General features: G+C 59.6%; 51 protein-coding genes and 4 pseudogenes (2 of these 55 cut by a window edge). 36 read left to right on the forward strand and 19 right to left on the reverse strand.

The genetic code is table 11. The features are described 5' to 3' along the window. From AC1ME2_RS10115 to AC1ME2_RS10165, 11 genes and pseudogenes are all read right to left on the reverse strand, one after another. Window positions 1-257, reverse strand: partial view of a contractile injection system protein, VgrG/Pvc8 family gene (locus AC1ME2_RS10115; RefSeq protein ID WP_480440835.1) — the 5' portion only. It extends 1,444 nt beyond the left edge of the window; only the first 257 of its 1,701 coding nucleotides appear in the window; its start codon is at window positions 255-257; the stop codon falls past the left edge of the window. A gap of 183 nt (window positions 258-440) precedes the next feature. Then, a complete protein-coding gene (gene speA, locus AC1ME2_RS10120) occupies window positions 441-2,354 on the reverse strand; it encodes an arginine decarboxylase (RefSeq protein ID WP_480440836.1) in 1,914 nt (637 codons plus the stop codon). Window positions 2,355-2,522: 168 nt separating this feature from the next. Continuing rightward, window positions 2,523-2,894, reverse strand: a complete 372-nt coding sequence (locus AC1ME2_RS10125; protein ID WP_480440837.1) for a translation initiation factor Sui1 — start codon at window positions 2,892-2,894, stop codon at window positions 2,523-2,525. A 193-nt stretch (window positions 2,895-3,087) separates the two neighbouring features. Beyond that, entirely contained in the window at window positions 3,088-3,627 is a 540-nt protein-coding gene (locus AC1ME2_RS10130) for an NUDIX hydrolase (protein WP_480440840.1), read from the reverse strand. A 3-nt stretch (window positions 3,628-3,630) separates the two neighbouring features. Beyond that, entirely contained in the window at window positions 3,631-4,704 is a 1,074-nt protein-coding gene (locus AC1ME2_RS10135) for a DUF2333 family protein (RefSeq protein WP_480440842.1), read from the reverse strand. A 284-nt stretch (window positions 4,705-4,988) separates the two neighbouring features. Further along, a complete protein-coding gene (locus AC1ME2_RS10140; RefSeq protein ID WP_480440845.1) occupies window positions 4,989-5,420 on the reverse strand; it encodes a hypothetical protein in 432 nt (143 codons plus the stop codon). 5 nt (window positions 5,421-5,425) lie between these two features. Continuing rightward, complete coding sequence (locus AC1ME2_RS10145; RefSeq protein WP_480440846.1) at window positions 5,426-5,923, reverse strand: Hcp family type VI secretion system effector; 498 nt, start codon at window positions 5,921-5,923, stop codon at window positions 5,426-5,428. A gap of 59 nt (window positions 5,924-5,982) precedes the next feature. Further along, window positions 5,983-6,636: a hypothetical protein gene (locus AC1ME2_RS10150; protein WP_480440848.1), complete on the reverse strand. Its 654-nt coding sequence runs from the start codon at window positions 6,634-6,636 to the stop codon at window positions 5,983-5,985. Beyond that, window positions 6,633-6,860: pseudogene (locus tag AC1ME2_RS10155) on the reverse strand (DUF2515 family protein); the annotation flags it as partial. The pseudogene AC1ME2_RS10155 and the gene AC1ME2_RS10150, both read right to left, overlap by 4 nt. An 81-nt stretch (window positions 6,861-6,941) precedes the next feature. Continuing rightward, window positions 6,942-7,595, reverse strand: a complete 654-nt coding sequence (locus AC1ME2_RS10160; protein ID WP_480440850.1) for a hypothetical protein — start codon at window positions 7,593-7,595, stop codon at window positions 6,942-6,944. Then, window positions 7,592-8,753, reverse strand: a pseudogene (locus tag AC1ME2_RS10165) (DUF2515 family protein). The gene AC1ME2_RS10160 and the pseudogene AC1ME2_RS10165 overlap by 4 nt, the downstream one beginning before the upstream one ends. Before the next feature lie 410 nt (window positions 8,754-9,163). Between AC1ME2_RS10165 and AC1ME2_RS10170 the strand changes: the two are divergent. The 6 genes and pseudogenes from AC1ME2_RS10170 to accC all read left to right on the forward strand — a co-directional run bounded on the left by AC1ME2_RS10170 (window position 9,164) and on the right by accC (window position 17,138). Further along, entirely contained in the window at window positions 9,164-10,831 is a 1,668-nt protein-coding gene (locus AC1ME2_RS10170; protein ID WP_480440852.1) for a GGDEF domain-containing response regulator, read from the forward strand. A 1,513-nt stretch (window positions 10,832-12,344) separates the two neighbouring features. Further along, window positions 12,345-12,845: pseudogene (locus AC1ME2_RS10175) on the forward strand (methyl-accepting chemotaxis protein); the annotation flags it as partial. An 83-nt stretch (window positions 12,846-12,928) separates the two neighbouring features. After that, a complete protein-coding gene (locus AC1ME2_RS10180; protein ID WP_480440854.1) occupies window positions 12,929-14,716 on the forward strand; it encodes a protein-disulfide reductase DsbD in 1,788 nt (595 codons plus the stop codon). Between the two features lie 125 nt (window positions 14,717-14,841). After that, a complete protein-coding gene (gene aroQ, locus AC1ME2_RS10185; RefSeq protein ID WP_480440855.1) occupies window positions 14,842-15,297 on the forward strand; it encodes a type II 3-dehydroquinate dehydratase in 456 nt (151 codons plus the stop codon). Between the two features lie 24 nt (window positions 15,298-15,321). Beyond that, window positions 15,322-15,777, forward strand: coding sequence for an acetyl-CoA carboxylase biotin carboxyl carrier protein (accB, locus tag AC1ME2_RS10190; protein ID WP_219062523.1), 456 nt, complete (start codon window positions 15,322-15,324; stop codon window positions 15,775-15,777). A 17-nt stretch (window positions 15,778-15,794) separates the two neighbouring features. Then, complete coding sequence (gene accC / locus AC1ME2_RS10195; protein ID WP_480440856.1) at window positions 15,795-17,138, forward strand: acetyl-CoA carboxylase biotin carboxylase subunit; 1,344 nt, start codon at window positions 15,795-15,797, stop codon at window positions 17,136-17,138. 13 nt (window positions 17,139-17,151) lie between these two features. Here accC and AC1ME2_RS10200 read toward each other — a convergent pair whose 3' ends face one another. Further along, window positions 17,152-17,325 (reverse strand): hypothetical protein, encoded by a 174-nt coding sequence (locus AC1ME2_RS10200; protein WP_480442424.1) that lies wholly within the window; start codon window positions 17,323-17,325, stop codon window positions 17,152-17,154. On the opposite strand from AC1ME2_RS10200, the pseudogene AC1ME2_RS10205 reads away from it, so the two are divergent. Together AC1ME2_RS10205 and AC1ME2_RS10210 are read left to right on the forward strand one after the other, a co-directional pair. Then, a pseudogene (locus AC1ME2_RS10205) lies at window positions 17,252-17,419 on the forward strand (transposase domain-containing protein); the annotation flags it as partial. The gene AC1ME2_RS10200 and the pseudogene AC1ME2_RS10205 overlap by 74 nt on opposite strands. Window positions 17,420-17,669: 250 nt before the next feature. Then, window positions 17,670-17,993, forward strand: a complete 324-nt coding sequence (locus tag AC1ME2_RS10210) for a YciI family protein (protein WP_480440858.1) — start codon at window positions 17,670-17,672, stop codon at window positions 17,991-17,993. Between the two features lie 15 nt (window positions 17,994-18,008). On the opposite strand, the gene AC1ME2_RS10215 is transcribed toward AC1ME2_RS10210, so the two are convergent. Further along, window positions 18,009-19,934: a sigma-54-dependent Fis family transcriptional regulator gene (locus tag AC1ME2_RS10215; protein ID WP_480440860.1), complete on the reverse strand. Its 1,926-nt coding sequence runs from the start codon at window positions 19,932-19,934 to the stop codon at window positions 18,009-18,011. 279 nt (window positions 19,935-20,213) lie between these two features. Between AC1ME2_RS10215 and AC1ME2_RS10220 the strand changes: the two genes are divergently transcribed. From AC1ME2_RS10220 to AC1ME2_RS10280, 13 genes are all read left to right on the forward strand, one after another. Next, window positions 20,214-21,272: an ATP-NAD kinase family protein gene (locus tag AC1ME2_RS10220; protein ID WP_480440861.1), complete on the forward strand. Its 1,059-nt coding sequence runs from the start codon at window positions 20,214-20,216 to the stop codon at window positions 21,270-21,272. Between the two features lie 22 nt (window positions 21,273-21,294). Then, window positions 21,295-22,272, forward strand: a complete 978-nt coding sequence (locus tag AC1ME2_RS10225; RefSeq protein WP_480440862.1) for a thiamine pyrophosphate-dependent dehydrogenase E1 component subunit alpha — start codon at window positions 21,295-21,297, stop codon at window positions 22,270-22,272. Between the two features lie 35 nt (window positions 22,273-22,307). After that, the gene (locus AC1ME2_RS10230) at window positions 22,308-23,327 is read left to right on the forward strand and encodes an alpha-ketoacid dehydrogenase subunit beta (protein WP_480440864.1); all 1,020 of its coding nucleotides are present in this window, start codon (window positions 22,308-22,310) and stop codon (window positions 23,325-23,327) included. Beyond that, window positions 23,324-24,430 carry an acetoin dehydrogenase dihydrolipoyllysine-residue acetyltransferase subunit gene (locus tag AC1ME2_RS10235; protein WP_480440865.1) on the forward strand — a complete coding sequence of 369 codons (1,107 nt, stop codon included), beginning with the start codon at window positions 23,324-23,326 and terminating at the stop codon, window positions 24,428-24,430. The genes AC1ME2_RS10230 and AC1ME2_RS10235 overlap by 4 nt, the downstream gene beginning before the upstream one ends. 97 nt (window positions 24,431-24,527) lie before the next feature. Beyond that, window positions 24,528-25,592 carry a 2,3-butanediol dehydrogenase gene (locus tag AC1ME2_RS10240; protein WP_480442078.1) on the forward strand — a complete coding sequence of 355 codons (1,065 nt, stop codon included), beginning with the start codon at window positions 24,528-24,530 and terminating at the stop codon, window positions 25,590-25,592. 155 nt (window positions 25,593-25,747) lie between these two features. Further along, window positions 25,748-26,626: a 50S ribosomal protein L11 methyltransferase gene (gene prmA, locus AC1ME2_RS10245; protein WP_480440867.1), complete on the forward strand. Its 879-nt coding sequence runs from the start codon at window positions 25,748-25,750 to the stop codon at window positions 26,624-26,626. A gap of 54 nt (window positions 26,627-26,680) precedes the next feature. Further along, window positions 26,681-28,012, forward strand: a complete 1,332-nt coding sequence (locus AC1ME2_RS10250) for a DUF3426 domain-containing protein (RefSeq protein ID WP_480440868.1) — start codon at window positions 26,681-26,683, stop codon at window positions 28,010-28,012. A gap of 373 nt (window positions 28,013-28,385) precedes the next feature. Then, window positions 28,386-29,399, forward strand: coding sequence for a tRNA dihydrouridine synthase DusB (gene dusB / locus AC1ME2_RS10255; RefSeq protein ID WP_480440870.1), 1,014 nt, complete (start codon window positions 28,386-28,388; stop codon window positions 29,397-29,399). Then, window positions 29,396-29,716, forward strand: a complete 321-nt coding sequence (gene fis, locus AC1ME2_RS10260) for a DNA-binding transcriptional regulator Fis (RefSeq protein ID WP_007907419.1) — start codon at window positions 29,396-29,398, stop codon at window positions 29,714-29,716. The genes dusB and fis overlap by 4 nt, the downstream gene beginning before the upstream one ends. 79 nt (window positions 29,717-29,795) lie before the next feature. Further along, window positions 29,796-31,403: a bifunctional phosphoribosylaminoimidazolecarboxamide formyltransferase/IMP cyclohydrolase gene (gene purH / locus AC1ME2_RS10265; protein ID WP_480440872.1), complete on the forward strand. Its 1,608-nt coding sequence runs from the start codon at window positions 29,796-29,798 to the stop codon at window positions 31,401-31,403. Between the two features lie 189 nt (window positions 31,404-31,592). Then, on the forward strand, window positions 31,593-32,888 hold the full coding sequence (gene purD, locus AC1ME2_RS10270; protein WP_480440874.1) for a phosphoribosylamine--glycine ligase: 1,296 nt from the start codon (window positions 31,593-31,595) through the stop codon (window positions 32,886-32,888). Window positions 32,889-32,990: 102 nt separating this feature from the next. Continuing rightward, window positions 32,991-35,759 carry a hybrid sensor histidine kinase/response regulator gene (locus AC1ME2_RS10275; protein WP_480440875.1) on the forward strand — a complete coding sequence of 923 codons (2,769 nt, stop codon included), beginning with the start codon at window positions 32,991-32,993 and terminating at the stop codon, window positions 35,757-35,759. Window positions 35,760-35,859: 100 nt separating this feature from the next. After that, the gene (locus AC1ME2_RS10280) at window positions 35,860-36,456 is read left to right on the forward strand and encodes a MarC family protein (protein WP_480440876.1); all 597 of its coding nucleotides are present in this window, start codon (window positions 35,860-35,862) and stop codon (window positions 36,454-36,456) included. A 28-nt stretch (window positions 36,457-36,484) separates the two neighbouring features. On the opposite strand, the gene AC1ME2_RS10285 is transcribed toward AC1ME2_RS10280, so the two are convergent. The 6 genes from AC1ME2_RS10285 to cobG form a co-directional block, all read right to left on the reverse strand. After that, a complete protein-coding gene (locus tag AC1ME2_RS10285) occupies window positions 36,485-37,180 on the reverse strand; it encodes a hypothetical protein (RefSeq protein WP_480440878.1) in 696 nt (231 codons plus the stop codon). 94 nt (window positions 37,181-37,274) lie between these two features. Further along, a complete protein-coding gene (locus tag AC1ME2_RS10290) occupies window positions 37,275-38,093 on the reverse strand; it encodes a hypothetical protein (protein WP_480440880.1) in 819 nt (272 codons plus the stop codon). 435 nt (window positions 38,094-38,528) lie between these two features. Beyond that, window positions 38,529-40,250 (reverse strand): precorrin-3B C(17)-methyltransferase, encoded by a 1,722-nt coding sequence (gene cobJ, locus AC1ME2_RS10295; RefSeq protein ID WP_480440881.1) that lies wholly within the window; start codon window positions 40,248-40,250, stop codon window positions 38,529-38,531. Then, window positions 40,250-40,981 carry a precorrin-2 C(20)-methyltransferase gene (locus tag AC1ME2_RS10300; RefSeq protein ID WP_480442080.1) on the reverse strand — a complete coding sequence of 244 codons (732 nt, stop codon included), beginning with the start codon at window positions 40,979-40,981 and terminating at the stop codon, window positions 40,250-40,252. The genes cobJ and AC1ME2_RS10300 overlap by 1 nt, the downstream gene beginning before the upstream one ends. Continuing rightward, complete coding sequence (locus AC1ME2_RS10305) at window positions 40,981-41,607, reverse strand: precorrin-8X methylmutase (protein ID WP_480440883.1); 627 nt, start codon at window positions 41,605-41,607, stop codon at window positions 40,981-40,983. Before AC1ME2_RS10305 ends, AC1ME2_RS10300 begins: the two co-directional genes overlap by 1 nt. After that, window positions 41,600-43,021: a precorrin-3B synthase gene (cobG, locus tag AC1ME2_RS10310; RefSeq protein ID WP_480440885.1), complete on the reverse strand. Its 1,422-nt coding sequence runs from the start codon at window positions 43,019-43,021 to the stop codon at window positions 41,600-41,602. The genes AC1ME2_RS10305 and cobG overlap by 8 nt, the downstream gene beginning before the upstream one ends. A gap of 124 nt (window positions 43,022-43,145) precedes the next feature. Here cobG and cbiE point away from each other — a divergent pair, with 124 nt between their 5' ends. From cbiE to AC1ME2_RS10385, 15 genes are all read left to right on the forward strand, one after another. Then, complete coding sequence (gene cbiE, locus AC1ME2_RS10315) at window positions 43,146-44,348, forward strand: precorrin-6y C5,15-methyltransferase (decarboxylating) subunit CbiE (RefSeq protein ID WP_480440887.1); 1,203 nt, start codon at window positions 43,146-43,148, stop codon at window positions 44,346-44,348. Continuing rightward, a complete protein-coding gene (locus tag AC1ME2_RS10320) occupies window positions 44,348-45,445 on the forward strand; it encodes a cobalt-precorrin-5B (C(1))-methyltransferase (protein ID WP_480440888.1) in 1,098 nt (365 codons plus the stop codon). The genes cbiE and AC1ME2_RS10320 overlap by 1 nt, the downstream gene beginning before the upstream one ends. Then, window positions 45,442-46,176 (forward strand): cobalt-precorrin-6A reductase, encoded by a 735-nt coding sequence (locus AC1ME2_RS10325; RefSeq protein WP_480440890.1) that lies wholly within the window; start codon window positions 45,442-45,444, stop codon window positions 46,174-46,176. The genes AC1ME2_RS10320 and AC1ME2_RS10325 overlap by 4 nt, the downstream gene beginning before the upstream one ends. Window positions 46,177-46,406: 230 nt before the next feature. Next, window positions 46,407-46,796, forward strand: coding sequence for a DUF2946 domain-containing protein (locus tag AC1ME2_RS10330; RefSeq protein ID WP_480440892.1), 390 nt, complete (start codon window positions 46,407-46,409; stop codon window positions 46,794-46,796). A gap of 72 nt (window positions 46,797-46,868) precedes the next feature. Beyond that, window positions 46,869-47,360 (forward strand): copper chaperone PCu(A)C, encoded by a 492-nt coding sequence (locus AC1ME2_RS10335; RefSeq protein WP_480440893.1) that lies wholly within the window; start codon window positions 46,869-46,871, stop codon window positions 47,358-47,360. A gap of 46 nt (window positions 47,361-47,406) precedes the next feature. Then, entirely contained in the window at window positions 47,407-47,811 is a 405-nt protein-coding gene (locus tag AC1ME2_RS10340; RefSeq protein ID WP_480440895.1) for a DUF2946 domain-containing protein, read from the forward strand. An 82-nt stretch (window positions 47,812-47,893) separates the two neighbouring features. Continuing rightward, window positions 47,894-50,026 (forward strand): TonB-dependent copper receptor, encoded by a 2,133-nt coding sequence (locus tag AC1ME2_RS10345; protein WP_480440896.1) that lies wholly within the window; start codon window positions 47,894-47,896, stop codon window positions 50,024-50,026. A 425-nt stretch (window positions 50,027-50,451) separates the two neighbouring features. Beyond that, complete coding sequence (urtA, locus tag AC1ME2_RS10350; protein WP_480440897.1) at window positions 50,452-51,717, forward strand: urea ABC transporter substrate-binding protein; 1,266 nt, start codon at window positions 50,452-50,454, stop codon at window positions 51,715-51,717. A gap of 135 nt (window positions 51,718-51,852) precedes the next feature. Further along, a complete protein-coding gene (urtB, locus tag AC1ME2_RS10355) occupies window positions 51,853-53,355 on the forward strand; it encodes an urea ABC transporter permease subunit UrtB (protein WP_480440898.1) in 1,503 nt (500 codons plus the stop codon). After that, complete coding sequence (gene urtC / locus AC1ME2_RS10360) at window positions 53,355-54,434, forward strand: urea ABC transporter permease subunit UrtC (RefSeq protein ID WP_480440900.1); 1,080 nt, start codon at window positions 53,355-53,357, stop codon at window positions 54,432-54,434. Before urtB ends, urtC begins: the two co-directional genes overlap by 1 nt. Further along, window positions 54,431-55,291, forward strand: a complete 861-nt coding sequence (gene urtD / locus AC1ME2_RS10365) for an urea ABC transporter ATP-binding protein UrtD (protein ID WP_480440902.1) — start codon at window positions 54,431-54,433, stop codon at window positions 55,289-55,291. Before urtC ends, urtD begins: the two co-directional genes overlap by 4 nt. A gap of 111 nt (window positions 55,292-55,402) precedes the next feature. Next, on the forward strand, window positions 55,403-56,101 hold the full coding sequence (gene urtE, locus AC1ME2_RS10370; RefSeq protein WP_480440903.1) for an urea ABC transporter ATP-binding subunit UrtE: 699 nt from the start codon (window positions 55,403-55,405) through the stop codon (window positions 56,099-56,101). 55 nt (window positions 56,102-56,156) lie between these two features. Continuing rightward, window positions 56,157-56,996 (forward strand): urease accessory protein UreD, encoded by an 840-nt coding sequence (locus AC1ME2_RS10375; protein WP_480440905.1) that lies wholly within the window; start codon window positions 56,157-56,159, stop codon window positions 56,994-56,996. A gap of 99 nt (window positions 56,997-57,095) precedes the next feature. Further along, the gene (gene ureA, locus AC1ME2_RS10380; RefSeq protein WP_480440906.1) at window positions 57,096-57,398 is read left to right on the forward strand and encodes an urease subunit gamma; all 303 of its coding nucleotides are present in this window, start codon (window positions 57,096-57,098) and stop codon (window positions 57,396-57,398) included. A gap of 22 nt (window positions 57,399-57,420) precedes the next feature. Then, on the forward strand, window positions 57,421-57,671 hold the 5' end (the start) of the coding sequence (locus tag AC1ME2_RS10385) for an N-acetyltransferase family protein (protein ID WP_480440908.1). The gene runs 283 nt beyond the window's last position; the window shows 251 of its 534 coding nt (coding positions 1-251); the start codon lies at window positions 57,421-57,423; the stop codon falls past the right edge of the window.

Below are 57,671 nucleotides of genomic sequence, written 5' to 3' on the forward strand. Positions count from 1 at the left end.
AGGTACGGCCCTCGGCGACTTTGGTCTGCGCCATGGATCTGCCCGTTAAACCCGGTTTTGGTGCCTGCAAAACTCAACCAGGCCGACCGGTACATCAGGCTTTGCAGGTTCAGATCAGAGGATTCGCTGACCACTTCCAGCTCAAACGCAAAAGGCTGGTTGATCGCTTCCGTGCCGGTAAACGACAGCACGTTGAGCGTGTGGGACAGGTTCGGGATATCCAGACGAAAAAAAGGCTCAGTGACCGGATCGAACATCGGCGGTTCCTCTACTTGGGTGCGACCGGGGATTCTCGCTGAGAGAACCTTCCGAGTAGAGGGCTGGAACGCAGAACAGGAATGAGCCTACAAAAAAACGCGACAATACAGACAGATAGCCAGATAGACGAACGGGCCAACTTCATGGCCCGTTCGTTTGCATGTCAGCAACCGCCAGTCCTATCAGGAAGACAAGTACGACGACCGAGTCAGGCCCAGACGCAGCGCGTCCAGGTACTGCGTACGTTCACGCGGGCTGATCTTGGCGCTGGCAACCTTGTCACGGTAATGCGTCATCAACTCATCGGGCGACAAGTGCACGTAACGCAGCATGTCCTCGATGGTGTCGTGAGTTTCGATACCCGCGTGGTACACGCTGCCGTCCGGGTTCTGATAGATGTTCACAGAGTCGGTGTCACCGAACAGGTTGTGCATGTCACCGAGAATTTCCTGATAGGCGCCCACCAGGAAAATCCCCAGCAGATAATCTTCGCCTTCATTGAGCGCATGAACCGGCAAGCTGGTCTCGATACTCTGCTCGTCGACGTACTGCTTGATCTTGCCGTCGGAATCGCACGTCAAATCCTGCAGGACCGCACGGCGATTAGGCTCTTCATCGAGGCGGTGCAGCGGCAGAATCGGCAGTACCTGGCCAATCGCCCAAGTATCCGGCAGGCTCTGGAACACCGAGAAATTGCAGATGTACTTGTCGGCGAGCTTGTCATTGAGTTCGTCCAGCACCTGACGGTGGGAGCGCTGACGGGCTTTCAGCGAGTTGTGCAGGCGGCGACAGACCGCAAAGTAGCACTGCTCGGCCAAGGCTTTCTGCGCCAGCGTGATTTTGCCATCGGCATACTGCGAGGCGATGTCGCTCATGTAGTGCGTGGCACGCCAGTAGGTTTCGGTGACCATCTCGATATCGGTCGGGCCGAGCAGGTCTACCAGCCATTGCACGGTTTCCGGCAGGCTTTCCTTGTCAGCGATCTTCGGGATTTCGTCGTTGTGCCTTTCGACGTCAGTCACCTGCACCACCAATATCGCGTGGTGCGCGGTCAGCGAGCGACCGCTTTCGGAGAAAATGTTCGGATGCGGCAATTCCTGCTCGTCGCAGAACTCCTTGAGCATGCCGACCACGACACCGGCGTAATCGTCCATGTCGTAGTTGATCGAGCTGGCATTGCGAGAGTGGGTGCCGTCGTAATCCACACCCAAACCGCCGCCCACATCGATATGGTCGACCGGCAGGCCCAAATTGCGCAGTTCGCCGTAATAGCGGATCGCTTCTTTGAACCCGTGCTGATAATCGGCCAGGTTGGCGATCTGCGAGCCCATGTGGAAGTGCAGCAGGCGCACGCCCTGATCCAGCCCGGCCGCGCGAAAACGCTCGACCACGGACAACAGTTGCGCAGCAGACAAACCGAACTTGGATTTCTCACCGCCGGTATCAGCCCATTTGCTCGACGCCAGCGAAGACAAGCGCACACGCAGGCCAATCTGTGGCGCGACCTTAAGATCAGCAGCCTCTTCGATCACCAGTGCCACTTCAGATTCTTTCTCGATCACGATGAAGACATTGTGACCCAGCTTTTGCCCCATCAATGCCAGACGGATGAACTCGCGGTCCTTGTAACCGTTGCAGACGATGGTCCCGCCTTTAGGCGCCAGGGCCAGCACGGCCATCAGTTCCGGTTTGGAACCGGCTTCCAGACCGATGGAAACGTTCTGCGTGGCGATGATGCTTTCCACCACCGCTTCTTGCTGGTTGACCTTGATCGGGTACAGCGCGGTGTATTTGCTCTGGTAGCCCAGACGTTCGATATTGGCGTCGAATGCGCCGGTCAACTGACGAACGCGGTCTTGCAGGATGTCGGGGAAGCGCACCAGCAACGGCAGGGAAAGACCACTTGTGCGCAGCTCTTCAACCTGTTCATACAGATCGATGGGCGAACTGCTCGGACCGTGGGGGCGAACTTCAACGCGGCCGGCGTCGCTGATTGCAAAATAACCGGCCCCCCAATGACGAATCCCATAAACACTGCGGCTGTCCGCAACTGTCCATTGGCTGCCATCGTCTTTGCGTGTGCGTCGTACGGACATCGAAGTCCCCTATAAAGAAGTCAAATAGCGTCAGCCACGATAGGGCTGGCGCAGTGTAAAGAGTGGAGGTGACGATTTGGCGCTGTGTTTACAAGCGCCCGTCTGTGTTGGGCCCGTCTGCGTTAGGGAGTAGACCCGGATCAAGGCACAGAGTTTAGAAAGGGAGGCTTAACCGCCGGACTTCTTTGCTTTGAACCCCAGCTTTACCAGCTCCGCCAACAACAGCTCGACGTGATCGCCCTGGATCTCGATGACCCCGTCCTTGAGCGCACCCCCTGTTCCGCAACGTCGCTTGAGCGTAGTCGCCAGCTCTTTGAGCGGGTCTTCGGCCAACGGCACACCGGTGACAGTGGTCACCGTTTTACCGCCACGGCCTTTGCTTTCGCGACGCACACGGGCGATGCCATCTCCATCGGGGATAACGGTTTGTTTGCAGACACAGGCATCCACGGGCTGACGACAGTCGGGACAATGCCGTCCGGCGTCGGTGGAAAATACCAGACCGCCAAGGGCGGCGAAGGATGCGGCTTTTTTGGCCACCGGCAATCCTCTTGTTTGAGGACAAAGACGGGTCGGCTCCGGCGTAGCGGGTGACCGACCGCGAAGCCCCACTCAGGCAGGGGCAGCGCTACTGGGCCAATTAATGACCCAGCTTGAAAAAGGTCGCGCAGTGTAACGGCAAAAAGTGCAGATGCTAAGGGCAAATATGCGCCAATTTCTTCAGTTTTTGCGCCTAAGCGACGGTCTGCCCCAAATAGCGCTTCAACGCCGCCAGGGAGTCCGGGCAATAAGGCTTGTGCAGCGTTTCGCTCAAGGCCTCGGCAACCGGGATGAAGCGCGCTTCCAGCACCTCTTCAGGCTGTAACTTCAGCGGCCCGTCCCAGACGGCACTGAACACAGCGCACCACAGGCGATTACCCGGCTGATCGAAGAAAAAATGCTCATGCCCGCTCAGCGGTACACCGCTCACGCCCAATTCCTCTTCCAGCTCTCGCGCTGCCGATTCGGCGTACGTCTCGTCGGCCAGCACCATCCCGCCCGCCGCCACATCCCAGTAACCCGGATAAATAGCCTTGCTCAACGTGCGCCGGTGAACGCACAAGTCCCCGGCGGAGTTGAACAGCAATATATACGTGCCACGCCCAATCAGACCGCGTTCGCGCAACTGAGCCCGCTCAATGGAGCCCAGTTGTGTGTCCTGCTCATCGACCCAGGCAATTTGTTCGGCGTCGGAGGCGGCGCGGTGCGCGGCCTCCTGAGAGGAGAACGACATCGATCAACCCTGCGAAAGCAGTTGGCGCAGGTCGATCACTGCAGCGTTAGCCCGGGAAATGTAGTTGGCCATGACCAGCGAGTGGTTAGCCAAAATGCCGAAGCCGCTGCCATTGAGAATCATCGGGCTCCAGACCGGTGCCTGCGAAGCTTCCAGCTCACGAATGATCTGACGCACGCTGACCGTGGCGTTTTTCTTGGCCAGCACATCGGCAAAGTCCACTTCGACAGCGCGTAACAGGTGCGACAACGCCCAAGCCTGACCGCGAGCTTCATAGAACACGTCGTCAATCTGCAGCCACGGTGTCTCTACGATCTCTTCATCGACCTTCGGCACTTGGCCCGGGAGAACAGATTCGGTTTTCAAGCTGCTGTTTAGCTTCACCCGGCCTACGCTGGCCGACAGCCGCTGCGACAGCGAGCCAAGACGGGTGGCGACGTCACCCAACCAGTTATTCAAGTTATCGGCGCGGGCATAAAACAGCGCACCTTTCTGATTAGGGTCGGACAAGCGCGCTTGATAGCGGCTCAACGAATTGATCCCTTCCCGATACTCGGACTCACTCGACGGCAAGATCCAGCTTTTATTATCAAAGTTGAAGCGCGGCTCAGCTTTGGCCAAGTCGGCATCTTCCGCCGATTGCGATTGCGAGCGGGCAAAGTCCTTACGCAAAGCACGGCTCAGGTCACGCACTTGAACCAGTACGCCATATTCCCAATGCGAGATGTTATCCAGCCATACGCCCGGCGGCATGCGATCGTTGGAAATGTAGCCACCCGGCTTGTCGAGCAAGGTACCTGCCACGGTCTTGAGCGTTTCGACCGTGGTGTAGCCGCTGACCATCTGCTTACCTTCGCGCTCGGCCGCAGCTTGCGCATTCTGCTGAACCGGGAACAGCGGCGGTTCCTGGCTCCAGTACCAACCGATCAACAGCGTGACCAGCAAATACAAGCCAACCAGAATGCCCAGTGCACGGCTAAAAAGAACGCCACCCCAATAGCCTCGGGGGCGGGTTCCAACCGCAGCGTCATCAACGCGATCCTGTGCGCGGCCCGCGCGGTTCTTCCAGTCCAGCATGGCGATGTCCTTTCAATCACGAAAACGAAATTCAATGGTTCGACCACAACCTTACAGCAAGGTGCCTTTGCCGGGCACCTGCCTTTGGGCTTATTCCCTCAGGTCTTGCACAGATTCTGTGGGCAGACAGCCGTGCCTGTGAACGATCAGGAGCCTTCGCGCGACTAGGCGTGCGACTTGCAAACCCGTCACGCACCCCGATACATCAATACATACGTCCGTGGGTTAGCTGAACAGCCCTTGCAGGGAAATCTTCGCGCCCTCTGGCGGCGCGGGTATATGGGCTATTCCAATAACGTCGGTTCGCCGCTTACTCTTCTCCCCTCAACTGTGGCGATGTAACTCCGATTAATAAGCGGTTCTCCTGTTTGGCTATCCGTGACGCGGAATATCCGGCGATGATGCTTTTCCTGGGGCGGCGGGGCATTCATCAACGCCATCACCCGATGCTCAAACAGTTGTGCCCTCACTGACTTATCAAACTGTGCCCAGTCGAAGTAATAGGCTTCAGGCTTGATCAGCAGCCATTCACCTCGCTCGATCGGGTCCAATACCTCGCTGTCGAGGCGGATCATCAGATGACGACGAAGCGCATCCAGGCCCTCTATGTCTTCGCGACGCTCAAGGGCCTGTTTAACGAGGTCATGCGCTTCCTCAGTGGAATAGGCGTGCTTAAGCTCCGACGACGACAGGTACAGATAACGGATTAACTTCATGCCGTTCACGCGTCCTGCCACTCATCGAAGCCCATCGTTTTGCTGATTTCATGCCGCCAGGAAATGGCCCGGTAGGAAAAGTGCACTTTTTCCAGTTGGGTGAGGTGGGCGTTATCAAGGTCCTGGCAGTGCGGCATGAGGACTTCGGCGCCGATAATGACCGCGTCCTTCAGTTCCATGGTGTAGAAGTGCTCTTGGGTTCCATGGTCCGAGGTTCGGTACCACTCCACCCGACACGTACTCAGTACTTCCCCAGTGCACAACGCGTTGTTGATCAAGGGCGAGGATTTGTCGATCACCTTGGTGATGATCAAGGGTTTGTGCATCCGACGGCCCGATTGCGCACCGCCCTGCACGAATATGCCGTGACTCAATGCTTGAACCAGTATCTGATCCTCACGGCCTAGCTGCCAGGCATTGCCAACGGACTCCTTGGTCAGCGCGCCCGTAGTGATCAGGCCTTGTGTTTTTCCTTTGATCGTCATGTAGGCAGGTGTTGGCATTCGGATGCTCCGTTATTTTTTCGAGAAGAAGTATTCGGTAACTGGCGTGGGGCGAGTGCTCAGCGTGCAAGAACGGGTGGCTCCGTATGGGTGGGCAGCCACGGTTTGGCAAGCGAGAGAGTGATCAGGTAGCGCTCTTCGCTGGGGCGTTTTTTGTCCTTGAAACGATTCATGATCAGCATTGCCTGATATTTGTCGCCAGCCTGCCAATAGGTTCTTCCGCCCTTATTCACGTCCTGCAATTGGGCACGCCACTCGGGCGTATCGGCGAAGGGCGGATCGTCTTTCGGCCAGATGACGACCCAGCCGCTTTGACGCCATTGATCCTGTAAGTCCAGCACAACCTTAAGGGCGTCATCGAGCAGCAACGGCTCGATTTGCGGGGACATGCGAACATCGATAATCAAATTGTCATCAAATGAGACCGTAAAAAAACGAGCCTGAAACGTTGAGAACCCATACTGCGGATCAATAAACCGTAGCCGCGCATCAGACTTGGGTATGCCGAACCACACGTGCCCTGGTATCAGCTGACTAAAGTTCGCCGTGGAGCGCTCTCGCATGTCCTCGTAAGTGCCTCCCATCTCCAAGGCGATTTCCGGTTCGTCCGCTAGCGCCTGAAAACCCCAGCGCATCAGCACCACGGCCAAAAGGGCGAGCAGGACAATGCCCAGTCGCCGACGTCGGCCACCGACGCGTGATTGCAGTTTCATCGCACGCCCTCGCCAGCGGCGATGTCCTTGATCGACTGCTCCAGGGCGCTGCGGTTGTTGTCGTGCAGCATCTCGTCGAAACGCGCCGCTGCCCTGAGCACGAAGGCCATCCGCTGCTCAACGTCCGACAGGTCCGCCAGCGGGTCGCTGCCGAAGCCGATGGTGCGCCCATCCTCGACCCGCTGACATTGGCTAACGAGGGTCAACTCGATGGCTTGCGGGATTTCCAGAGCAGGTGTTGGCATTCGGATGCTCCATTATTTTTGCGAGAAAAAGTATTCAGGTGACTGGCGTGGGGCGAGTACTCAGCGTGCAAGCACGGGGGGCTCCGTATGGGTGGGCAGCCACGGTTTGCCGAGATTGAGGGTGATCATGTAGCGCTCTTCGTTGGGGCGTTTGTAGTCTTTGAAGCGATGCACCCGCAGCAGAACCTGGTATTTGTCACCGGCCTGCCAATAGGTCGTCCCGCCCTTGTTCACGTCCCGCAATCGGACGCGCCACTCGGGGGTATCCGCGAAAGGAGGGGCGCTCCTCTGTCTGATGGGGATCCAGCCGCTCTGGCGCCATTGATCCTGTAAGTCCAGAACAACCTTAAGCACGTCATTGAGCAGCAACGGTTCGATTTGCGGGGACATGCGGATGCCGTCAATTCGGCTGTCATCAAATCCAACCGTGAAGAAACGAGCCAGCGGCGTGACGAACCCGTATTGCGGGTCGCTGAACCGCAATCGTGCATCGGACTTGGGCATGCCAAACCAAACCTCTCCAGGTATCGCCGGACTAATGGCCGCACTTGAACGCTCGCGCATGTCTTCCCACGGCTCACCCATCACCAAAGAGATTTCCGGCTCATCCGCTAGCACCTGAAAACCCCAGCGCATCAGCGCCACAGCCAAAAGGGCGAGCAGGACAATGCCCAGTCGCCGACGTCGGCCACCGACGCGTGATTGCAGCTTCATCGCACGCTCTCGCCAGCGGCGATCTCGTTGATAGACTGTTTCAGGGCACTGCGGTTGTCGTCGTGCAGCATCTCGTCGAAGCGCGCCGCAGCCCTGAGCACGAAAGCCATTCGCTGCTCAACGTCCGACAGGTCCGCCAACGGGTTGTTGCCAAAACCGATGGTGCGGCCATCCTCGACCCGCTGACATTGGCTGGCGAGGGTCAGCTCGATGGCTTGGGCCACGCCGGAGGGGAGGCCGGTGACGTAGGACGCGTGGTTGCCGCGCAATAGAGTGATCAGTTGCCGGTCTTCGTAGATTGACGGTTGCAGGATGTTCCGCTGTTCGTGAGCGGCAAATCGTTTCACGCTCTCGGCAATATCCTCGGTTTCTATTGCCTCGAAGGCTTGCAGAATTTCTGGATAAGCCTCCCCAAAACGGAGTGTTTCCTGCCCTACCGGCCACAGCACCGGGAATTGGGGATGACCATAAATGCTCGCGCGTGTTTTCAGGCACGTCTTCAATTCCGTGAACCCGCGCTTTTTATAAAACGCATGCAACGGAAAGATATCGAGGAACAACGTGGTGTTGCCCAGCGCCATCATTTCGTAGACGTGCTGGAATTGCTGCTGCATCAGGGATAACGACTCCCCCTCAAGGCGGACATCCGGGGAGGGGACGGGGTTGTTGTCCTTCGCTTGCTGATAATCACGCAGCGCCTGCTTGTCCAGATCCCGGAGGGTGTACACCCCCCGGAATACCAGAATGTGAGACGGCGCTACTGGCCAGCAAGCGTTGCCCTGCGTCGTATTCGTCCTGGACGCCGTCGATAGCGCCCGCCGCATGCAACAGGCCGCAGCCGACTTGCTTGGAGGCAAAGGCCGCCAGCCCGGCCCACTGGAAGCGGGGTTCGTGCAGCCACAATCTGGCGTAGGCGGCGTTGATGGCGCGGTTTCGTTCGATGGGGTCGGCAATCAGGGTACCGCCGGGTGCCACAACCTCTTCGGCCTCCCGCTGAAAAACGCGCCAGACACCCTCACAGGTCAGAATCGGCACCTCAGTGACGTTGGTTTTGTACCCGTACAGTTCAACGACGTGGCTTGAGCACTCAGTAATGGGCTTGGTGTTTTGATTCAAGACCTGTTTGTCGCATTCATGATCTTTAAAGCACTGAGTCATTGAGGTGACCCCTGATTGGATATTGAAACCCTATCAGGCGCAGGCTGGCTCAGAGCCTTGAGCTAAAAAATCAGAAATTTCTTACAGCGATGGCTCACAAATCATTCAACCCGCTGAGCCAAAAAATCAGAGTTTCCTGGCCTGTCGAACCCCGTGTTTTCGCCATTATTTTGCGACCGTTTCGCAACCGTTCGGAGACTTGCCTGCCAATATCCTGTTTCGGATGCAATACCCGCGAAAAAAACGCCAATTCAGCCTTGTAATCCTGTCCCACCCACGCAAACGGATTGATCAAAAAAGACTCAATACTTTAGGCGGAAATTGACTTACGGCACGCTGGAGGAGGCCAAGAGCTGCTAGCATAGAGCCACCAATAGACGTCAGCATGCCCTCTTACTAGTAGTCAGGATATGACCGAGCCAGAAGACCCGAGCCGTGACCGTCTCAAGCATCATTTTGCCCAGCGGGTAATTCATCAGGCACGTCAAATTCTTGAGGTCTGGCAACGCCTGCAGCAAAGTGAGTGGTCAACTGCCGACATGGCTGAACTCGCCGATTCCAATCTGCGTCTGCTGCGTTTCGCCGAGCGTTTTGAACAGGCCGAGCACGCACAACTGGCACGCAGCATCACCGTGGCACTCGATGCGGTCGAAGCCAATAGTGGACGCCTGAGCAGCAGCCTGATCACCGAACTCAACCGGTTGATGCAGCGCTTGTCACGCACCGGCCTGCGCCACGGCGACCGCCTGGACCAAACCTCATTGCCGCCTCTGCGCAAACCGATCTATGTGATGCTCCAGGACCACGAGCGCGCCGGGCGACTGGCCAAACAACTTGAGTTCTTCGGTCTGAGCGCCTTGTCGCTGGACAGCATTGCCGCGTTCCACGCCACCATGGCTGAGCGCTACCCGGCAGCGATTGTGATGGACGTTGACTTCTGCGGCCCCGGTGAAGGCCTGAAACTGGCGGCCCAGGTTCAGGAAGGACTGGAGCAAAAGCTGCCGCTGTTGTTCTTCAGCAATCACGAAACCGACACCCCCACCCGCCTCGCCGCCGTACGCGCGGGTGGCCAGGAGTTTCTCACCGGCACTCTCGAAGCCTCGAGTCTTCTGGAGAAAATCGAAGTGCTCACCTGCGTAGCGCAGTACGAACCCTATAAAGTGCTGATCATTGATGACTCCCGCGCTCAAGCCACTCACACCGAGCGCCTGCTTAACAGTGCGGGGATCATCACCCGCACCTTGATCGACCCGATCCAGGCCATGGCCGAACTCGCGGAGTTCCAACCTGACCTGATCATTCTCGACATGTATATGCCGGGCTGCACCGGCACCGAACTGGCCAAAGTAATCCGCCATAACGACCGTTATGTCAGCGTACCGATCATCTACCTGTCGGCCGAAGACGATCTGGACAAGCAACTCGACGCCATGAGTGAAGGCGGCGATGACTTCCTGACCAAGCCGATCAAGCCGCGCCACCTGATCACCACCGTGCGTAATCGCGCGGCGCGGGCGCGCAACCTCAAGGCGCGGATGGTTCGCGACAGCCTGACCGGCCTGTATAACCACACGCACATCCTGCAACTGCTTGAAGATTCCAGCTTTCGCGCCCGCCGCGACGGCAGGCCGCTGTGCTTTGCCATGCTTGATATCGATCACTTCAAGCGCGTCAACGACAGCCATGGACACCCCATGGGCGACCGCGTGATCAAAAGCCTGGCGCTGTTCCTCAAGCAACGCCTGCGCAAGACCGACTACATTGGCCGTTACGGCGGCGAAGAGTTTGCCATCGTGATGCCAGACACGGAGCTGTACAACGCGCATCGGGTGCTGGATGAGATCCGTCAGCGCTTTGCAGAAATCCATTACCCGGCGCAACCGATGGATTTGTCCTGCACCTTCAGTGCGGGCGTTGTGGAACTGCACGACGATGCCGACAGCCTGGTGCTGGCGACCCTGGCAGATGACGCGTTGTACCGCGCCAAAGATGCGGGACGTAATCAGGTGCACGCAAGCCACCAAAGGCAAAGTGCCACTTTTATCGATGAGTCGGCCGACTCGGTCATAACCCTGTAACCAAAATGCAATAACTTCAGGCACTTACCCATAGTCGTCGGCTCGAGACAACATGCGCCTGAAGCTGCTTACCAATCTCAATACCCTACTGCTGGTCACCGTTTGTCTCGCGCTAGGAATAACGCTTTGGTGGTCGCAGCAGGCACTGGAACGCCCCTATCAACTCATGGAGCGTTACCTGAGCCTGTCTCAGGAATTTCAGAATAAGGTCGCACACAGCATTGAGGACTACCTCTCAAGCGGTGATGCCCTGCGCCAAAGCGATGCCATTCAGGCCATCGACACGTTTCAGCAAGAACTTGATGCACTGCCAGCTCAGATGGCTAATAGCCTGCGTCCGAGCCTCTCTCAGCTGCGTGAGTTCAGCAGCAATGACCTGCTGGCCGCCGGCAAGCTGGCGGGTGACCCACAGGGTCTGCTCTTACAGGCAGAACGTGAACTGGGCGCAGCGCTTGAGCAACTCGCGCACTATGCCGCCAACAGCAACAACCCAGCGGCACCCAGCTATCAAGGCCCGCTGTTGAACGCATCACAGCACTTGGCGCGCCTGAGCCTGGCCCGGGACAAACTGGTCAGCAGCGGCCGCAGCGAACTGGCTGCCGATGTTGAACGCGAAGTCGCCGCCATCAGCACTCAGGCGCAAGCCCTGGAAGCCTTGCCGTTGCTGGGTGTCACCGCCAGCGCGGAATCAAGCACCGACGACTTCTCCGCCATGATGGGCCTGGGCAATAGTGAGAAGGCGGTCGCCGAAGACAGTGGCGTGGGCTTCAAACGTGAACTCAATAGCCTGCTCAAACGTTATCCAGCCGAGCTGAGCCGCACCCGAGACCAGATTCAGCGCCGCGCAGAACTCAGCGCAAGTGCCCAGCTCAAGATCACAACGCTGCAAAAAGCCATCGCCCAACTGGAGCCGGAAGTGCGCGGCCAGCACGCACTCATTCAAGGTGAAGTGCGGATGATGCAAGGGTTGATGATCGGCCTGATCCTGTTGATCGCGCTATTGATCGACACCCTGCAACGTCGCCTGTCCCGCGTCCTGACCAACCTTGCGCCAGCGTTGTCGACCTGGGCCGAAGGGGATTTCGCCAAAGACATCCAGCTGGGTGCGACCAACCGCGAACTGCGTGACATTGAAGAATCGCTGAATCGCCTGCGGGCTTATCTCGTGGACCTGGTCGGGACTATCCGCTTGAACGCCGAGCAGGTCGAAGGCAGCAGCCATGCGCTGGCCGAACTCTGCACCGGTTTGCACGGAGGCGCAGAACGTCAGGCCGGCGATACCGCGCTGATTCGCGACTCTCTGGGGGAGCTGGAAGCGACCATTCAACAGGTTGCTGGAGATGCCAGCCAGGCCGCAGCAGCCAGCCGCGATGCCGGTCGTGCAGTGGAACAGGGCCAACGGGTGATCGGCCTGAGCCTGACGGGGCTGCATGATCTGGTGGGCGAAGTGCAACTCAACGCTCAGGCCATCGAACACCTGGCCGTTGAGTCGGCCACCATTGGCGGTGTGCTGACCGTGATCCGCTCCATTGCCGACCAGACCAACCTGCTGGCCCTCAACGCCGCCATCGAAGCCGCCCGTGCTGGGGAAATGGGCCGCGGGTTTGCCGTAGTTGCCGAAGAAGTGCGCTCCCTGGCTCAACGCACTGCCGGGGCTACTGGCGAGATTCAGGTACTGATCGCTAGCTTGCAAACAGCGGCACGTGAGTCGGTGGAAGGTATGCGGGCCCAGGTCGAGCACGCCAAAGCCACCGCCAATCAGGCACAAGCGGCAGATGGCGCATTGGATGAAATCGTCGGCGCGATTCAGACCATCGCCAACACCGCAGAACGCATCGCCGACGTTACCGCGCAACAAAGCGGGGCCGTCAGCGAAATCCGCGATCACAGCGAAGGCATCCACCAACTGGGCGGGGATAACCTGCTGCGCATCGGCGAAGGCCGCAGCCAGAGCCAGCACCTGCAACACCTCGGCGGGCAACTGAACACCGCAGTCCAGGCGTTCAGGGTGTAACAGCAAACGCCTACAAGGTCTGTGTCATGCACGACGGGGAGCAGTCCGCTATCATGCGCGGACTTTCGACATGCGAGACCGCTATGCGCCGCCTGCTTTGCCTGATGTTATTGGTCCTCGCCCTGCCCGCCTTTGGCGCTAGCCTCCTGGATAATCGCCCCAGCACCACATTAGGCGCTGCGCCACTGAACAACAGCGGTGATTTTCTGCCTGTCCGCGAAGCCTTTCGCCTGAGCCTGGTCGAAACCACGCCGCAATCGATCAAATTGCGTTTCGTCGCTAGTGAAGGCTATTACCTGTACCGCCATCGCTTTCAGTTCCACGCCGAGCCTGCCGATATCAGCCTGGGCGCCGCGCAACTGCCTCAAGGCGAGAAAAAGCACGACGAGTACTTTGGCGACGTGGAGGTCTACCACGGCATTATTGATGTCGGTCTGCCCCGCAAACCCGGCGACAACCGACCGTTCACCCTGGCCGTCACCTACCAGGGCTGTGCCGACAAAGGCCTGTGCTACCCACCTGAAACCGAGCGCATGGACATCGGCGGCGTTGCGGCCGCGAGCACCGGTTTGTCCGCCACAACGCCCATCCACAGTGCCTGGAGCTGGAAGGAGCTGGCGCTGTTTTTCCTGGCTGGCATCGGCCTGACATTCACCCCGTGTGTCCTGCCGATGCTGCCGATCCTGTCCGGCGTGGTCCTGCGGGGGCAGGTCGGCGGGTTGCGCGGTTTCAGCCTGTCGCTGGCCTATGTGCTGCCGATGGCGGTCTGCTTTGCCCTGCTTGGGGCGCTGATGGGCATGTTCGGCGCAGAGATGAATTTACAGGCGCGCCTGCAATCAGCCTGGGTGCTGGTGCCTTTCTCGCTGTTCTTCATCATTTTCGCCGTGGCGATGTTTGGTCTGTTCGAGCTGCGGCTGCCGCACTTCATCAGCTTCCATCTGCACCGGGTCGCGGGACAGACTGAAGGCGGCTCGTTATGGGGGGCTGCGGTCCTCGGCGTGGTCTCCAGCCTGCTGGTTTCGCCCTGCGTTTCTGCGCCCCTGGCAGGCGCGCTGCTCTATATCAGTGCCAGCGGTGATGCGCTGGGTGGGGCCTTGAAACTGTTTGCGCTGGGACTTGGCATGGGCACGCCCTTGCTGTTGGTCGCCACGGGCGGCGCGGCATGGCTGCCCAAAAGCGGCGAGTGGTTGATCACGGTAAAAAATATCATCGGTGTATTGCTGCTGGCCGTGGCCATCGGTTTACTCAGCCGGGTCGTTCCGGGCGAGATCACCCTGCTGTTGCTGGGCCTGCTGGGGGCCGGCGTTGCGCTGTTTCTTGGCGCACTGGAGTTCACCTACAAGACCGGACCCCAGCGGCTTACTCAGTTGCTTGGCCTGTTTTTGCTGGTCTACGCGCTGGCCTGCTGGTACGGCGCCCTGAGCGGCCAGACCGACCCGCTGCGTCCACTTGGCCGGCCACACGCGGCATTGATGGCCAATGAGATCGTCGCTCCCGCCAACCAGTGGCAGACCATCAGCACCGCTGCCGAACTGGAGCGCGCCCTGAGTGACGCGAAAAATGCCCGCCAACCGCTGCTGCTGGATTGGTATGCCGACTGGTGCATCAGTTGCAAAGTCATCGAACACGACGTGCTGCCCGATCCGGACGTGACGAGCCAGCTCACCGGCTATCGGTTGATTCGTTTCGACATGACCGACAGCAGCGCCGAACAACGCGCCCTGCTCGACCGCTACAAGCTATTCGGCCCACCTGCGCTGTTGTTTTTCGGCAAAAACGGTGCGGAGCTTGCCGATATTCGGGTGGTCGGCGAAATCGACGCCACAGCCTTCGCGGCACGCATCGCCAAGGCAAATGACCACATTCAATAAACGAGTCACAAACTTCGCGCGAACATCGGTCATCGTGCTGGCTATTGCAGTTAACTGGACAGCTCGCTGGGGTTTAGGCATAGTCGCTGCGCATCGATGCTCGCATACCCAATAAGGAACAACAGATGGCGACCCTACTGGTTCTCCACGGACCTAATCTGAACCTGCTCGGCACACGTGAACCGGGCCTTTACGGCGCAGTGACCTTGGCGCAGATCAATCAGGATCTGGAAAAACAGGCCCGAGACGGCGGCCACCATCTGATGTACCTGCAAAGTAATGCCGAGTACGAACTGATCGATCGCATTCACGCCGCACGCGACGAAGGCGTGGACTTCATCGTGATCAACCCCGCAGCTTTTACGCACACAAGCGTCGCATTACGTGACGCGCTGCTGGCAGTGAGCATCCCATTCATCGAAGTGCATCTCTCTAACGTGCACAAACGCGAACCTTTCCGCCATCACTCTTACTTCTCGGATGTAGCGGTGGGAGTGATCTGCGGCCTTGGCGCCAGCGGTTACCGACTGGCCCTGGAGGCCGCCCTGGAACAGCTTGAACAACAAGCTATACGCCCCTGACCGACCCTTGGGAGTTGATGATTGATGGATATCCGTAAAGTTAAGAAACTGATCGAACTGCTGGAAGAATCCGGCATCGACGAGCTCGAGATCCGTGAAGGTGAAGAGTCCGTACGCATCAGCCGTCACAGCAAAACCCCTGCTCAGCAGTACTACGCACCTGCTCCAATGGCTGCACCGGTTGCACCTGTTGCTGCCGCGCCGGTTGCCGTTGTTGCAGAAGCACCTGCCGCACCGAAACTCAACGGCACGATCGCTCGTTCGCCGATGGTCGGTACCTTCTACCGCACGCCAGCTCCGACTTCGCCAGCCTTTGTCGAAATCGGCCAGACCGTGAAGAAGGGCGACATCATTTGCATCGTTGAAGCGATGAAAATGATGAACCACATCGAAGCTGAAACCAGCGGTGTGATTGAATCCATCCTGGTAGAAAACGGTCAGCCGGTTGAGTATGACCAGCCGCTGTTCACCATCGTTTGAACCACGGAGAGCCTGCGATGTTGGAAAAAGTTCTGATCGCCAACCGCGGTGAAATTGCCCTGCGCATCTTGCGTGCCTGTAAAGAACTGGGCATCAAGACCGTCGCCGTACACTCAACGGCAGACCGCGAGTTGATGCACCTGGGCCTGGCGGACGAAACCGTCTGCATCGGTCCTGGACCTGCCAACCTGTCGTACCTGAACGTTCCGGCCATCATCTCGGCTGCCGAGTTGACGGGCGCCACGGCGATTCACCCGGGTTATGGCTTCCTCGCGGAAAACGCCGACTTCGCCGAACAGGTGGAGAAATCCGGTTTCGCCTTTATTGGCCCTACAGCAGAAACCATCCGCCTGATGGGCGACAAGGTTTCTGCCAAGGACGCCATGAAGCGTGCTGGCGTGCCAACGGTTCCAGGTTCTGACGGCCCACTGCCCGAAGATGAAGAAACCGCGCTGCGTATCGGTCGCGAAGTCGGTTACCCCGTGATCATCAAAGCCGCTGGCGGCGGTGGTGGTCGTGGCATGCGCGAAGTGCACCGCGAAGAAGACCTGATCGAAGCAGCGAAGCAGACCCGTGCCGAAGCGGCAGCCTGGTTCAGCAACCCGATGGTCTATCTGGAAAAGTTCCTGACCAACCCACGTCACGTGGAAGTTCAGGTGCTGTCCGATGGCCAGGGTCATGCGATCCACTTGGGCGACCGTGATTGCTCGCTGCAACGTCGGCACCAGAAGGTGCTTGAAGAAGCACCGGCACCAGGCATCGACGAAACGGCACGCAAAGAAGTTTTAGCGCGTTGCGTCAAGGCATGCATCGACATCTGTTACCGTGGCGCTGGCACGTTCGAGTTCCTTTACGAGGACGGCAACTTCTACTTCATCGAGATGAACACTCGGGTTCAAGTAGAGCATCCAGTATCGGAAATGGTCACCGGCATCGACATCGTCAAGGAGATGCTCAGCATCGCCGCTGGCAACCCACTCTCGTATACCCAGGATGACGTGGTCATTCGCGGGCATGCACTGGAGTGCCGGATCAATGCCGAAGACCCGAAAACCTTCATTCCGAGCCCTGGACTGGTCAAGCATTTCCATGCGCCGGGCGGTAATGGCGTACGGGTCGACTCGCACCTCTACAGTGGCTACAAAGTGCCGCCGAATTACGACTCGTTGATCGGCAAGCTGATCACATGGGGCGCAACCCGTGATGAGGCCATGGCGCGCATGCGCAATGCACTGGACGAGATCGTCGTCGACGGGATCAAAACCAACATCCCGCTGCACCGTGACCTGGTTCGTGATGAAGGCTTCTGCAAAGGCGGAGTCAACATCCACTACCTGGAACACAAATTGGCTAACGAATAACGGCCTCCGTTACTCAAGCCACTCGCAACAGCTGAAAAAGACCCTCGCCTCGCGGCAAGGGTCTTTTTTTTGCCCTAAATCCGCCTTCGTGAGCCATCGTGCGCTCGAACTGATTGTTTGCAGGCTCGTTGCGCAGCGGGAAGCGTGCGACGGCGATGATGAGTTTGATCCAGTCGGCACGGCTCAATGGGCATGATCCGTATGCGTATCTGAAAGATGTACTGACGCGGTTGCCGACGCAGCGAACAGCCCTCAAACCATCTTTAAATCATTGGTTTTAAATGATTATTTTTAGCCAAACGCTGACCCCCTGTAGGAGCTGCCGAAGGCTGCGATCGACCGGGAACCGGTCGCTTTCTTGAGACCGCTGAAGGTCGTGCCGACCTTATCGCAGCCTTCGGCAGCTTCTACATCTATGGTTACCCCCTTCTCTGCGCGACAGCGCGGCGTCGAAGACGGGGCGGCATCTCCTATAAATTTAGGCCATATGTAATAGTAACCGCCTGAGATAGACGCTTAGGGGCCCGCTCAATGCCATTTCTGATTATCGCGTATGACCACGAGGGAAAGGATGAACAGCGCGAGCGAGTTAGGCCGCTCCATCGAGACTACCTCGCTGCATATGGAGAGAAGTTGCTGTCTTCCGGCGCTTTACTGGATGAGACGGGAACCAAAATCATTGGTGGGGCATCCCTCATTGATACCGATGATCGGTTGGAAGCCATTCGATTTGAAGCCGATGACCCATATGCTCATGAGGGCATTCGTGCACACGTTGAAATCATTCAATGGCGCTTACGTTGGTGGGTAGGGCAATTCAATGCTGCGGGACATCATCCGTCCGAAATTACTTAACACGCATGCATTTAATCAAATAGTGCGTCCAGCTGACTTCGGCAGACGATTACTTTTACCCGGCATCTCGATACCGTACAGGTTCACTCGTCGGTACAACGTTGCCCGCGATATTCCCAGCGACCGAGCGGCATCACCCGGTTTCCAACGATGACGGATGAGCGCATCCAGTAATAGCTGGCGTTGCGGGCTGACGCGTTCTTCAACCACATGGGTTAAAAAGCGCTCGGCGCCAGGTGCCCCGCGGACATCTTCCGGCAGGTCACTCAACTGGACAGTCATCGTCGCTGACACCGCACAGGCGTAACGCAAGACATAGCGCAATTGGCGGACATTGCCCGGCCACGCGTAACTGAGCAGGCATTCCAGTGCCGACGCACTCAAACCTGCCCGCCCCCCGCACAAGCGCGCCTCTTCTTCAAACAGGCGATTGAGCAACGCCAGGCGGTCACTGCGCTCGCGTAAAGGCGGCAACTGGAATCGCGCACCGCTGAGGCGAAAATACAAATCTTCGCGAAAACTACCGTCCGCCACCATCGCCGCAAGGTTGCGGTGTGTCGCGCAGATCACCTGGATATCCACCGTTTGCCGACGTGCACCGCCCAAGGGTGCGACCTCGCCTTCAGCCATGACCCGCAGCAGACGTGTCTGCAAACTCAAGGGCATGTCGCCGATCTCATCGAGAAACAACGTGCCACCGTCAGCCTGCTGCAACAGCCCGCGCATGCCTTTGCTCGACGCCCCCGTGAACGCACCGGCGACATAGCCAAACAACTCGCTCTCGATCAGGCTTTCCGGAATAGCCGCACAGTTGAGGGCGACAAACGGCCCGCTGCGCCTGGTGCTGATGTCATGCAATTGCCGGGCAAATACCTCTTTGCCTGCGCCCGTCTCACCCTGAATCAGAACCGGCAAGTTGCAATCCTTGACCCGCACCGCCAACTGTAAACTCTGGGCAATGCGCGGATCGAGTTGTGCGGCAGCGCTTTCATCTGTCGGCACGGCTCGAATCGGGTGTTGCCTGCGGGGCGCACTGAGTCGCACGTGCAATTCGCCGTCATCGCCTCCCCAGCGCAGCAGTTGTGGTCTTTCATCCGTGACGGCTTGCAAGGCATCAGGGCCGAATACGTCGTTGATGTGTTCTGGCAGGCGACCGAAACGCTGACACAACGCCTCTCGCGCCATGCTGTTGAGGGACAACACCCGGCCATCATTGTCCAGTGCCAACAGGTAATCGGGCTGACTGTCGACATACCCCGGCGCGCTGTGCGCCCGTAATAGCCATTGCCCCTGAGCGCTGTGCATGAAGAACGCATTTTCTATGACGCGGGCACTCTGCACGACCATCTGCCGGATCAAATGCTGACTGCGCCGATCATCCGGCGATTGCAGCGCCGAAACGTCCAGGACACCGAGCAACTCACCTTGAGGATCGAACACCGGCGCGGCAGAGCAGGTCAACCCGATGAAGGCTGCGCGAAAATGATCACGTTTATGAACCGTCACCGGCGCCTTGCCCGTGAGCACGGCAGCAACCCCGCAGGTCCCTTCCTCGCCTTCAGACCAGCAGGTTCCCAGGTATAAACCGGCCTTGCGGCAATCGTTGCGGATGCCCGACTCGACCCGATAGTCGATGGTCTGGCCCTGCGCGTCGGTCAACAGCACACAATAATCGGCTTCGCGAACCCGTCCGTGCAGCCTCGCGACTTCCTCGCCGGCAATTCGCAGGAACAGGTCGGCACGCTCGCGGCATTCCTTGAGCACCGTGTGGGACAGAATGCGCGGGCCCTGCTGCGAGGCAGGGTCCAAATGATAGTGGTCCATCGAGCGTCGCCAGGAATCGAGAATCAAGTCCGGCACGGGGGCTTGTGGCAGGCGACCGGCATGCCTCAGCACCCGGCTGACGCAGTCCACATGAGCTTTGGAGTGTGCGGCAAACATGGCCTCTCCACCTCTGGGCGTATTGTTGTTGTGCGCGTTATTAAGCGCCGTTTGCCTACACACGACAACCCTCCCGGCGAGCTGGCCGCCATTGAGACGGAGCGTCTCAGCGTCTCGCTCAAACACCCGGCAATCTGAAACCACGCGTCTCGTTCAGCCCTTCCGACACCCACTCGACGTTGTTACACAAAACGCTCTGCACCAGCCCTCTTAGGCCATATCAACCAGGTTGGCACCGGCCTTGCTCTGACACAGACAAACAATAATCAGAGGTGTGCCATGACTGAACCCGCGCTGACCGTGGGCATCATCGCCAACCCAGCGTCGGGTCGCGATGTGCGCCGCCTGACGGCCAATGCCGGCGTTTATTCGAGTACCGAGAAGGCCTCCGTGGTCCAGCGCCTGCTCGGCGCGTTCGGCGCCACCGGCATCGAACACGTACTGCTGGCGCCCGACATGACGGGCATTGCCGCCGCCGTGCTCAAAGCCAGCCAGGGACGTAACGCTCGCGAAAGCCATTGGCCACGCCTGACATTTCTCGACATGCCCCTGCGCCAGACCGTCGAAGACACGCGTCTGGCCGCCCGAATGATGGCCGAACAAGGGGTCGCACTGATCGCCGTACTGGGCGGCGACGGTACCCACAAAGCGGTTGCCGCCGAAGTCGGTGACATTCCCCTGCTGACACTCTCGACCGGCACCAACAACGCCTTCCCTGAATTGCGTGAAGCCACCAGTGCCGGGCTGGCCGGAGGGCTCTGCGCAAGCGGACGTATTCCTGCCGAGATCGGTTTACGGCGCAACAAGCGTTTGCTGGTCCGCGAACCGGCTCGCGGTATCTGTGAATGGGCGCTGGTCGATGTCGCGGTCTCGTCGCAACCCTTTATCGGCGCTCGGGCGATCTGCCGCGCTGAAGACCTCGCGGAGGTCTTCGTGACGTTTGCCGAGCCCCACGCCATTGGCCTTTCGGCACTCTGCGGATTGTGGTGCCCGGTCTCGCGCCAATCACCGCTGGGCGCCTGGGTCCGCCTGGACCCCAACGCCGACGATGCCGTGTTGGTGCCGCTGGCGCCGGGCTTACTGCAGGGCTGCGCCGTCAGCGCCTGCGGCTCGATGCAACCTGGGGTGGTTTATTCACTGAGTCTGGTCAGCGGCACCCTGGCCCTGGACGGCGAGCGTGAAATCGAGTTCAGCGCCCACGACCACCCCACCGTCACCCTCGACCCTTACGGCCCAATCAGCATCGATGTCGAAGCCGTTTTGGCCTACGCCGCGCGCCATCGCCTGCTGGCAATAGGTCGCGAACACCCGCAACACCCCGCAAACCTTCCGTGTTGAGACAACCCAGGAGAACAACAAGATGTCCACTCACCTGTCCCATGACCAACTGTTGCACGCCTACAAAGTGATGCGCACGATCCGCGTCTTCGAAGAGCGCCTGCACGTCGAATTCGCCACCGGCGAGATCCCCGGCTTCGTCCATTTGTATGCTGGCGAAGAAGCCTCAGCCGCTGGCGTGATGGCCCACCTTACCGACGATGACTGCATCGCTTCCACCCACCGCGGCCATGGCCATTGCATCGCCAAGGGGGTCGATGTGTACGGCATGATGGCCGAGATCTACGGCAAAAAAACCGGGCTCTGCGGCGGCAAGGGCGGCTCGATGCACATCGCCGACCTGGAGAAAGGCATGCTCGGCGCCAACGGCATCGTCGGCGCTGGCGCACCGTTGGCTGCGGGTGCCGCCCTGGCCGCCAAGCTCAAAGGCACGCAGGGTGTCGCGGTGGCCTTCTTTGGCGATGGCGGCTCAAACGAGGGGGCGGTTTTCGAAGCCATGAACCTCGCGTCGATCTGGAACCTGCCCTGCCTGTTCGTCGCCGAAAACAACGGTTACGCCGAGGCAACGGCGTCCGTGTGGTCGGTCGCCAGTGATCATATCGCCGACCGCGCAGCCGGTTTCGGCATGCCCGGTGTCACCGTGGACGGCTTCGACTTCTTCGCCGTCCATGAAGCTGCGGGTGCAGCTGTCGCTCGGGCCCGAGCCGGCGAAGGGCCGTCGCTGATCGAGATGAAACTCACCCGCTACTATGGCCACTTCGAAGGGGATGCACAAACCTACCGCGCACCCGACGAGATCAAGAACTTTCGCGACACCCGTGACTGCCTCAAGCAGTTCCGCGAACGCAGCCTGAATGCCGGGTTGCTGAACGTCGCTCAACTCGACCAGATCGATCAAGACGTCGAGCACCTGATCGAAGACGCCGTACGCCTGGCCAAGTCCGACCCTAAACCCCAGGCGAGCGACCTGCTGACCGACGTGTACGTGTCCTATCCCTGAGCCGACCTCAAAACAAGAACAACAGGAGAACCATCATGGCGAGAAAAATCAGTTATCAGCAGGCGATCAACGAAGCGCTTGCACAAGAAATGCGCCGCGACCCCACGGTGTTCATCATGGGCGAAGACGTTGCCGGCGGCGCGGGCGCACCCGGCGAGCAGGATGCCTGGGGCGGCGTGCTCGGCGTCACCAAGGGCCTTTATCACCAGTTTCCCGGGCGGGTTCTGGATACACCGCTGTCCGAACTGGGGTATGTCGGTGCCGCCATCGGCGCCGCCACTCAAGGCGTGCGGCCCGTGTGCGAGCTGATGTTCGTCGATTTCGCAGGCTGCTGCCTGGATCAGATCCTCAACCAGGCGGCCAAATTTCGCTACATGTTCGGCGGTAAAGCGGTCACCCCTGTAGTGATCCGCACCATGTATGGCGCCGGCTTGCGGGCAGCCGCCCAGCACTCGCAAATGCTCACCTCCCTGTGGACGCACATTCCCGGCCTGAAAGTGGTGTGCCCGTCCTCGCCCTATGACGCCAAGGGCTTGCTGATTCAGGCCATTCGCGACAACGACCCGGTGATTTTCTGCGAGCACAAAATGCTCTACAGCATGCAGGGTGAAGTTCCGGAAGAGCTGTATACCGTGCCGTTTGGCGAAGCCAATTTCTTGCGCGAGGGCGATGATGTGACCCTCGTGACCTACGGTCGCATGGTCCACTTGGCGATGGAGGCAGCAAACAACCTCGCACGTCAGGGCATCGCCTGTGACGTACTGGACTTGCGCACCACCAGCCCACTGGACCTGGACAGCATCCTCGAAAGTGTCGAAAAAACCGGCCGTCTGGTGGTGATCGACGAAGCCAACCCACGCTGTTCGATGGCCACCGACATCTCTGCATTGGTTGCCCAGAAAGCGTTTTTCGCCCTCAAAGCGCCAATCGAAATGGTCACCGCACCGCACACCCCTGTGCCTTTTTCTGACGCGCTGGAAGACCTCTACATCCCTACCGCCGCGAAAATCGAGGCGGCGGTGCATAAAATCTGCGAAGGGAGGAAGGTTGCATGAGCCAGATTCATACGCTGACCATGCCCAAATGGGGCCTGTCGATGACCGAAGGGCGCGTCGACACGTGGCTCAAGGAGGAAGGCGAGCGCGTCGAGAAAGGCGATCAGGTGCTCGATGTCGAAACCGACAAAATTTCCAGCAGCGTCGAAACCCCTTTTTCTGGCGTTTTGCGGCGCCGGATAGCGCAGCAGGATGAAACCCTGTCGGTGGGCGCCCTGCTCGCCATCGTCGTCGAGGGAGAGGCCAGTGATGCCGAAGTCGACGCGGCGATCGAACGCTTCCAGGCCGAGTTCGTCCCCGGTGGCGAGGCTGACGAAGACAGCGGTCCGGCACCGCAGAAAATCCAGCTTGAGGGCCGCACGTTGCGCTTCTTCGACCGTGGCGAAGGCGCTACCCCGCTGGTATTGATCCACGGCTTCGGCGGAGACCTGAACAACTGGCTGTTCAACCACGACGCGCTGGCTGCCGGGCGCCGCGTTATCGCGCTTGATCTACCAGGGCATGGCGAGTCGGGCAAAACCCTGCAACGTGGCGACCTGGACGAACTGAGCCAGACCGTCCTGAGTTTGCTGGATCATCTGGACATCGAATCCGCACACCTGGCCGGCCATTCGATGGGTGGCGCCGTCGCACTCAACACCGCCCGCCTTGCTCCGAATCGAGTCCGTTCACTGACCTTGATCGCCAGCGCTGGCCTGGGCTCGCAGATCAATGGCGAATATTTGCAGGGCTTTGTCGACGCCGCCAACCGCAACGCCTTGAAGCCACAACTGGTGCAGCTGTTTTCCGACCCGGCGCTGGTGAACCGGCAAATGCTCGAAGACATGCTCAAGTTCAAACGCCTGGAAGGGGTCGATGCCGCCCTGCGCCTGTTGACCACCCAATTGTTTGCGGGCGGACAACAGCACACCGACCTGCGCTCAGTCGTCGCGCAGCAGCCGAGCTTGGTGATTTGGGGCGCCAACGACGCCATCATCCCCGCCGCTCACGCCCAAGGGCTCAGTGCGCAGGTCGAGGTGTTGGCGGGTCAAGGCCACATGGTGCAGATGGAAGCGGCGGAGCAGGTCAATCGACTGATCCTCGGCTTCCTGCGGGGTCAATAAAATCAGCGGCTCTGGCCTGCCTGACGCTTGCCGGAGCCTCCACACTGTTGTGAGGAGATAACAAACGATGAGCACTGCATTGAAAAGCACCGCCAGCATGCGCGCAGCGGTCTGGCATGGACGTCACGACATCCGCGTAGAAGACGTGCCACGGCCCTCCGACCCGCCTGCCGACTGGGTGCAGATTCGCGTGGACTGGTGTGGCATCTGCGGTTCGGACCTGCATGAGTACGTCGCCGGACCGGTATTCATTCCAGTAGACGCTCCGCACCCGATGACCGGCATCCAGGGCCAATGCATTCTGGGCCATGAGTTCTGCGGCGAAATCATCAAACTCGGCGCCAACGTCCAGGGTTTTGCCCTGGGTGACCTGATCACCGCTGATGCCTGCCAGCATTGCGGCACCTGCTATTACTGCACCCATGGCCTGTACAACATCTGTGAACGACTGGCGTTTACCGGTCTGATGAACAACGGCGCCTTCGCTGAATGGGTCAATGTGCCCGCCAATCTCCTGTACAAATTGCCGGCGGGTTTCCCTAAAGAGGCCGGGGCACTGATCGAACCGCTGGCGGTGGGCATGCACGCGGTCAAGAAAGCGGGCAGCCTGCACGGGCAAACCGTGGTGGTCGTGGGCGCTGGCACCATCGGTCTGTGCACCATCATGTGCGCCAAAGCCGCCGGCGCCGCGCAGGTCATCGCCCTGGAAATGTCGTCGGCACGCAAGGCCAAGGCACTGGAAGTGGGCGCCCACCGGGTCTTCGATCCTTCCGAGTGCGACGCGCTTGCCGAAATTCGTGCGGTCACCCATGGCCTGGGCGCCGACGTGAGCTTCGAATGTATCGGCAATAAACACACCGCCAAGCTCGCCATCGATGTGATCCGCAAAGCCGGTAAATGCGTACTGGTGGGCATTTTCGAGGAACCTAGCCAATTCAATTTCTTCGATCTGGTTTCCACAGAAAAACAGGTGATGGGTTCCTTGGCCTACAACGGCGAATTCGCCGACGTCATCGCCCTTATCGCCGACGGCAGCCTGGACATAACGCCGCTGGTCACTGGGCGGATCGGCCTGGAGGACATCGTCAGTCACGGGTTCGAGGAACTGGTCAATAACAAGGAGCACAACGTAAAAATCATTGTGTCGCCCGGCCAGATCTGATCTGGCGTGCCAGAAAGGGCCAGTCTTTGGCTCTTTCCACAAAGCCGCTTAGCTGCGGCTTTGTTGTTTTTTGCCCTTCGCCTTCGCGCTCAAGTAAACTTGCGCGCTTCTCGCAGCTGCATGCTGCACATCGTCATTTTTCAAAGGTGCCCGCCATGCCTTGGCTGCAAGTCCGTCTCGCCATCAGCCCAGAACAAGCCGAAACCTACGAAGACGCTTTTCTTGAAGTCGGCGCCGTGTCCGTAACCTTCATGGACGCCGAAGACCAACCGATTTTTGAACCGGAACTCAACACCACCCCACTGTGGTCGCACACCCACTTGCTGGCGTTGTTCGAAGCCGACACCGATGCCACCCAAGTGCTGGCCCATCTGCAATTGCTCACCGGTACAGAGCTGCCGGAACACATGAGCGAAGTCATCGAGGACCAGGACTGGGAACGCAGCTGGATGGATAATTTCCACCCAATGCGTTTTGGTCAGCGCCTGTGGATTGTGCCGAGCTGGCACGCGGCACCTGAACCGGACGCGGTCAACCTGCTGCTCGATCCGGGTCTGGCCTTCGGCACCGGCACCCACCCGACCACCGCCCTGTGCCTGGAATGGCTCGACGGTCAGGACCTCATCGACTGCAATGTGCTGGACTTCGGCTGCGGCTCGGGGATTCTGGCGATTGCTGCGCTGTTGCTGGGCGCCAAGCAAGCCGTCGGCACCGACATCGACTACCAGGCACTGGATGCCTCGCGCGAAAACGCAGGCCGCAACGCTATCGCGCCGGAGCGGTTCACCCTGTACCTGCCGGAAGACCTCCCGCAGGTACAGGCCGATGTGCTGGTCGCCAATATTTTGGCCGGACCACTGGTATCGTTGGCACCAACGCTCGCAAGTCTGGTCAAACCCGGTGGCCGCCTTGCGTTATCGGGCATCCTCGCCGAACAGGGCGAAGAAGTGGCCGCCGCTTATACTGATACGTTCGACCTGGACCCTATTGCCGACCGTGATGGCTGGGTTCGTATCACGGGCCGTCGCCGTTAACCGCTATTTGAAACCATGGACTAAAATGAGCGCCTGCCTCAACTGGATCGCCGCATGACCGACAGTTTCGTTACCCAGTGTCCACACTGCCAGACCAGTTTCCGCGTCAGCCACGCCCAACTGAGCGTGGCCCGTGGCGTGGTCCGGTGTGGCGCCTGTCTGCAGGTCTTCAATGCGGTGAAACAACTGCTGGAACAACGTTCCGCCAAGCCGCCCGCAGACGCGCAAACGACGCTGCCCGCGCTCCCCGTCATCCTGCCTGTTCCGGTCGCTACACCGGTTGAAGCACCGGTCGAAGTACCGGTTGTGTCGCTCAAGCAATGGAAAGCCAGCGCAATTGATCTCGACAGCCTTGATCTGGACAACCTGGATCTGGACGAAGAGCTCGCCAGGCTTGAGCAGCGGGAAATCCAGTTGCCTGAAGCGTTCGGGCGCGAAGGCCATGCCAGGCACGACGACTCAGCACTGAGCGCTCGTCGCGACAGTGCGGAGACAGAAAACGCGCGGTGGGTCGACAGCCTGCTCAATGACGATGCGAAAGAACACCTCCACGTCGAAGCTGATGCCGCACCTGAGGCGAACGAAGCGCCCGAGACAACCGCTCACCAAAACCGCACCGAGCCCTCACTGTCATTCGACACCACGGCCCTGGACGATGAACCCGAAGCGCACGCGCCACGCCTGAGCGAAAGCCAGGACACTCACCTGCATACAGAAAGCGCCAAAGGCTGGTCCGCCATCGACGGCGATGAGCCGGAGCCTCTTGATGCTCCGCAGGAGCGCCAAGAGCCAAAATTCAAACGCAGCCGCAGCCGCAGCGAACCCGGCTTGCATGATCAAGGGTTGCGAGACCAGCCGTTGCTCGATCTCACCGACGACCCGCTGCAACTTGACTGGCAGAAACCCAAGCCTCGCTGGGGTCGCCGTTTTTTCTGGGGGCTGCTGATTGTGCTCGCGGCTGCCGCGTTGATCGTTCAGATCAACTTCGAAGAACTGGTGCGTCAGGACCAATACCGTCCATGGTTTCAGCAGATATGTCCGCAGATTGGCTGCACAGTGCCGCCAAAGGTTGATACCAACCTGCTCGAGAGCAGCAATTTGGTCGTACACAGTCATCCCGAGTTCAAGGGTGCGCTGGTGGTCGACGCGATCATTTATAACCGGGCGCCCTTTTCTCAGCCATTTCCGCTACTAGAGTTGCGTTTCGCCGACCCCAACGGCCAACTGATAGCCAGTCGTCGGTTCAAGCCCAGCGAATACCTGAGTGGCGAGATGGCCGGCAAGGCTAAAATGCCGCCACAAACGCCGATCCATATTGCCCTGGACATTCTTGACCCCGGGACCAAAGCGGTGAATTACAGCTTGAATTTCCGCTCACCCGAATAAGCGCCAGCGGCCGCAGACCGGTGCGCCCAGCCTGCCAGCAAGCGTTCCGGTAAAAAAATGGCTGATAGCCTCAAGCGAGAGCATGACGCGCTCACCCTTCCGGGATTGGCGGCGTTTTTATGACGTCGTGGCAGAAAACCAAACCGTCCGCGATAAGAAAATAACTGTTCAGATTTTATCCAATTCAGCCTTTATCCAGTCATCGAGAGCGGGTATCATGCCAACCCTTTTTCACACTCTGAGTTCGGTCTGAAAAGTCGCGCAAGCACTTAACAGTCAGAACCCGAGCAGGCCCCTGTGGAGCCGTTGCGCGCGAAGCACGCAGTCGTTTTCACACGGTATGCATTGATTCGGCCCCACAACAGGCACACCTATGTCGGCGGTACGCATCGGCCCCTATACATTGCAAAACGGCTTGATTCTCGCCCCGATGGCCGGGGTCACTGACCAGCCTTTTCGTCAGCTCTGCCGCCAACTGGGCGCAGGGCTGGTGGTTTCGGAAATGGTCACCAGTGACATGAGCCTGTGGAACAGTCGCAAATCGCGTCTGCGCATGATCCACGAAGGTGATCCCGAGCCACGCTCGGTACAGATCGCCGGTGGTGACCCGCAGATGCTGGCGGACGCAGCACGCGCCAATGTCGAACTGGGCGCACAGATCATTGATATCAATATGGGTTGTCCGGCAAAAAAAGTCTGCAACAAGGCCGCCGGCTCCGCGTTACTGAAAGACGAACAGCTGGTGACCGAGATCCTGCGGGCCGTAGTGGCCGCAGTCGATGTACCGGTCACCTTGAAAATACGCACCGGCTGGGACCGGGCGAACAAGAACGGTCTGACCGTGGCGAAAATCGCCGAGCAGGCTGGAATAGTGGCGCTGGCGGTACATGGCCGCACCCGTGCCGACCTGTACACCGGCGAAGCCGAATACGACACCATTGCCGAAATCAAACAGGCCGTGTCGATCCCGGTCTTCGCCAATGGCGATATCGATTCACCGGCAAAAGCCCGGTACGTGCTACAGGCAACCGGTGCAGATGGGTTGTTGATTGGTCGGGCGGCCCAAGGGCGGCCATGGATTTTTCGCGAGATAGAACACTACCTGCGTACCGGCGAGACATTACCGGCGCTGCAGTTGAGTGAGGTGGAACGCATCCTGCTTGAGCATCTGGCGGCGTTGCACACGTTCTATGGCGATGTGCTGGGCGTGCGTATTGCGCGCAAGCATGTTGGCTGGTATCTCGCAACCTTGCCGGGCGCCAGGGAGTTTCGCGCCCACTTCAATCGTTTGGAAGAGACGGAAGTACAGTGCGCCAACGTTCGCGACTTTTTCAGCGAGCGTTACAAGAGCCCGGAAACAGAGGGCGGAAAAGAGGTGGCCGCATGACGATGATGACCGAGACTTTAGTGAGTGGAACAACACCCGTGAGCGACAACGTCAATTTGAAACAGCACCTCAACACCCCAAGCGAAGAGGGTCAAACCCTGCGCGGGAGTGTCGAGAAGGCGCTGCACAATTATTTCGCCCACCTGGAAGGCGCTGCCGTCACGGATGTGTACAACCTCGTGCTGTCGGAAGTCGAGGCGCCATTGCTCGAATGCGTAATGAACTACGTCAAGGGTAACCAGACCAAAGCGTCCGAATTACTGGGCCTCAATCGCGGCACCCTGCGCAAAAAACTCAAGCAGTACGATCTGCTGTAAGCATTTAAAACAGAAAAGGCGACCCACCTCATGTGGTCGCCTTTTTTTGCTGACTCCTTTGCTTTAGATGGGAATTGAAATGACCGACCAGACTACCCGCCTGCCGATTCGCCGCGCGTTGATCAGCGTCTCCGACAAGACCGGGATTATCGAATTCGCTCGAGAGCTCACCGCTCTGGGCGTCGAGATTCTCTCCACCGGAGGCACCTTCAAGCTGCTCAAGGACAGTGGTATTGCAGCGGTAGAAGTCGCTGATTACACCGGCTTCGCAGAAATGATGGATGGCCGGGTCAAGACCCTGCACCCGAAAATCCATGGCGGCATTCTTGGCCGTCGCGGCATCGACGACGCCATCATGAGCGAGCACGGGATCAAGCCAATCGATCTGGTCGTGGTCAACCTCTACCCGTTCGAAGCCACCGTCGCCAAGCCGGGTTGTGACCTACCGACCGCCATCGAGAACATCGATATCGGCGGCCCGACCATGGTTCGCTCCGCAGCCAAGAACCACAAAGACGTCGCCATCGTGGTCAACGCCGGCGACTACGGCCAAGTGCTGGAAAGCCTCAAGGCCGGCGGCCTGACGTACGCCCAGCGTTTCGACCTGATGCTCAAGGCGTTCGAACACACTGCCGCCTACGACGGCATGATCGCCAACTACCTGGGCAGCATCGACCAAAGCGCCGAGACCCTCAGCACTGAAGGCCGCAGCGCCTTCCCGCGCACGTTCAACAGCCAGTTCATCAAGGCTCAGGAAATGCGCTATGGCGAGAACCCGCATCAGAGCGCGGCGTTCTACGTGGAAGCCCACCCTGCCGAAGTAAGCATCGCCACGGCGACCCAGCTGCAAGGCAAGGAACTTTCCTTCAACAACGTGGCCGACACCGATGCCGCGCTGGAATGCGTGAAAAGCTTCGTCAAACCTGCCTGTGTCATCGTCAAGCACGCCAACCCGTGCGGCGTTGCGGTCAGCCCGGACGATGAAGGCGGTATTCGTCAGGCGTATGAACTGGCCTACGCCACCGACACCGAATCGGCTTTTGGCGGCATCATTGCCTTCAACCGCGAGCTGGATGCTGAAACAGCCAAGGCTATTGTCGATCGTCAGTTCGTCGAAGTGATCATCGCGCCAAGCGTAACGGCCGAAGCAAAAGCCATTATTGCCACCAAGGCCAACGTTCGCCTGCTGACCACCGGTCAATGGGCTGCCGAGCGCCTGCCAGCCTGGGACTTCAAACGCGTCAACGGCGGGTTGCTGGTGCAGAGCCGCGACATCGGCATGATCAGCAGCGATGACCTGAAAGTCGTGACCAAACGGGCACCGACCGAACAGGAAATCCATGACCTGATCTTTGCCTGGAAAGTTGCCAAATACGTTAAATCCAACGCCATTGTCTACGCCAAGAATCGCCAGACCATCGGTGTCGGCGCGGGCCAGATGAGCCGCGTAAACTCTGCGCGCATCGCCGCGATCAAGGCTGAACACGCCGGCCTGCAAGTGCAGGGCGCGGTCATGGCATCGGATGCGTTTTTCCCTTTCCGTGACGGCATCGACAACGCAGCCAAGGCCGGTATCACTGCCGTCATCCAGCCAGGCGGCTCGATGCGCGACAACGAAGTGATCGCCGCAGCCGATGAAGCCGGCATTGCGATGGTGTTCACCGGTATGCGCCATTTCCGCCATTGATTTGGCAGCGGCCGCACTGAAGCAGGTATCTGCTGCGTTGGAGCCGCTTCCGATGATGCTCATTGCCAAAAGGCAACTCCGCTCATCGAAAGCGACTCCGCCTTGCATCTACCCACTTCATTGCGACCTCCTACAGCGAAAAGCGCTTTAGGTTCTAAAACAGAATTCAGCGTCATCGAGGTTTTTGAAATGAATGTTTTGATCATTGGCAGCGGTGGCCGCGAACACGCCCTGGCGTGGAAAGTCGCACAGGACCCGCGTGTCGTGAAAGTTTTCGTGGCACCGGGCAATGCTGGCACTGCGATTGAAGCCAAGTGCGAAAACGTCGCCATCGACGTGCTGGCCCTTGAGCAGCTTGCAGATTTTGCGCAAAAGAACGTGTCCCTGACCATCGTCGGCCCTGAAGTGCCGCTGGTCGCGGGCGTAGTCGATCTGTTCCGTGCCCGTGGCCTGGACTGCTTCGGTCCGACCGCAGGTGCCGCGCAGCTAGAAGGCTCGAAAGCCTTCACCAAAGACTTCCTCGCCCGCCACAAAATCCCGACAGCGGATTATGAGACCTTCACCGAGGTCGAGCCTGCGTTGGCTTATCTGCAAAAAACCGGCGCGCCGATCGTGATCAAGGCCGACGGCCTGGCGGCTGGCAAAGGCGTCATCGTTGCCATGACCCTGGCTGAAGCCGAAGACGCTGTGCGCGACATGCTCGCTGGCAACGCGTTTGGCGAAGCGGGTTCGCGAGTGGTCATCGAAGAGTTCCTCGATGGCGAAGAGGCCAGCTTTATTGTGATGGTCGACGGCAAGAACGTATTGCCAATGGCCACCAGTCAGGATCACAAGCGCGTCGGCGACGGCGACAGCGGCCCGAATACCGGCGGTATGGGAGCTTATTCTCCGGCCCCGGTGGTCACCGCACAGGTCCACGAACGTGTCATGGACTTGGTCATATGGCCGACTGTCCGGGGCATGGCCGAGGAAGGCAACGTTTACACCGGCTTCCTCTATGCTGGGCTGATGATCGACAAGGCAGGCAATCCGAAGGTCATCGAGTTCAACTGCCGCTTTGGCGATCCGGAAACTCAACCGGTGATGCTGCGCCTGCAATCGAGCCTGGTGTTGCTGATTGAGGCCGCTCTGGCGCAAGCATTGGACAAAGTTGAAGCCCAGTGGGATCCGCGTCCAAGCCTTGGCGTGGTACTGGCCGCTGGCGGTTACCCTGGCGATTACGCCAAAGACGCCGTCATCAAGGGTCTGGACGTAGCAGCAGGTTTGCCCGGCAAGGTGTTCCATGCCGGTACAACGCTGAAGGATGGTCAAGTGGTGACGTCCGGCGGGCGTGTTCTGTGTGCCACTGCGCTGGGCGAAAGCGTAGCCAGTGCACAAGAGCAGGCTTACCGACTGGCCGCCGAAATTGATTGGGAAGGTTGTTTCTATCGCCATGACATTGGCTACCGGGCCATTGCCCGTGAGCGTGGTGAAGACCTGGAATAAGGCTAGACAGCCAACCAGGCAAGCGCCCATCAGCCGGCGCTTGCCTGGTTATTCCAGCCCCGCGCATAGTTGTCTGGCATTCACAAACGAAGGGATTTCGCCGTGCGCTGGCTCAGGATTGCCATAGGTTTCACTGTCAGTTTGCTGACCCTGCTCTGCATGCTTCCGGCTTATGCCGAGCAAAGCGGTGGCTGGTCAACATTGCTCGATGATCAGGCAACCCTGCGATTGAGCGATGTGCGTTCGGCGCGCTATCTGAATCAATTCAGCCCAATCGACCTGGATCAAGTCACCGCGGGCAACCGTAACAGCGCCGTCTGGTTGCACTATCGACTTCCCCCCGACTATCACGAGCAAATGCTGCGCATTTTCGCGCCGGACCTGGCCAACCTGGACCTGTACGTGCTTGATGGCGACACGCTGATCAACCACTCGCGTACGGGCAATAACGTACCGCGCGCCAAGCAGTTGCTACCCTCCACCGACTTCCTCCTGCCTCTGCCACAAAGCCGTGACCCATTGGATGTCTACCTGCGTTTGGTTTCCGAGCAGGCGTTGCGCCCCAATATCACCCTGCAATCAGCGGTAGCCAGCGCAGCGGATGAGCGTCAACCCTTGTTGCTTGGCCTGTTTTTCGGCTGCCTGGCGATGCTGGTCCTGCAGAACATCACCCGCTTCGCCCAAACACGTACGCAAAGTAGCCTGTGGCTGGCGGCCTGTGAGGCGATGCTGGCCGCAAGTGCGTTGCTGCTGCTTAACCTATTGGCGCCATGGCTGCCCAACTCGCCTGTGCCGCAAACACCCAGTGCCTACCTGGCATTGATCCTGGCGGCCTTGGCCGGCCTGATGTACGCGTATCGATTTTTCGCGCCTCGGCGTTCCCGAGCCCTGAATCGATTGCTCCTGGGCGACATGCTGGTCATCGGGGCAAGTGGTCTGCTGGTGTTATTCGTCGATGCCCTGCCCTTGAATATCATTACCTATGGACTGGTGGCACTGGCGGGCCTGAGCATTCTGTATGTCGCCTCGTACCACTGGTACAAAGGCTACAGCCCTGCCCGGCTGTTTGTGCTTGCGATGATCGTGTTCAATCTGGGTTGCCTGGTCATTCTGCCGGCCATGCTCGGCCTGACCCTGATCGCACCGCAATCGCTGATCATCATACTGCTGGGGGTGTTCTGCATCTCCGGGCTGATGATGAGCATTGCCCTCAGCGAGCGTCATCGGAGCATCATTGAAGATAACTTCAACACCAGCCGCGATCTAGCGGCCAGCACCGCCGAAATCAATGCCAAGGCCGAATTCCTGGCCAAGATCAGTCACGAGATCCGCACGCCGATGAATGGCGTGCTGGGCATGACCGAGCTGCTGCTGGGCACGCCGCTTTCGGTCAAGCAACGTGATTACGTTCAGACCATTCACAGCGCTGGCAACGAGCTGCTGACCCTGATCAACGAGATTCTCGACATCACCAAACTCGAGTCCGGGCAAATCGAGCTCGACGACGTACAGTTCGATCTCAACGCGCTGATTGAGGACTGCCTGAATATCTTCCGGGCCAAAGCCGAACAGCAGAGCGTCGAACTGATCAGCTTTATTCAGCCTCAGGTCCCCCGCGTAATAAGCGGTGACCCCACACGTCTGCGCCAGACGTTACTCAGTTTGCTGGAAAATGCCCTGAAGAAAACCGACGGAGGCGAAATCCTGTTGGTGGTCGCACTGGATTCGCGCAGCGGCAAACCGCGCCTGCGCATTGCCGTGCAAGACAGCGGCGAGCCGTTGGCGGCCAAGGAGCGCGATACGCTGCTGCATACCGAATTGCACAGCAAGAACTTCCTCTCCGCCACCAAACTCGGCGGCAACCTCGGGCTGGTGATTGCCCGGCAATTGATCATGCTGATGCAAGGTGAATTCGGCATCCAGAGCGGTACTAATCAGGGCAGCACCCTCTGGCTCACATTACCGCTGGACCCGGATCGACTGGAGCAACCCACCACCGACCTCGACAGTCCGCTCAAAGGTGCCCGGGTGCTGGTGGTAGATGACAACGACACCTGCCGCAAAGTACTGGTTCAACAATGCAGCGCCTGGGGCTTGAATGTCAGCGCCGTGTCGTCGGGCAAGGAAGCGCTCGCACTGCTGCGGACCAAGGCGCATCTGCAGGATTATTTCGACGTGGTCCTGCTTGATCAGAACATGCCCGGCATGACCGGCATGCAACTGGCGGCCAAGATCAAGGAAGACCCGAGCCTGAATCACGACATCCTGCTGATCATGCTCACGGGCATCAGCAACGCGCCGAGCAAAATCATCGCACGCAACGCCGGCATCAAACGCATCCTGGCCAAACCAGTGGCGGGTTATACCCTCAAGACAACCCTGGCCGATGAACTCAACCAACGCAACAAAGGTGCATCACCGTTCGCGTCGCTGCCCTCGGCCACCATCACCCCCTTCAATGTCCCGAATGACTTCCACATTCTCGTCGCCGAAGACAACAGCATCTCGACCAAAGTGATTCTCGGCATGCTCGGCAAGCTCAACCTGCGACCCGATACCGCCAGCAACGGCGAAGAAGCACTGAACGCGATGAAAGCCAAACGCTACGACCTGGTGCTGATGGACTGCGAGATGCCAATCCTTGATGGATTCTCCGCGACCCAACAGCTGCGCGTCTGGGAAGGCGGCAATCAGCGCGTACGAACGCCCGTGGTCGCACTGACCGCGCATATCCTGAACGAGCACAAAGATCGCGCCCGCCAAGCAGGCATGGACGGACATATGGCCAAGCCTGTCGAGCTGTCGCAATTGCGCGAGCTGATCGAGCACTGGGTCGCCAAGCGCGAGCAACTGCAGACCCAGACCAGCTGATTCTATCCGCTAGCAACCGAAACCTGGATTCATCGACAAGGCACCCCACGCCGCCTGATAGAATCCCCTCCGTCCTTTCCCTGTCGCGCGAGCTCAAACCATGCTCCACGTGTTGTTCAGTGTTTATTTGAAGATGTTGGTGCTCTATAGCCCATTCTTCGTCCTGTCCTGCTTTATCAGCCTGACCCGTGGTTACTCCAGTAAGGAGCGTCGTCGCCTGGCGTGGAAAGTCGCGCTGGCGACGCTGGTTTCCAGTGTTCTGCTGTACCTGTTCGGGCGGGTCATTTTTACCGTTTTCGGCATTACGGTAGACGCCTTCCGCATTGGTGCAGGCAGTGTGCTGTTCATCTCGGCACTGGGCATGGCGCAAGGTAAATCCGCAGTCCAGACCGACAACGTTCAGCAAGACGTGACCATCGTGCCGCTGACCATCCCCCTGACAGTCGGCCCCGGCACCATCGGCGCCCTGCTGGTCATGGGCGTCAGCCAGCCGCACTGGGACGACAAGGTCACCGCCATCCTTAGCATCGCCCTCGCCAGCCTCACTGTTGGGGTTGTGCTGTACCTCTCCAACCGCATCGAACGCATACTCGGCGATCAGGGCCTGCAGATCGTCAGTCGCTTGATGGGCTTGTTCGTGTGTGCACTGGCGGCGCAAATCATCTTTACTGGGGTGAAGGGGTATCTGCTGCCTTAGGGTTTACGGAGCTTCACAGGTGATTCACTCAAGCGGGTGAAAGACGGTAACTCCTGAGGCTCGCCAGCGACCGCGCCTGTAACATCGACTTCACATACTCTCTATTCCTGGCATAGCGTGAACGGGACAGCGACATACCTGACGCGCCAAATTCCACCACGATTGCTTTTCCCGTTCGACTTCTGATCGGGAACAAAAACTCCTGGAGATTCCGAGTAACGTTCATGTTCATGCCTAGCATGAACATGTACACATCGCCGTTGCCGTCGTGGATACAGGGCATGGTCTGGAAGGTCGCCAGATCGTTCACGACCACCTGCTCACCAAACCACGACAGTATCGACTTGTCATCATTCAGCGCTTCAAATGTTCTGACAGCCATGTCCCGGATACGTTTGTGTTTAACCGCAGAGACCTGATCGCCAATCAATTCCAGCACACTTTCATATAGTTTTGGCACTGAGGGTTCGAACGCATACGTCAAGTCCAGCTCCCAGCCCAAGTCCAGTAACCCATTGGCATAATACAGGCCCCATTGTTTAAAATCGGACCTGATATTAAATCTACCGTTTGCCTGCTGCCGCATATATAAAACGCTGTCTAACACATCTTCGCGATCCTGGCGTGGTAGCGCTCCCGCAAAGGACACCAGACTGTTTTGTGCAATGACCGCAGTGACACCGCCTCCCGACTGCAGAAGGTCTGTACTGTATCTATTGTCCATGTTCCGATACTCCCGTTCATCCAGCCCGGACAGCCTTGAACTTTTCGAATGCACTGCATCAACAATCAGCAACTGCCCGAGCACGTTGCATTATTCAGATTTTATATTTTTTCAGAGATGTCTTCGTGTGGTCACCCAACAACACCACTAATTCGCGACTGACCTCGTCGGTAAATGCCGACCGATTCAATACCACCACGTCTTCAGCGCGTACGATGCTCACCGAGGAACTCTGCCACTCCGTGAAAAGGACGTCGGTCACTTCCGTGGTCGCCGTGATATGTACGGACCCCATCGCCATGAGTAGATCCCCATCCTGCAATTGCATGCCGGACGCAAGGGCGAAGTCCGCATCACGGTGTTTACGGCTCTGACGCTCGAAAAGTCTCAGCGCTTCCGTGTTTTGTTGAAGTGCAGCAACAGCCCCTTTGGCGACCGTCAGCAGTGCAGCTGCCGCTGGGCCAGGCAACGAAGCCGCCGCGATTGCTGTCGCCAGAATTTTCAACCCCACCTGATCCATGGTGAATCGACGCTCGCTCGCCGTATATTGGGTATACCTGTTCTTGAACCCCACCCAACCAAAGTCCGACATAACCTGAATGAACAGCTTGTACCACTGATCACCCTCAGCCTTCGAATCATATTGGTAACTGGCCGCCAGCCTCGCAAACATGAAACTGTTCAGGACATCGTCCTTATTCTTCCGCGACATTCCTTGCAGGAAAGATACGATACCGCCTGCGGCAATAGCAGCATCCGGATCGTCAACATCGTCAGCCAACGCTATTTTCGATCCGACAAGAACATCGCCGTCCAACTGATCGGCGCCTGCAGCCCAGTCAGCAAGTTTATAGCTCGCCAGGCGTTCAAGTCGCGCCTCGGTCGTCATTTGATCATTATGCACAATAGTCACGGTGCTTTCCTTGCAGTGAGTTTGATGAAGGCCTGTTTGGCCGCCCATCAAAGCTAATCATCGCACTGAACAGTGACAACCCACCGGGTATGACCAATTGTTTCCTGGCAACTAAACTCTGGACAAAAAAGATCTCTTTAAAAACATTTGTTGACCGCAGTTATCCCCCCATCAATACCGACGTAATTCGCACCCCTTCCGAAATCACTTTACAGGCAAGACAGAAACGCAGATATCAATCGATTAAACCTACCGCCCCATGATCTGAATCGACACATGGAACTGATGATTCAGCCAAATCAAGCCAAACAAATCCTACACACACCTACCAGCTCCCTGACGACTGAAACAGCATTGTCCTTATAAGAGCCTAACCGGATGCCAGGACTCCTGCCGGCGCATCGCCCTCCGACAGGAATTGAACCCAGAAAGCGCTTACTCGCTCAGGCGGCCGGCTTTATTTCCATACCAGCGCGGCGTATACACCCACGTCCCGCCATCGGCACGGGGAAAGGTGCACGTCGTCGACGAACCGATCAGGACCATGGTGCGCATGTCCACTTGGTCCGGGGTCAATTCGCCCAGCGTAATGACCCGCAGCGTTTGCCCTGGACGGCCGACGTCACGCCCCAGCGTTACGGGTGTTTCCGGTGTGCGGTACTGGCGAACGATTTCCAGCGCGCGCCCTAGCTGCCAAGGCCGCGAACGCGAGATGGGGTTGTAGAACGCCAGCGCCAGATCGGCCTGAGACGCCAAATCCAGACGGTTTTCAATCACGTCCCATGGCTTGAGGTTGTCCGACAGCGACATCACGCAGAAGTCATGACCCAGCGGTGCACCCGCCTGAGCGGCAGTGGCCAGCGAGGCGGACACCCCCGGCAGGATTTCCAGTTCAACGGCGTGCCAGTCGGCGTTGCTCGACTCATGCAGTGCTTCAAGCACGGCCGAGGCCATGGCGAACACGCCTGGATCACCCGACGACACCACCACCACCGAACGCCCTTGAGCCGCGAGCTCGAAGGCATGTCGGGCGCGTTGCATTTCTTCGCGGTTATCAGTGCAGTGCAGCACTTGGTCGGCACGGAACGGCCCGGCCATGCGCACGTAGGTTTCATAGCCCAGCACGTCATTGGCCCGCGCCAGTTCGGCTTTGACCGCTGGCACCATCAACTCGGCAGCGCCAGGGCCCAGACCGATGACCGCCAGACGTCCACGCGCACGGCCAATCAGTTGCAGGTCGAGAGGCTGAGGGGCGACGGCAATGGCGAGGCCGCTGTCCACACTGATGGGTGGCAGTAACTGCGGCACAGCCTGTTGCGCCAGCTCGCTGACATCAGCCTCCGCCGCTGTCGAAGCAAACCGTAGCGGCACGCCCAGCACTAACGCTGCTTCACGCAACGCAGGGCTGGCCATTTCACGGTCTGACGCCAGCAAGCAGGCCAACGCCTGAACGGCAATCCCGGCGTCGTGCAAGGCCGCGCGGACAGCATTCGCCAGCTCCGGCACCGTTGCGCTGACCGCCACCAACACACTGCGCGGGTAGATCAGCAGCTCATTGGCCGCCGGTTCGCGTTCGACGCAACCGACATGAATCGCCAGCTGTGCATGTTCATCTTCGGGCAACTGCGCGTGCGCCAGCCACGGCGCCGCGCCTTCGATACGTACGCGTTGCCCGGACAGTAAATCGGAGACAAATCGTTTGCCCAACTCCAGATCGCCGAGTGCGTAACCGTTCGGTGGATTGAGCAGGCAGGTACCGAAACGCAATTCGCCGCTGGTGGTAATCGCCGCGGCGATACCCAGGCCCGCCGCGATCTCGCGGGCCAGGACATTGACCCCGCCCAGCCCGCCCAGCAACGGCACCACCGCGCTACCGTCTTCGGCCACGGCCAGCACGGGCGGCTCAGCACCTTTTTCCAGCAGCAGGGGTGCCAGCGTCCGGATCACGATGCCGGCAGCGCACAAGGCAATGATCGGCGTGTCCTGTTGATAGAGCTGACGCAACGTGGCGCCGAACTCGGTGTACGTCAGGTCGGCACCTTCAACCCGAGCCGCCAGTCCATGGATCAAGGCATCCGGGTAAAGCTGTTGAATGCGGCGTGCCGTCGCCAGGCTGCCATTGCCCAAAATGACGATGGCGGGTGTTTTAACCCTCATCAACCCTGCCACCTTTCGCCCGGAACAATGATCAGGGAAAAGTACGGTGAGGACATTGACTCGACCTGGTCCAGCGCCACGATTTTCTGATTGGCCATGGTTGCGCGCTCGACATACAACGCACGCTCGGCCATGCCCAGCTCTTCCAGCACTTGCCGAACTTTGGGGAAGTTGCGTCCCAGCTTCATGATCACCGCCGCATCGGCATCGGCCAAACGACGTTTGAGTTCGTCATGGGGCAGCACACCGGACAGTACCGACAGGCTTTGATTGCGATAGACCAGCGGCGAGCCCAGGACCGATGCGCCGCCGAGCATCGAGCACACGCCCGGCACCACTTCAGCTTCATAGCGCTCGGCAAGGCGGTCGTGCAGGTACATATACGAGCCGTAGAAGAACGGATCGCCTTCACAGATCACCGCAACATCACGCCCCGCGTCCAGGTGCGCGGCCAGCGCCACGCTGGCGTCATCGTAGAAATCGCTGATCACTTGCTCGTAGGACAACGGTGCAGGCAATGCTTCGGTGGTCACCGGGTACACCAGCGGCAACAGGGTCTGCGCGTCTTGCAGGTGGGCTTCGATGATGCCGAACGCGTTGCCCTTCTTGCCCTTGGCGACGAAGTACGCGACCACTGGCGACTCACGCAGCAAGCGCAGGGCTTTGACGGTAATCAATTCAGGATCACCGGGGCCGACGCCCAGGCCAATCAAACGACCGGGTTGCTGCATCATTCGATCTCCGTTGCCAGGGCGTTGACCGCAGCCGCTGCCATGGCGCTACCGCCACGACGACCCTGCATGATCACAAACGGCACACCACGGCTGTTCGCAGCGAGCATTGCCTTGGACTCTGCCGCACCGACGAAACCGACCGGGAAGCCGAGGATCAACGCCGGTTTCGGTGCACCGGCATCAAGCATTTCCAACAGGTAGAACAGCGCGGTTGGCGCATTGCCAATCACCACGACGCTGCCTTCCAGGTACGGGCGCCACAGTTCCAGCGCGGCGGCAGAGCGAGTATTGCCCAGCTCGCGGGCCAGCTCCGGCACGCCTTCGTCTTTAAGGGTACAAATGACCTGATTGTTGGCGGGCAAGCGCGTGCGGGTGACCCCTTCGGACACCATGCGCGCATCGCACAGGATCGGCGCACCGGCGGCCAGCGCAGTGCGCCCGGCCGTGCCAGCACCGGGGGAGAAGCGCAGGTCTTCGATGACCTCGACCATGCCACACGCATGGATCACCCGCACCGCGAGCTTTTCCAGGTCTGCAGGGATCTGATCGAGTCGGGCCTCGGCGCGAATGATCGAGAAGGAGTTGCGATAGATCTCCTGACCGTCGCGGATGTAATCAATCATGGGTGCTGCTCCGTGAGTCGGCGGCTAACAGCGTGCCGACTGCTTCAATAGTGAGGTCACGCGCGCGCAAACTACCGAAACCCGGTTGCTGCGCGTCGCAAAAATAGAGGTCGTAATGGCCGGCGGACACCGCCAGCAAAGTCACCGGGGCGACATGGGCCGCCGCGCATGAGCGCGAACAGCCGGTCAGGTGCACCGCCAGTTTCAGGTCGAGGTGTTCGAGTCGGGTGGCCAGCAGCAGGGCATCCGCCTTGGTATCGGCCAACCCTTTGCCGCAGCCAGCCGAGCCAGTGCACGCGATCAAGTGGGCCAATGGTTGTTCGGGCGAGCAGATCAACCCTGCCGCCTGCAGGCCCGTCAGCACGTTCGCCGCGTGTTCACGGCGAACGTTAGGCAGTAACAGGCTCTGCCAGGGCGTCAGGCGCAAGGTTCCATCGCCCCATTCAGTGGCCATTTGCGCGACTGCACGCAGCATCGACGAATCAAGGCGCCCCAGCGGCGCGGCGCCACCGACCGCCACCAGACCGACCGAGTCCTGTGGATAAATGCCCAAGTGCCGATTCGCTGGGGGCTGCAATTGAATGTGGGAGCAACTGCCCCCTGTAGGAGCTAACTTGTTGGCGAATGGCTTGACACGGTCTTCCTGACACACCGCCTCGCGAACAAGTTCGCTCCTACAGGGTTTGACCGTCATGCGCTTGGCCACCACCTGAAGAAACGCCTCGGTCGACATTTCAGCCAACACATGGCGCATGCGCACCTGATCAGGTCGTGCCAGTTCGAGGAACGCGTCCAGCACCGCCACCACCAACTCATGGGCCTGAGCCAACGGCACAGCCGCCAACGGCGCGTCCTCGGCAGGACAACCGGCCAAGCCGAACGCCATCAAGACCTCACCGTCGACTGCCCGCGCAGACAACCACAGATCATGGGGGTGTTCGAGCATCACCAGCCCTTCGCCGCCATCCAGCGACAGGGCAAATTTGGGCGAAAGGTCATGGAAACGAGGCTCGTTCTCCAGGGTGCCGAGAATCTGCGCGGCCAATGGGCAGCTATCGAACAACTGCTGCGGGTCGATGCCTGCCGTCGGGCTGAGCATCAGGTTGCGCACATCGTCGCTTGCGGGGTTACTTGGCCCCAGACCGGCGTCCAATAGAATGGCGATCAAGGCGTACTGTTGGGCACCGATGCCGCGAATCTGCAGGTTGGCGCGATTAGTTGCTTCGATCACCCCCCCGGCATAGCGCTCTGCGGCTTCAGCCACAGCGGCGGCCTGAGTCGAGGTGATCGAACCGCCCGCCAGCTTGATCCGGCAAATACCGCCGTCCAGTGCCGGGACGATGCGCAACAACCCCGGGCAAGCCGAGGGACGTATAGAGGTTGAGGACGTGCGAGCAGACATTGGCGTGTTCAATGGGTCACCCGGCAGAATTTGAAAAAGCGCTATAGCCCATTGGGCGCGGTATTATGCCTGCTTTGTCCGCAGGCATGAAAAGCCGGTCTGTCGGAAGTACGCATTAGTCTGCTGAGGAATGTACATGTCGCCGTGGCTGACAGTGGTGGGAATCGGTGAGGACGGCTTCAAAGGCCTGGGCAAGACGGCTCGTCGTGCATTGCTGCAAGCCGGACAGGTGTTTGGGGGCCAGCGCCAGCTCGATCTTCTGCCCGCGTGCATTTCTGCCGAGCGCAGCCCCTGGCCCAGCCCGTTTTCCCTGACCCCGGTGCTTGAGCAGCGCGGTACGCCGATTTGCGTGCTGGCCAGTGGCGACCCCATGTTGTTTGGCGTGGGTGCCAGCCTGGCACGCCAGGTCAGTGTCGATGAAATGCACGTGCTGCCTGCGCCCTCGTCTTATTCATTGGCCGCTGCGCGCTTGGGTTGGCCGTTGCAGGATGTGGTCACCTTGTCGGTGGTCGCACGACCGCTGGCGGCGTTGAACGCCCAGTTGCATAACGGTTTGCGCCTGTTGGTGTTGAGCAACGACGGCAGCAGCCCCGCCGCCATCGCCGAGTTGTTGCGCGCACGTGGCTTCGGCCCGAGCCGGATGACGGTGCTGGAGCACTTGGGCGGGGATGCTGAACGCCGGGTCGAAGGCATCGCCAGTGAATGGACCGACCCGCCGATTGCGGCGCTGAACCTGGTCGCCATCGAATGCCGCGCCGAGCCCGATGCGCCACGCCTGTCCCTGCTGGCCGGGCTGGCGGACAGCGCCTTTGAGCATGACGGTCAACTGACCAAACGCGATGTCCGCGCCATCACCCTCGCCCGCCTGGCCCCGGCACCCGGTGAATTGTTGTGGGACGTGGGCGCGGGTTGCGGCTCTATCGGCATCGAATGGATGCGCGCGCACCCAAGCTGCCGTGCTCTGGCGATCGAAGCCGACGAAGGTCGCCAGTTACTGATCGAACATAACCGCGACGCGCTGGGCGTACCGGGCCTGCAATTGATTCGCGGCCGAGCACCTCAGGCACTGCAAGGTCTGGAAGCGCCCGATGCGATTTTCATCGGCGGCGGCGTCACGCGTCCCGGCGTGCTCGACACCTGCTGGCAGCAACTGCGCTCTGGCGGACGGCTGGTGGCCAACGCCGTGACCCTGCAAAGCGAGACCGCGCTGATTGTCTGGCGTGAACAGCACGGCGGCGAACTGACCCGCATCCATATCGCCCACGCCAAGCCACTGGGCGAATTCGATACCTGGCGCCAGGCGCTGCCCATCACCCTGCTTGAAGCGATCAAACCCTGATGCGCGCCGAAACCGCCGAACAACCCGCCCCCTTGCGCAGCGGCTACACCACCGGCAGTTGCGCGACCGCCACCTGTCTGGCGGCGGCCCGCTTGCTGCTCGACGGCGAGGCAAGTGACGCGGTAGAAATCGTTTTGCCCAAAGGCAAGCAGGTGCACATGCGCCTGGAGTTCTGCCGGACGTTTGCCGACGGCGCTGAAGCGGGCACGATCAAGGATGCAGGCGACGACCCGGATGTCACCCATGGCGCACTGGTATTTTCACGGGTGCGACTGACGACCGAAACCGGCGTGCAATTCGTCGCGGGCCCCGGTGTGGGCACCGTTACCCGGCCCGGCCTGGTGTTGAATGTGGGCGAGCCCGCGATCAATCCGGTGCCGCGCAAGATGATCAGCGAACATTTGCTGCGGCTGGCAGACGAGACGAAATACACCGGTGGTTTCGAAGTCACCCTGTGTGTCGAAGGCGGCGAAGCACTGGCGTTGAAAACCATGAACCCTCGGCTCGGCATTCTCGGTGGCCTGTCGATCCTCGGCACCAGCGGCATTGTCCGGCCGTTTTCCTGCGCGGCGTATATCGCGTCGATCCATCAAGGCATCGACGTCGCCAAAACCAATGGTTATCTGCACATCGCCGCCTGCACCGGCAACGCCAGCGAAGACACCATGCGCCGGGTCTACGACCTGCCGGAAATCGCCTTGATCGAGATGGGCGACTTTGTCGGCGCGGTGCTCAAGCATCTGCGCAAAGTGCCTGTGGATAAGCTGAGCATTTGCGGCGGATTCGGCAAGATCAGCAAACTGGCGGCCGGGCATATGGACCTGCACAGCCGTCACTCCAGTATCGACCTGCCTCAATTGGCCGAGTGGGCCGCGACCCTCGGCGCCGATGCAACATTGCAACACGCTATTCGCGAGGCCAACACCAGCCAGCAAGCGTTGGCGATGGCCAGTGCGGCCGGTATCGCGCTGGGCGATGAAGTGTGCCGTCATGCGCGGGCGTTTGCCCGCAGCGTGGTGCCGGCGCAGGTTCACGTGGAAGTGTTTGCCATCGACCGCCAAGGCGGGATCGTCGGTCAGGCGGGAGTCTGCGAATGAAGCGTCTGCTATTGCTCGGCGGCGTGACCGAGGCCCTGGCCATCGCGCGTCGACTGGGACCGCAGCACATCTACAGCCTGGCGGGCGTGGGTCGGGTGCCGACTGATCTGGCGTGTCAGGTGAGGGTCGGCGGCTATGGCGGGGCGGAAGGTCTGGCGCATTTCATTCGAGCTGAAGGCATCGATTTGCTGCTGGACGCGACGCATCCCTACGCGGCGCAGATCAGCCAAAACGCCGTGACCGCAGCACACCTCAGCGGCATCCCCTGCTGGGCATTGCGACGCCCGGCCTGGGAGGCACAACCTGACGACGACTGGCGCGAAGTCGGCGACTGGGCCGAGTTGATCACCGCCCTCGAACCCTTCAACCGGCCGCTGTTCACCCTCGGCCGCGAGCCGTTGCAGCACCTGCACGAAATCCCCGCCCCACAGTTCTGGACCCTGCGCGCCCTGGACGACTACCCAGGCAACGAACGCTGCGAAGTCATCGGCGCCCGTGGTCCCTTTTTGCTGAACGACGAACGCACCTTGTTCGAACGCAGGCATATCGACGTGCTGATCAGCAAAAACAGCGGCAGCAGCGCGACAGAGCCGAAACTGGAAGTGGCGCGGGAGCGAGGGGTGCCGGTATTGATACTACGCAGGCCGGTGTTGCCGGGGGTGGATCGGGAGTTTGTGGACGTCAGCCAATTGCTGTCAGCGTTGGATGAGCACCATTTTTGTAAAGGTTAGAACGCGTTTGAAGGTCGTTCCGACCTTATCGCAGCCTTCGGCAGCTCCTACAGTTCGAGGGGCACCAAGGTTCTTGTAGGCGCTGCCGAAGGCTGCGATCAACCGCGAAGTGGTCGCAGGATCAATGTCAGTTACTGCGGCATCACACCACAGCCTGTTTTTTTACTTATCCCGGCCATTCAGGCTAAATAGCGCCATTGATCGCTTATTGACACGGAAAGCACCCCCTCATGTCCCAACGTCGGATGGCATTTGCCTGGATCGCCTGCTTTGCAGTGCTGTTCAACGTGCTTGCCATGCCGCTTTCCGGGGCGGCGCCAAAGACGGCCAGCGAGCAGGTGTTGTGGGGCAGTTTCTGTACCGCCAGCGGCACTAAGCTGGTAGCTATTTCGTTGGGCAAGGCCGATCACAGCGCGCCGCACAATGATGATCACTCGACCATGCAGCATTGCTGGTGCTGCAGTGGCTCCGCGCCGCTGGTGACCATCCCTGCCAGTTTTGCCACGTGGTACGCCTCTCGGATTGAAACACGGCAAACCCTTTCGATTGATTCCCCTGCCCCTCTGTCCCCACGCCAGCAATGGCCAAGCCTCAATCCGCGAGCTTCTCCGCTGGCCTGATCCGAGCCGTTGAATAAGCGCTATGGCCCTTGAGGCCCTGCGTATCGGAATCGATCCCGCTGGAGAACTACCATGATCAAGAAGATCCTTGTTGTGGCCGCACTGTTGCTGCCTGCCTGCTTTGCCAATGCCCACGAATACGCCGTCGGCGAGTTGCATATCGCTCATCCGTGGTCCATGGAATTGCCGCCCAACGCGCCCACCGTGGCCGCGTATTTCGTTGTGCACAACAACGGCAAAAGTCCTGATCGCTTGCTCAGCGTCGAGACCCCGGTGGCTGGCAAAGCCGAGTTGCATGAACACAGGCATGAGAATGGTTTGATGAAAATGCAGCAGGTGCAGAACGTCGACATCCCTGCGGGTGGCGAGGTGGCGTTTGCACCGATGGGCTATCACGTCATGTTGCTGGAGCTTAAGGACAAATCGAAGCTCGTCGACGGCCAGCGCTTCCCATTGACCCTGCATTTTGAAAAAGCCGGGAACGTGACCGTGGACGTTGCGGTGCAAAAACAGGCACCGGACGAGAATGCCGACTCCATGCCCATGAATATGCACATGAACTGAACCGCCTGAGTTGAGCCACAGGCGCTCACCAGGCTTCAGGTCCGCCGTGCAGCCTCGCCCCTCAGGGACGCGGGGCGCATGGCTGAGCCTGTTCGCCATGTTGATGATCTTTATCGGCCCGCTGATTTCCCAAGCGATGCCGATGGATCAGCACGCCGGCATGTCCATGCCGATGTCTGCCTCCATGGACATAACGGCAGACACGCCCGCCTGCCATGACGCCGAACAGGCCACGCCCTCGCTGGCGCCAGACCACGTCATATGGGCCAAGTGCGGCTATTGCACGTTGCTGTTCAGTTGCCCGGCACTGCCGCAGGCGCTGGCCTTTATCCCCGCGACCCCGCCAAAACCGACGGGCTTTTTTACAGCGACGCCTCATCAAGGTCACGCGCGGCAGACCACCTTCCCCAACGCTCGCACCCGCGCGCCGCCCCCTTCAGTCCTGCTCTGACACCCCTTTGATCACACCTGTATGCACCGCCTGAAGCGGTTGCAGGATGTGACGATCCTGACTGATTGATGATGGAACGCTTATGTCCAGCTCCACTGCCAAGACTCGCCTGAGCACAATGCGAGTGGCGCCCTGCTTTACCCTGAACGAACCTCAGTTGCGCATGAAACACGCAGTCGCCGTACTGTGCGGTTTGTTCACGCCACTGGCGTTTGCGCTGCCGCCCCTTGATGAGCCTCAACGAGACGCCACCGAAATCACCCCGACTGTGATCACGGCCATCGCTCCCAGCTCACCACTGACGATAGTGACCAACCCCAAAGACCCGCGCCAGCCGGTGCCGGCCAGCGACGGTGCGGATTACCTGAAAACCATCCCCGGTTTCTCTGCCATTCGCGCGGGCGGGACCAATGGCGATCCGGTGTTGCGCGGGATGTTCGGCTCGCGCCTGAATATCCTCACCAACGGCGGCATGATGCTGGGCGCCTGCCCAAACCGGATGGACGCGCCCACGTCGTATATTTCCCCGGAAACCTTTGACCGCCTGACGGTGATCAAGGGCCCGCAAACCGTGCTCTGGGGCCCTGGCGCTTCGGCGGGGACGGTGCTGTTTGAACGCGAACCAGAACACTTCGGCGAACTCGGCAGCCGGGTCAACGCCAGTGTGCTGGCCGGCTCCAACGGCCGCTTCGACAAGCTGGTAGACGCCGCTGCCGGTGGTGAGTTTGGTTATGCGAGGGTGATCGGCAATCAGTCCCACGCCGACGATTACAAGGACGGCAATGGCAATACCGTGCCGTCGCGGTGGGACAAGTGGAACGGCGATGTGGCGCTGGGTTGGACCCCGGATGCCGACACGCTGGTGGAATTGACCGCTGGCAAAGGTGACGGTGAAGCCCGTTATGCCGGGCGCGGCATGGACGGTTCGCAGTTCAAGCGCGAGAGCCTGGGGCTGCGTTTCGAGAGGTCCAATATCGGCGATGTTCTGGACAAGGTTGAAGCACAGGTCTACTACAACTACGCCGACCATGTGATGGACAACTACAGCCTGCGCACGCCGTCCGGCACCGGGATGATGGCCGGGCCCATGGCAGCGAACGTGGACCGCCGCACGCTGGGCGGGCGGATCAAGGCCACCTGGCGCTGGGCCGACGTGCAGTTGATCAGCGGCATTGATGCCCAGACCAACGAGCATCGCCAGCGAAGCGCCATGGGTATCGACGCCTATAAAGAAGTGCCCTGGACCAAGGATGCAGACTTCCACAACTACGGGGTATTCAGCGAACTGACGTGGTACGTCGCGCCAGATAATCGGCTGATCACGGGCGCACGCCTGGACCGTGCCTCGGCCACGGATTACCGCACAAGCAGCGGTTCGGGAATGATGGCCACGGCGAACCCCACCTCCAATGAAACCCGCGCCGACACCCTGCCCAGTGGCTTTGTGCGCTATGAGCACGACCTTGCCTCCACGCCCTCCACGCTCTACATTGGCCTGGGCCACGTGCAGCGCTTTCCGGACTATTGGGAATTGTTTTCTCCCACCTCCGGCCCGGCCGGATCACTCAATGCCTTCGACGCGATCAAGCCAGAAAAAACCACGCAACTGGATTTTGGCATGCAGTACCAGCATGACGACCTGCAAGCCTGGGCGTCGGGTTATGTCGGTCAGGTCCGCGATTACATTCTGTTCAACTACACCCCCGGCATGATGGGCGTGACCTCTCAGGCCGAGAACATCGACGCCCGGATCATGGGCGGAGAACTGGGCGCAGCGTACCAACTGACCTCCAACTGGAAAACCGATGCCACCCTGGCCTATGCCTGGGGCAAGGACAGCAGCGACGGCACGGCCCTGCCGCAAATGCCGCCATTGGAGACCCGTCTGGGCCTCAGCTACAGCCGCGACGCGTGGAGCGCCGGGGCTTTGTGGCGGGTGGTCAGCGCGCAGAACCGTGTCGACCTGAACAAGGGCAACGTGGTCGGCAAAGACCTCGGTGACAGCGCGGGGTTTGGCGTGTTCTCGCTGAATGGCGCCTACCGGATCAACAAGCACCTGAAGGTCAGTGCCGGCGTCGACAACCTGCTGGACAAAGCCTATGCCGAGCACCTGAACCTGGCGGGCAACGCCGGTTTCGGCTTCCCGGCGGACAACCCGCAGTCGATCAACGAGCCGGGCCGCATGCTGTGGACCAAGGTCGACATGAGTTTCTAGACCGCTGTGCAGTCAAAGAAGCGGGCGGATGCGCCTATTCGATCGGACAGTCCGTTCGCGCTTTGCCAAATCAGCGGAACAAGGATAGTTTGCAGGTGTGGGCCCTGAAACCCGGCGGAAGGCATTTTGATGAGTTCCTACCCCGCCCGGTTTCAGGGTCCATTTTGCTTTAGCAAGCAACGCTTCTTGCTGGTTGCTCACCCCTGACATCGTGTCATCCCTCCCCCTCAGATTACGCACTGTTTGCGCCCGCCACTGCGCACCAAGGGTTTTGCACAGCGTCATCGTGGTGCACTCCTGACACATTCAGCCGATATCCCCCCCGCATATGCTCCATTTCCCGAGCTGGGCATAGCCCTTGCTAAGAAGCTTTCAGGTGTTCTGATTCGCCCTACTAAAAATTCCAAGTGAATGGAGACAGCCCAATGAAGCGTCGCAGTCTGATCAAAGCTTTCACCCTGTCCGCCTCGATCGTTGCAATGGGCATGACCTGGACCGTCCAGGCTGCAGAAACCATCAAGGTCGGCATCCTGCATTCGTTGTCCGGCACGATGGCAATCTCTGAGACCTCACTCAAAGACATGGCGTTGATGACCATCGACGAAATCAACGCCAAGGGCGGCGTCAACGGCAAAATGCTTGAACCCGTGGTCGTCGACCCGGCGTCCAACTGGCCGCTGTTCGCTGAAAAGAGCCGTCAGTTGCTGACCCAGGACAAGGTGGCGGTGGTCTTCGGCTGCTGGACGTCAGTGTCACGTAAATCGGTATTGCCGGTGTTCGAAGAACTCAACGGGCTGCTGTTCTACCCCGTGCAATACGAAGGCGAAGAAATGTCGCCTAACGTGTTTTACACCGGCGCAGCACCTAACCAGCAGGCGATTCCTGCGGTCGAGTACGTGATGAGCGAAGAAGGCGGGAGCGCCAAGCGCTTCTTCCTGCTGGGCACTGACTACGTCTACCCACGCACCACCAACAAAATTCTGCGGTCGTTCCTCAAGGCCAAAGGCGTTGCCGACAAAGACATCGAAGAGGTCTATACCCCGTTCGGCCACAGCGATTACCAGACCATCGTGTCGAACATCAAAAAGTTCTCTGCCGGTGGCAAGACGGCTGTGATTTCCACGGTCAACGGCGACTCCAACGTGCCGTTCTACAAAGAACTGGCCAACCAGGGCCTGAAAGCTACCGACGTACCTGTTGTCGCGTTCTCGGTCGGCGAAGAAGAGCTGCGCGGTATCGACACCAAGCCGTTGGTGGGCAACCTGGCGGCCTGGAACTACTTCGAGTCGGTGCAGAACCCGGTGAACACCAAGTTTGTCGCTGACTGGAAAGCCTACGCCAAGAAACACAACCTACCGGGCGCAGACAAGGCGGTGACCAACGACCCGATGGAAGCCACTTACGTCGGCATCCACATGTGGGCGCAAGCCGTCGAAAAAGCCAAATCGACCGACGTCAACAAGGTCCGCGAAGCCATGGCCGGTCAGACGTTCAACGCACCGTCGGGCTATATCCTGACGATGGACAAGGTCAACCATCACCTGCACAAACCCGTAATGATTGGCGAAATCCAGGACGACGGTCAGTTCAGCGTGGTCTGGCAGACCAAGGAGCCCATCCGCGCTCAACCGTGGAGCCCGTACATCCCTGGCAACGACAAGAAGCCGGACTTTGCGATGAAGAGCAACTAATCGGGTCTCGGGTTCTCGGACCCGATGCATCCCCTGTAGGAGCTGCCGAAGGCTGCGATGCGGTCTCTCTGACACATCGCAATCGCAGCCTTCGGCAGCGCCTACAAAGTCCGCGCATGAACGTGAGACACCGATATGCCTACTGCCTTTTACCGCTTCATTCTCGCCCTGGCTTTGCTGTTGCCACTGTCGGCCCATGCCAGTGATGCTGGCGACTTCGTTGCGGCTGACCCTGCGCAACAAGCCAAACTACTTGAAGCCTGGGCCGCGCAGCCGGATCTGGCACGTGTCGAATTGATCAACAACCTGCAACAAGGCCAGATTACCGTCGAAGGTGAAACAAAAGTCCTGCGCCTGAACAACCGACTGCGAGGGCTGATCGACACCGCCCTCGCCAGTCATCAATTGCTCGCCGCTGACGCCAAGCTGCGTCTGGGCGCCGCGCAACAACTGCAAAAAAGCGCCAAGCCGGCGCAACTGAAATTCCTTCATCGGCAGCTTGCGACCGAAACCAACGCAGACGTCCACGCGGCCTTGAGCCTGGCACTGGCCAACCTGCAACTGGTGGACACTGACCCGGTCGTGCGCCTGGCAGCCGTACGCTTACTGGGTGAAACCGGTGATCCGCTGGCCCGCACGCGCCTGGAAACCCTGCTCGACCCCGCCGTCGAAACCGATGCTGGCGTACGCACGGCGGCTGAAACCAGCCTGACGCAAGTCAAACGCAAATTGCTCATCGGCGAGATCCTCGGTCAGGCTTTCAGCGGTCTGTCGCTGGGCTCGATTCTGCTGTTGGCAGCGCTGGGACTGGCGATCACCTTCGGCCTGCTGGGCGTGATCAACATGGCCCACGGTGAGATGCTGATGCTCGGGGCCTATTCCACCTATGTCGTGCAACTGATGTTCCAGCGCTATGCGCCGGGGGCATTGGAGCTCTATCCACTGGTCGCGCTGCCGGTGGCGTTTTTTGTCACGGCGGTTATCGGCATGGCGCTGGAGCGCACGGTGATTCGTCATCTGTATGGCCGCCCCTTGGAAACCCTGCTCGCGACCTGGGGTATCAGCCTGATGCTGATCCAGACAGTACGCCTGGTGTTCGGCGCGCAGAACGTTGAAGTCGCCAACCCCGAGTGGCTGTCGGGCGGTATTCAAGTACTGCCCAACCTGGTGCTGCCCTACAACCGTATCGTGATCATCGCGTTCGCGCTGTTCGTGGTGGTGCTGACCTGGCTGCTGCTGAACAAGACCCGATTGGGCCTGAACGTGCGCGCCGTGACTCAGAACCGCAACATGGCCGCCTGCTGCGGCGTACCCACCGGGCGCATCGACATGATGGCCTTCGGGCTGGGCTCGGGCATCGCAGGCTTGGGTGGCGTGGCCTTGAGCCAGATCGGCAACGTCGGCCCGGACCTCGGCCAGAGCTACATCATTGACTCGTTCCTGGTGGTGGTACTGGGCGGGGTCGGTCAACTGGCCGGTAGCGTGATGGCGGCCTTCGGGCTGGGCATCGCCAACAAAATCCTCGAACCGCAGATCGGCGCCGTACTCGGCAAGATCCTGATCCTGGCGCTGATCATTCTGTTTATCCAGAAACGTCCGCAAGGGCTCTTCGCACTTAAAGGACGGGTGATCGACTGATGAACCAGCCTCTTATGGTTACGGCCGCGCAAAAAGCCGGCCCGAAAGTCACCCTGGCCCTCTGCGCAGTCGTCTTTGTGATGCTGGTCGCACTGGCGCTGTTGTCATTGCTACCAGCCAATAATGGCCTGCAGGTCTCGGCCTACACCCTGACGCTGGTGGGCAAGATTCTCTGCTACGCCATCGTTGCCCTCGCGCTGGACCTGGTCTGGGGTTACGCCGGGCTGCTGTCGCTGGGGCATGGGCTGTTCTTCGCCCTCGGCGGTTATGCCATGGGCATGTACCTGATGCGTGAAGCGGCAGGCGATGAGTTACCTGCGTTCATGACCTTCCTGTCGTGGACCGAACTGCCCTGGTACTGGACCGGGACCAATCACTTTCTCTGGGCCATGTGCCTGGTGGTATTGGCCCCCGGTTTGCTGGCATTGATCTTCGGTTTCTTCGCCTTCCGCTCACGGATCAAGGGCGTGTATTTCTCGATCATGACCCAAGCCCTGACCTTCGCCGGCATGCTCCTGTTCTTTCGCAACGAAACCGGCTTCGGCGGCAACAACGGCTTCACCAACTTCCGCAGCATTCTGGGCTTCAGCATCAGCTCGCAGGGCACCCGGGCGACCTTGTTTCTGGCCACCGTGATCCTGCTGGTGGGCAGCCTGTTTGTCGGCTGGCGCCTGGCGCAAAGCAAGTTCGGCCGGGTACTGACCGCGCTGCGTGATGCCGAAAACCGCCTGATGTTCTGCGGCTATGACCCACGCGGTTTCAAGTTGTTCGTTTGGGTCCTGAGCGCCGTGCTGTGCGGTCTGGCCGGGGCCCTGTATGTGCCGCAAGTCGGCATCATCAACCCCAGCGAAATGTCGCCCACCAACTCCATTGAGGCGGCCGTCTGGGTCGCCTTGGGCGGACGCGGCACGCTGATCGGCCCCCTGCTGGGCGCCGGGCTGGTCAATGGCATGAAGAGCTGGTTTACCGTGGCCTTCCCCGAGTACTGGCTGTTCTTCCTCGGCGCGTTGTTTATTGTCGTGACGTTGTACCTGCCCAAAGGCGTGATTGGCCTGCTGAAGAAAAGGGGCGAGCAATGAAAACCACACCGACACCCGCCTTCATGCTCGAACCGATCCTTGATCCGAATGCTGACGCGGGCACCAGCCGTGATGCCATCGGCCTCGGACAGCGTGCCGGAGAAGGTCTTAACACGCGGCACGGTACGATCCTGACCCTGGAAGACATCAGCGTCAGCTTCGATGGTTTCAAGGCATTGAACGACTTGAGCCTGTACATCAGTGTCGGTGAATTACGCTGCATCATCGGCCCCAACGGCGCGGGCAAAACCACGCTGATGGACGTGATCACCGGCAAAACTCGCCCAAGCCACGGCAAGGCCTGGTTCGGCGAGACCCTGGACCTGACGCAGATGAGTGAAGTGCAGATTGCCCAATCGGGGATCGGCCGCAAATTCCAGAAGCCCACAGTATTCGAAGCCTTGAGCGTGTTCGAGAACCTGGAGCTGGCGCAAAAGACCGACAAATCAGTGTGGGCCAGTTTGCGTGCCCGCCTGACGGGCGAGCAGCAGGACCGTATCTTCGACGTGCTGGAGACCATCCGTCTGACGCAACAGATGCATCGCCCGGCCGGGCTGCTGTCCCACGGCCAAAAACAGTTTTTGGAAATCGGCATGTTGCTGGTCCAGGACCCGCAACTGCTGTTGCTCGATGAGCCCGTGGCGGGGATGACCGATGCCGAAACCGAGTTCACCGCCGAGCTGTTCAAAAGCCTGGCGGGCAAACACTCGTTGATGGTGGTGGAGCACGACATGGGTTTCGTCGGCTCGATTGCCGATCACGTCACCGTTTTGCATCAAGGCAGCGTACTGGCCGAAGGGTCGCTGGCTGACGTGCAGGCGGATGAACGGGTGATTGAGGTTTATCTCGGAAGATGATCGCTGTAGGAGCCAACTTGTTGGCGAGGCGATTCACCAGACATGTCGCATCAAGCTTCTCGCCAACAAGTTGGCTCCTACAGTTGTCCCTATTTGCTTGAGAACTTACCTATGCTGCAAGTCGACAAGCTCCATCAGTATTACGGCGGTAGCCATATCCTTCGTGGCCTGTCTTTCGACGTGAAAATCGGCGAGGTGACCTGCCTGCTCGGCCGTAATGGCGTGGGCAAGACCACGCTGCTCAAAGTCCTGATGGGGCTGCTGCCTTCCAAGGAAGGCGCGGTGCACTGGGAAGGCAAGGCCATCACCGGTTTCAAGCCGCATCAACGGGTGCACGCGGGCATCGCTTATGTGCCCCAGGGCCGGGAAATCTTCGGACGCCTGACGGTAGAAGAAAACCTGCTCATGGGCCTGTCACGTTTCCCTGGCGCCGAGGCCAAGGAAGTCCCGGCGTTTATCTACGAACTGTTTCCGGTGCTCCTGCAAATGAAACAACGACGCGGCGGTGACCTGTCCGGCGGTCAGCAACAGCAACTGGCCATCGGCCGTGCGCTGGCCAGTCGCCCTCGCCTGCTGATCCTTGATGAGCCCACCGAAGGCATCCAGCCCTCGGTGATCAAAGAGATCGGCGCGGTCATCAAACAGCTCGCGGCGCGAGGTGACATGGCGATTCTGTTGGTGGAGCAATTCTATGATTTTGCGGCTGAGCTGGCGGATCAGTACCTGGTGATGTCCCGTGGCGAAATCGTCCAGCAAGGCCGTGGCGAGGACATGGAAGCGCAAGGGGTTCGTGGTCTGGTTACAATTTGATGCGCCAATCCGCTAAGGTGCGATCTCCCGGCACAACGTATACACATAACGACGAATGAACCTTCCTGCCCACACCGCGCTGTTCACCCCCAGTTGGCATGCCGAGCTGGAGCTGGGCTATGGGCGTTTCGGCGACAGCACACGGCCTGTCATGCGTCGGCATCAAGGCCCGCTGCGGGTGCAAAAGCATCTGTATGCCGAAGGACCGCAGGTCTGTCAGCACATCATTGTTCACCCTCCAGGCGGCATTGCCGGCGGTGATCGGCTCGATATTCGCGCCAACGTCGGTAAAGACGCGTGGGCACAACTGACCAGTCCCGGCGCAGCCAAGTGGTACCGCGCCGCCAGTCCGGCGTATCAACAGCTGGAACTGCGCGTTGAAGCGGGCGCCACGCTGGAGTGGCTGCCGCAGGAAACCATCGTCTTCAGCGCCGCCCAGGCCGAGTTGACCACGCACATTGAGCTGCAAGGCGATGCGCGGCTGTTCTACTGGGACATGGTTGCGCTGGGCCGCCCGGCCAGTGGCGAACGTTTCGACAGAGGGCATTTTCAATCGCAGCTGGATATCCGCCGCGACGGCCAATTGCTGTGGCACGAACGCCAGCGAATCACCGGCGCTGATGGCCTGCTCGACTCGCCCATCGGCCTGGATGGCAAGCCGGTTTTCGCCACGCTGCTGGTGACCGGCGAGGCCAGCAGTGAATTGCTGGAAACCTGCCGTAACCTGCAAAACCCTGTACGCGGTAACCTGACCCAATTGCCCGGCCTGTTGATCGCCCGCTGCCTGGCTGACGAAGCGCTGCACGCGAGGGCCTGGCTGATCGAATTATGGACGCTGCTGCGCCCGGCATTGCTGGGGCGCGAAGCGGTTGCACCTAGAATATGGAGTACCTGACACACGCACCACAGGGGATCGCGTGTTTTCTGTGGGAGCGAATTCATTCGCGAAGGCGTTGTATCAGACACCCTCAACCCCTACAAAACGGAACCAACAATGGACCTGACACCCCGCGAAAAAGACAAGCTGCTGATCTTCACCGCCGGTCTGGTTGCCGAACGACGTCTGGCTCGGGGGGTGAAGCTCAACTACCCGGAAGCCATGGCCTACATCTCCGCCGCGCTGCTGGAAGGCGCCCGTGATGGTAGAACTGTCGCTGAGCTGATGCATGTCGGCACAACCCTGCTCAGCCGCGACCAAGTGATGGAAGGTATCCCGGAAATGATCCCGGAGATCCAGGTCGAAGCCACCTTCCCTGACGGCACCAAGCTGGTGACCGTGCACCAACCGATTGCCTGATGTTGACTAAGCGAGCCCTGTAATGACGTACCTCATTCGTGACGCAGTAGAAGCCGACCTTGCCGGCATCCGTGATATTTACAACGACGCCGTGCTCAACACCACGGCCATCTGGAACGAACAAGCAGTCGATCTCGCCAATCGCAAGGCCTGGTTCGACGCTCGCCAGACTCAGGACTACCCTATTTTAGTGGCTGTCGACGCGGCGGATGACGTGCTGGGCTACTCCTCGTTCGGCGACTGGCGCCCGTTCGACGGCTTCCGGCATACCGT

The organism is Pseudomonas sp. ASL9 (assembly GCF_056680335.1).

Coding starts and splice junctions, on each gene's coding strand:
- speA (WP_480440836.1), bottom strand. CDS start 2,354: ATGTCCGTACGACGCACACGCAAAGACGATGGCAGCCAATGGACAGTT.
- AC1ME2_RS10130 (WP_480440840.1), bottom strand. CDS start 3,627: ATGTCGTTCTCCTCTCAGGAGGCCGCGCACCGCGCCGCCTCCGACGCC.
- AC1ME2_RS10135 (WP_480440842.1), bottom strand. CDS start 4,704: ATGCTGGACTGGAAGAACCGCGCGGGCCGCGCACAGGATCGCGTTGAT.
- AC1ME2_RS10140 (WP_480440845.1), bottom strand. CDS start 5,420: ATGAAGTTAATCCGTTATCTGTACCTGTCGTCGTCGGAGCTTAAGCAC.
- AC1ME2_RS10145 (WP_480440846.1), bottom strand. CDS start 5,923: ATGCCAACACCTGCCTACATGACGATCAAAGGAAAAACACAAGGCCTG.
- AC1ME2_RS10150 (WP_480440848.1), bottom strand. CDS start 6,636: ATGAAACTGCAATCACGCGTCGGTGGCCGACGTCGGCGACTGGGCATT.
- AC1ME2_RS10160 (WP_480440850.1), bottom strand. CDS start 7,595: ATGAAGCTGCAATCACGCGTCGGTGGCCGACGTCGGCGACTGGGCATT.
- AC1ME2_RS10170 (WP_480440852.1), top strand. CDS start 9,164: ATGACCGAGCCAGAAGACCCGAGCCGTGACCGTCTCAAGCATCATTTT.
- AC1ME2_RS10180 (WP_480440854.1), top strand. CDS start 12,929: ATGCGCCGCCTGCTTTGCCTGATGTTATTGGTCCTCGCCCTGCCCGCC.
- aroQ (WP_480440855.1), top strand. CDS start 14,842: ATGGCGACCCTACTGGTTCTCCACGGACCTAATCTGAACCTGCTCGGC.
- accB (WP_219062523.1), top strand. CDS start 15,322: ATGGATATCCGTAAAGTTAAGAAACTGATCGAACTGCTGGAAGAATCC.
- accC (WP_480440856.1), top strand. CDS start 15,795: ATGTTGGAAAAAGTTCTGATCGCCAACCGCGGTGAAATTGCCCTGCGC.
- AC1ME2_RS10210 (WP_480440858.1), top strand. CDS start 17,670: ATGCCATTTCTGATTATCGCGTATGACCACGAGGGAAAGGATGAACAG.
- AC1ME2_RS10215 (WP_480440860.1), bottom strand. CDS start 19,934: ATGTTTGCCGCACACTCCAAAGCTCATGTGGACTGCGTCAGCCGGGTG.
- AC1ME2_RS10220 (WP_480440861.1), top strand. CDS start 20,214: ATGACTGAACCCGCGCTGACCGTGGGCATCATCGCCAACCCAGCGTCG.
- AC1ME2_RS10225 (WP_480440862.1), top strand. CDS start 21,295: ATGTCCACTCACCTGTCCCATGACCAACTGTTGCACGCCTACAAAGTG.
- AC1ME2_RS10230 (WP_480440864.1), top strand. CDS start 22,308: ATGGCGAGAAAAATCAGTTATCAGCAGGCGATCAACGAAGCGCTTGCA.
- AC1ME2_RS10235 (WP_480440865.1), top strand. CDS start 23,324: ATGAGCCAGATTCATACGCTGACCATGCCCAAATGGGGCCTGTCGATG.
- AC1ME2_RS10240 (WP_480442078.1), top strand. CDS start 24,528: ATGCGCGCAGCGGTCTGGCATGGACGTCACGACATCCGCGTAGAAGAC.
- prmA (WP_480440867.1), top strand. CDS start 25,748: ATGCCTTGGCTGCAAGTCCGTCTCGCCATCAGCCCAGAACAAGCCGAA.
- AC1ME2_RS10250 (WP_480440868.1), top strand. CDS start 26,681: ATGACCGACAGTTTCGTTACCCAGTGTCCACACTGCCAGACCAGTTTC.
- dusB (WP_480440870.1), top strand. CDS start 28,386: ATGTCGGCGGTACGCATCGGCCCCTATACATTGCAAAACGGCTTGATT.
- fis (WP_007907419.1), top strand. CDS start 29,396: ATGACGATGATGACCGAGACTTTAGTGAGTGGAACAACACCCGTGAGC.
- purH (WP_480440872.1), top strand. CDS start 29,796: ATGACCGACCAGACTACCCGCCTGCCGATTCGCCGCGCGTTGATCAGC.
- purD (WP_480440874.1), top strand. CDS start 31,593: ATGAATGTTTTGATCATTGGCAGCGGTGGCCGCGAACACGCCCTGGCG.
- AC1ME2_RS10280 (WP_480440876.1), top strand. CDS start 35,860: ATGCTCCACGTGTTGTTCAGTGTTTATTTGAAGATGTTGGTGCTCTAT.
- AC1ME2_RS10285 (WP_480440878.1), bottom strand. CDS start 37,180: ATGGACAATAGATACAGTACAGACCTTCTGCAGTCGGGAGGCGGTGTC.
- cobJ (WP_480440881.1), bottom strand. CDS start 40,250: ATGAGGGTTAAAACACCCGCCATCGTCATTTTGGGCAATGGCAGCCTG.
- AC1ME2_RS10300 (WP_480442080.1), bottom strand. CDS start 40,981: ATGCAGCAACCCGGTCGTTTGATTGGCCTGGGCGTCGGCCCCGGTGAT.
- AC1ME2_RS10305 (WP_480440883.1), bottom strand. CDS start 41,607: ATGATTGATTACATCCGCGACGGTCAGGAGATCTATCGCAACTCCTTC.
- cbiE (WP_480440887.1), top strand. CDS start 43,146: ATGTCGCCGTGGCTGACAGTGGTGGGAATCGGTGAGGACGGCTTCAAA.
- AC1ME2_RS10320 (WP_480440888.1), top strand. CDS start 44,348: ATGCGCGCCGAAACCGCCGAACAACCCGCCCCCTTGCGCAGCGGCTAC.
- AC1ME2_RS10325 (WP_480440890.1), top strand. CDS start 45,442: ATGAAGCGTCTGCTATTGCTCGGCGGCGTGACCGAGGCCCTGGCCATC.
- AC1ME2_RS10330 (WP_480440892.1), top strand. CDS start 46,407: ATGTCCCAACGTCGGATGGCATTTGCCTGGATCGCCTGCTTTGCAGTG.
- AC1ME2_RS10335 (WP_480440893.1), top strand. CDS start 46,869: ATGATCAAGAAGATCCTTGTTGTGGCCGCACTGTTGCTGCCTGCCTGC.
- AC1ME2_RS10345 (WP_480440896.1), top strand. CDS start 47,894: ATGTCCAGCTCCACTGCCAAGACTCGCCTGAGCACAATGCGAGTGGCG.
- urtA (WP_480440897.1), top strand. CDS start 50,452: ATGAAGCGTCGCAGTCTGATCAAAGCTTTCACCCTGTCCGCCTCGATC.
- urtB (WP_480440898.1), top strand. CDS start 51,853: ATGCCTACTGCCTTTTACCGCTTCATTCTCGCCCTGGCTTTGCTGTTG.
- urtC (WP_480440900.1), top strand. CDS start 53,355: ATGAACCAGCCTCTTATGGTTACGGCCGCGCAAAAAGCCGGCCCGAAA.
- urtD (WP_480440902.1), top strand. CDS start 54,431: ATGAAAACCACACCGACACCCGCCTTCATGCTCGAACCGATCCTTGAT.
- urtE (WP_480440903.1), top strand. CDS start 55,403: ATGCTGCAAGTCGACAAGCTCCATCAGTATTACGGCGGTAGCCATATC.
- AC1ME2_RS10375 (WP_480440905.1), top strand. CDS start 56,157: ATGAACCTTCCTGCCCACACCGCGCTGTTCACCCCCAGTTGGCATGCC.
- ureA (WP_480440906.1), top strand. CDS start 57,096: ATGGACCTGACACCCCGCGAAAAAGACAAGCTGCTGATCTTCACCGCC.